At 48.1% G+C, this 57,671-nt stretch carries 52 protein-coding genes, 1 tRNA gene and 1 riboswitch (2 of these 54 cut by a window edge); of the genes, 43 read left to right on the plus strand and 10 right to left on the minus strand.

Annotation, left to right across the window (positions count from 1 at the left end):
• The 16 genes from I2H87_RS08510 to I2H87_RS08585 form a co-directional block, all read left to right on the plus strand.
• Positions 1-346: the 3' end of a ClC family H(+)/Cl(-) exchange transporter gene (locus I2H87_RS08510; RefSeq protein ID WP_044955172.1), read on the plus strand. It extends 1,232 nt beyond the left edge of the window; the window shows 346 of its 1,578 coding nt (coding positions 1,233-1,578); the start codon falls outside the window, past its left edge; its stop codon occupies positions 344-346.
• Between the two features lie 42 nt (positions 347-388).
• Entirely contained in the window at positions 389-1,084 is a 696-nt protein-coding gene (gene pyrH / locus I2H87_RS08515; protein WP_009268603.1) for a UMP kinase, read from the plus strand.
• A 14-nt stretch (positions 1,085-1,098) separates the two neighbouring features.
• Positions 1,099-1,650 carry a ribosome recycling factor gene (gene frr / locus I2H87_RS08520; RefSeq protein WP_009268602.1) on the plus strand — a complete coding sequence of 184 codons (552 nt, stop codon included), beginning with the start codon at positions 1,099-1,101 and terminating at the stop codon, positions 1,648-1,650.
• A gap of 84 nt (positions 1,651-1,734) precedes the next feature.
• Entirely contained in the window at positions 1,735-2,466 is a 732-nt protein-coding gene (locus I2H87_RS08525) for an isoprenyl transferase (protein ID WP_279306360.1), read from the plus strand.
• Positions 2,459-3,277, plus strand: a complete 819-nt coding sequence (locus I2H87_RS08530) for a phosphatidate cytidylyltransferase (RefSeq protein ID WP_009268600.1) — start codon at positions 2,459-2,461, stop codon at positions 3,275-3,277. Before I2H87_RS08525 ends, I2H87_RS08530 begins: the two co-directional genes overlap by 8 nt.
• 27 nt (positions 3,278-3,304) lie before the next feature.
• On the plus strand, positions 3,305-4,468 hold the full coding sequence (gene dxr, locus I2H87_RS08535) for a 1-deoxy-D-xylulose-5-phosphate reductoisomerase (protein ID WP_009268599.1): 1,164 nt from the start codon (positions 3,305-3,307) through the stop codon (positions 4,466-4,468).
• Positions 4,469-4,482: 14 nt separating this feature from the next.
• Positions 4,483-5,520 carry an RIP metalloprotease RseP gene (gene rseP / locus I2H87_RS08540; protein WP_009268598.1) on the plus strand — a complete coding sequence of 346 codons (1,038 nt, stop codon included), beginning with the start codon at positions 4,483-4,485 and terminating at the stop codon, positions 5,518-5,520.
• An 87-nt stretch (positions 5,521-5,607) separates the two neighbouring features.
• Entirely contained in the window at positions 5,608-6,876 is a 1,269-nt protein-coding gene (locus I2H87_RS08545) for a peptidoglycan-binding protein (protein ID WP_390566136.1), read from the plus strand.
• 207 nt (positions 6,877-7,083) lie between these two features.
• Positions 7,084-7,833, plus strand: coding sequence for an ABC transporter ATP-binding protein (locus I2H87_RS08550; RefSeq protein ID WP_009268596.1), 750 nt, complete (start codon positions 7,084-7,086; stop codon positions 7,831-7,833).
• Positions 7,820-8,740, plus strand: coding sequence for a SufB/SufD family protein (locus tag I2H87_RS08555; RefSeq protein ID WP_009268595.1), 921 nt, complete (start codon positions 7,820-7,822; stop codon positions 8,738-8,740). Before I2H87_RS08550 ends, I2H87_RS08555 begins: the two co-directional genes overlap by 14 nt.
• Before the next feature lie 148 nt (positions 8,741-8,888).
• A complete protein-coding gene (locus I2H87_RS08560; protein WP_195609717.1) occupies positions 8,889-9,929 on the plus strand; it encodes a threonine aldolase family protein in 1,041 nt (346 codons plus the stop codon).
• A gap of 4 nt (positions 9,930-9,933) precedes the next feature.
• Positions 9,934-10,599 carry an HAD family hydrolase gene (locus tag I2H87_RS08565; RefSeq protein WP_117551524.1) on the plus strand — a complete coding sequence of 222 codons (666 nt, stop codon included), beginning with the start codon at positions 9,934-9,936 and terminating at the stop codon, positions 10,597-10,599.
• The gene (locus I2H87_RS08570) at positions 10,596-11,465 is read left to right on the plus strand and encodes a DMT family transporter (RefSeq protein ID WP_009268592.1); all 870 of its coding nucleotides are present in this window, start codon (positions 10,596-10,598) and stop codon (positions 11,463-11,465) included. The genes I2H87_RS08565 and I2H87_RS08570 overlap by 4 nt, the downstream gene beginning before the upstream one ends.
• 62 nt (positions 11,466-11,527) lie before the next feature.
• The gene (tsaA, locus tag I2H87_RS08575; protein ID WP_117551525.1) at positions 11,528-12,217 is read left to right on the plus strand and encodes a tRNA (N6-threonylcarbamoyladenosine(37)-N6)-methyltransferase TrmO; all 690 of its coding nucleotides are present in this window, start codon (positions 11,528-11,530) and stop codon (positions 12,215-12,217) included.
• Between the two features lie 60 nt (positions 12,218-12,277).
• Positions 12,278-13,537: a [Fe-Fe] hydrogenase large subunit C-terminal domain-containing protein gene (locus I2H87_RS08580; RefSeq protein WP_195609718.1), complete on the plus strand. Its 1,260-nt coding sequence runs from the start codon at positions 12,278-12,280 to the stop codon at positions 13,535-13,537.
• Positions 13,538-13,619: 82 nt separating this feature from the next.
• Entirely contained in the window at positions 13,620-14,252 is a 633-nt protein-coding gene (locus I2H87_RS08585) for a cytidylate kinase-like family protein (RefSeq protein WP_009268588.1), read from the plus strand.
• 205 nt (positions 14,253-14,457) lie between these two features.
• Here the strand turns inward: I2H87_RS08585 and I2H87_RS08590 are convergent, their stop codons facing one another.
• Together I2H87_RS08590 and I2H87_RS08595 are read right to left on the minus strand one after the other, a co-directional pair.
• Complete coding sequence (locus tag I2H87_RS08590) at positions 14,458-15,375, minus strand: AEC family transporter (protein WP_022152621.1); 918 nt, start codon at positions 15,373-15,375, stop codon at positions 14,458-14,460.
• 12 nt (positions 15,376-15,387) lie between these two features.
• Positions 15,388-16,029, minus strand: coding sequence for a PduL/EutD family phosphate acyltransferase (locus I2H87_RS08595; protein WP_022152622.1), 642 nt, complete (start codon positions 16,027-16,029; stop codon positions 15,388-15,390).
• Positions 16,030-16,264: 235 nt separating this feature from the next.
• Between I2H87_RS08595 and spoVT the strand changes: the two genes are divergently transcribed.
• From spoVT to aspS, 11 genes are all read left to right on the plus strand, one after another.
• Positions 16,265-16,810 carry a stage V sporulation protein T gene (gene spoVT / locus I2H87_RS08600; protein WP_195609719.1) on the plus strand — a complete coding sequence of 182 codons (546 nt, stop codon included), beginning with the start codon at positions 16,265-16,267 and terminating at the stop codon, positions 16,808-16,810.
• A 107-nt stretch (positions 16,811-16,917) separates the two neighbouring features.
• Positions 16,918-17,304: a TIGR04086 family membrane protein gene (locus I2H87_RS08605; protein ID WP_009268584.1), complete on the plus strand. Its 387-nt coding sequence runs from the start codon at positions 16,918-16,920 to the stop codon at positions 17,302-17,304.
• A gap of 111 nt (positions 17,305-17,415) precedes the next feature.
• Positions 17,416-17,559 (plus strand): six-cysteine ranthipeptide SCIFF, encoded by a 144-nt coding sequence (gene scfA, locus I2H87_RS08610; RefSeq protein WP_005612689.1) that lies wholly within the window; start codon positions 17,416-17,418, stop codon positions 17,557-17,559.
• A gap of 175 nt (positions 17,560-17,734) precedes the next feature.
• Entirely contained in the window at positions 17,735-19,165 is a 1,431-nt protein-coding gene (gene scfB, locus I2H87_RS08615) for a thioether cross-link-forming SCIFF peptide maturase (RefSeq protein ID WP_195609720.1), read from the plus strand.
• A complete protein-coding gene (gene secD, locus I2H87_RS08620) occupies positions 19,152-21,413 on the plus strand; it encodes a protein translocase subunit SecD (RefSeq protein ID WP_195609721.1) in 2,262 nt (753 codons plus the stop codon). The genes scfB and secD overlap by 14 nt, the downstream gene beginning before the upstream one ends.
• 75 nt (positions 21,414-21,488) lie before the next feature.
• The gene (gene recJ / locus I2H87_RS08625; RefSeq protein WP_195609722.1) at positions 21,489-23,204 is read left to right on the plus strand and encodes a single-stranded-DNA-specific exonuclease RecJ; all 1,716 of its coding nucleotides are present in this window, start codon (positions 21,489-21,491) and stop codon (positions 23,202-23,204) included.
• A gap of 71 nt (positions 23,205-23,275) precedes the next feature.
• Entirely contained in the window at positions 23,276-25,579 is a 2,304-nt protein-coding gene (locus I2H87_RS08630) for a RelA/SpoT family protein (protein WP_195609723.1), read from the plus strand.
• A gap of 22 nt (positions 25,580-25,601) precedes the next feature.
• The gene (locus I2H87_RS08635; protein ID WP_195609724.1) at positions 25,602-26,222 is read left to right on the plus strand and encodes an MBL fold metallo-hydrolase; all 621 of its coding nucleotides are present in this window, start codon (positions 25,602-25,604) and stop codon (positions 26,220-26,222) included.
• Positions 26,223-26,235: 13 nt separating this feature from the next.
• A complete protein-coding gene (hemZ, locus tag I2H87_RS08640; RefSeq protein WP_195609725.1) occupies positions 26,236-27,699 on the plus strand; it encodes a coproporphyrinogen dehydrogenase HemZ in 1,464 nt (487 codons plus the stop codon).
• The gene (gene hisS, locus I2H87_RS08645) at positions 27,690-28,940 is read left to right on the plus strand and encodes a histidine--tRNA ligase (RefSeq protein ID WP_195609726.1); all 1,251 of its coding nucleotides are present in this window, start codon (positions 27,690-27,692) and stop codon (positions 28,938-28,940) included. The genes hemZ and hisS overlap by 10 nt, the downstream gene beginning before the upstream one ends.
• A 56-nt stretch (positions 28,941-28,996) precedes the next feature.
• Positions 28,997-30,802: an aspartate--tRNA ligase gene (aspS, locus tag I2H87_RS08650; RefSeq protein ID WP_195609727.1), complete on the plus strand. Its 1,806-nt coding sequence runs from the start codon at positions 28,997-28,999 to the stop codon at positions 30,800-30,802.
• Positions 30,803-31,029: 227 nt separating this feature from the next.
• On the opposite strand, the gene I2H87_RS08655 is transcribed toward aspS, so the two are convergent.
• A tRNA-Gly gene (locus tag I2H87_RS08655) sits at positions 31,030-31,102 on the minus strand.
• 303 nt (positions 31,103-31,405) lie between these two features.
• Here I2H87_RS08655 and I2H87_RS08660 point away from each other — a divergent pair.
• The 15 genes from I2H87_RS08660 (at position 31,406) to I2H87_RS08730 (ending at position 48,881) form a co-directional block, all read left to right on the plus strand.
• Positions 31,406-32,686, plus strand: a complete 1,281-nt coding sequence (locus I2H87_RS08660; RefSeq protein ID WP_009268575.1) for a homoserine dehydrogenase — start codon at positions 31,406-31,408, stop codon at positions 32,684-32,686.
• 24 nt (positions 32,687-32,710) lie between these two features.
• Complete coding sequence (locus I2H87_RS08665) at positions 32,711-33,145, plus strand: MarR family winged helix-turn-helix transcriptional regulator (RefSeq protein WP_009268574.1); 435 nt, start codon at positions 32,711-32,713, stop codon at positions 33,143-33,145.
• Between the two features lie 23 nt (positions 33,146-33,168).
• Positions 33,169-34,017, plus strand: coding sequence for a thymidylate synthase (thyA, locus tag I2H87_RS08670; protein WP_022152632.1), 849 nt, complete (start codon positions 33,169-33,171; stop codon positions 34,015-34,017).
• A gap of 31 nt (positions 34,018-34,048) precedes the next feature.
• On the plus strand, positions 34,049-34,537 hold the full coding sequence (locus I2H87_RS08675) for a dihydrofolate reductase (protein WP_009268572.1): 489 nt from the start codon (positions 34,049-34,051) through the stop codon (positions 34,535-34,537).
• Between the two features lie 21 nt (positions 34,538-34,558).
• Positions 34,559-35,017 (plus strand): superoxide dismutase family protein, encoded by a 459-nt coding sequence (locus tag I2H87_RS08680; protein WP_195609728.1) that lies wholly within the window; start codon positions 34,559-34,561, stop codon positions 35,015-35,017.
• A gap of 362 nt (positions 35,018-35,379) precedes the next feature.
• On the plus strand, positions 35,380-37,098 hold the full coding sequence (gene ilvB / locus I2H87_RS08685) for a biosynthetic-type acetolactate synthase large subunit (RefSeq protein WP_009268569.1): 1,719 nt from the start codon (positions 35,380-35,382) through the stop codon (positions 37,096-37,098).
• A gap of 19 nt (positions 37,099-37,117) precedes the next feature.
• Positions 37,118-37,627, plus strand: a complete 510-nt coding sequence (gene ilvN, locus I2H87_RS08690; RefSeq protein WP_009268568.1) for an acetolactate synthase small subunit — start codon at positions 37,118-37,120, stop codon at positions 37,625-37,627.
• Positions 37,628-37,809: 182 nt separating this feature from the next.
• Entirely contained in the window at positions 37,810-38,835 is a 1,026-nt protein-coding gene (locus tag I2H87_RS08695; RefSeq protein WP_044955134.1) for a branched-chain amino acid aminotransferase, read from the plus strand.
• 153 nt (positions 38,836-38,988) lie between these two features.
• Entirely contained in the window at positions 38,989-40,203 is a 1,215-nt protein-coding gene (locus I2H87_RS08700) for a hypothetical protein (RefSeq protein ID WP_195609729.1), read from the plus strand.
• Positions 40,204-40,231: 28 nt separating this feature from the next.
• A complete protein-coding gene (locus I2H87_RS08705) occupies positions 40,232-42,079 on the plus strand; it encodes a GBS Bsp-like repeat-containing protein (RefSeq protein ID WP_195609730.1) in 1,848 nt (615 codons plus the stop codon).
• Positions 42,080-42,103: 24 nt separating this feature from the next.
• Positions 42,104-42,877, plus strand: coding sequence for a class I SAM-dependent DNA methyltransferase (locus I2H87_RS08710; protein WP_195609731.1), 774 nt, complete (start codon positions 42,104-42,106; stop codon positions 42,875-42,877).
• Positions 42,874-43,749 carry an Hsp33 family molecular chaperone HslO gene (gene hslO, locus I2H87_RS08715; protein WP_195609732.1) on the plus strand — a complete coding sequence of 292 codons (876 nt, stop codon included), beginning with the start codon at positions 42,874-42,876 and terminating at the stop codon, positions 43,747-43,749. Before I2H87_RS08710 ends, hslO begins: the two co-directional genes overlap by 4 nt.
• 13 nt (positions 43,750-43,762) lie before the next feature.
• Positions 43,763-45,679 carry an NAD(+) synthase gene (locus tag I2H87_RS08720; RefSeq protein ID WP_195609733.1) on the plus strand — a complete coding sequence of 639 codons (1,917 nt, stop codon included), beginning with the start codon at positions 43,763-43,765 and terminating at the stop codon, positions 45,677-45,679.
• A 111-nt stretch (positions 45,680-45,790) separates the two neighbouring features.
• Positions 45,791-45,887: riboswitch (purine riboswitch) on the plus strand.
• A gap of 254 nt (positions 45,888-46,141) precedes the next feature.
• Positions 46,142-47,563 (plus strand): NCS2 family permease, encoded by a 1,422-nt coding sequence (locus I2H87_RS08725; protein WP_195609734.1) that lies wholly within the window; start codon positions 46,142-46,144, stop codon positions 47,561-47,563.
• Positions 47,564-47,594: 31 nt separating this feature from the next.
• Positions 47,595-48,881: an amidohydrolase family protein gene (locus tag I2H87_RS08730; RefSeq protein ID WP_195609735.1), complete on the plus strand. Its 1,287-nt coding sequence runs from the start codon at positions 47,595-47,597 to the stop codon at positions 48,879-48,881.
• Positions 48,882-48,982: 101 nt separating this feature from the next.
• Here I2H87_RS08730 and I2H87_RS08735 read toward each other — a convergent pair whose 3' ends face one another.
• The 7 genes from I2H87_RS08735 to I2H87_RS08765 form a co-directional block, all read right to left on the minus strand.
• Positions 48,983-50,323: a uracil-xanthine permease family protein gene (locus I2H87_RS08735; protein WP_009268559.1), complete on the minus strand. Its 1,341-nt coding sequence runs from the start codon at positions 50,321-50,323 to the stop codon at positions 48,983-48,985.
• A gap of 21 nt (positions 50,324-50,344) precedes the next feature.
• Entirely contained in the window at positions 50,345-51,292 is a 948-nt protein-coding gene (gene arcC, locus I2H87_RS08740; protein WP_009268558.1) for a carbamate kinase, read from the minus strand.
• Positions 51,293-51,294: 2 nt separating this feature from the next.
• On the minus strand, positions 51,295-51,678 hold the full coding sequence (locus I2H87_RS08745; protein WP_009268557.1) for a RidA family protein: 384 nt from the start codon (positions 51,676-51,678) through the stop codon (positions 51,295-51,297).
• A gap of 152 nt (positions 51,679-51,830) precedes the next feature.
• Entirely contained in the window at positions 51,831-53,027 is a 1,197-nt protein-coding gene (ygeW, locus tag I2H87_RS08750; RefSeq protein WP_195609736.1) for a knotted carbamoyltransferase YgeW, read from the minus strand.
• 38 nt (positions 53,028-53,065) lie between these two features.
• Positions 53,066-54,376 (minus strand): YgeY family selenium metabolism-linked hydrolase, encoded by a 1,311-nt coding sequence (locus I2H87_RS08755; RefSeq protein ID WP_117551547.1) that lies wholly within the window; start codon positions 54,374-54,376, stop codon positions 53,066-53,068.
• A 39-nt stretch (positions 54,377-54,415) separates the two neighbouring features.
• Positions 54,416-55,621: a diaminopropionate ammonia-lyase gene (dpaL, locus tag I2H87_RS08760; protein WP_195609737.1), complete on the minus strand. Its 1,206-nt coding sequence runs from the start codon at positions 55,619-55,621 to the stop codon at positions 54,416-54,418.
• A 31-nt stretch (positions 55,622-55,652) separates the two neighbouring features.
• Entirely contained in the window at positions 55,653-56,321 is a 669-nt protein-coding gene (locus I2H87_RS08765) for a helix-turn-helix transcriptional regulator (RefSeq protein ID WP_009268553.1), read from the minus strand.
• Positions 56,322-56,670: 349 nt separating this feature from the next.
• Between I2H87_RS08765 and ssnA the strand changes: the two genes are divergently transcribed.
• Positions 56,671-57,671, plus strand: partial view of a putative aminohydrolase SsnA gene (ssnA, locus tag I2H87_RS08770; protein WP_009268552.1) — the 5' portion only. Its footprint extends 331 nt past the window's final position; only the first 1,001 of its 1,332 coding nucleotides appear in the window; its start codon is at positions 56,671-56,673; its stop codon lies off the right edge, out of view.

The raw sequence follows: 57,671 nt of genomic DNA on the forward strand, positions 1-57,671 counted from the left end.
GGCGACGCTTCTTCGGTCGGCTCCGATCTATGAGAGTCTGCTGGAGCGGATCCTGACAGCGCAGAAATCAAAAGCTGTTGGAGGAAATGAGAAGAAAGCCGGAGGTCAGAAAGTATTGAATACATTTACGATCATGAACGGTTCGGTATTGGAGGAGCGGTGCGTACAGGAGATCACCTGGCCGGACAACTGCCTTTTGATCGCATTGGAGCGGAACGGAAAAGAGATGATCCCGCGGGGCAAAACAAAGCTGATGGCGGGGGATGTCCTCACGACGATCACGGATGAAAGAGATGCAGGATATGTACATGACAAAATGGAAAAGTTATGTTATACTTCCTTTTAGAATGTGCACCATTTAAGACAACACATGAAGGAGCTAAAAGATATGAAAAGAGTATTGCTGAAATTAAGTGGAGAAGCGCTTGCAGGAGATAAAAAGACAGGATTTGACGAGGCAACCTGTATCGGTGTTGCCAGGCAGGTCAAACAGCTTGCCGACAGCGGCATTCAGGTAGCGATCGTGACAGGCGGCGGCAACTTCTGGAGAGGTCGTACGAGCGAGACGATCGACCGGACAAAGGCAGACCAGATCGGAATGCTTGCAACCGTGATGAACTGCATTTATGTTTCCGATATTTTCCGTCATGTCGGCATGAAGACCGAGATCTTCACACCGTTTGCATGCGGCGCATTTACGACTTTGTTTTCCAAGGATGCGGCAGTGGCAGCGTTGGAAGAGGGCAAAGTGATCTTTTTCGCAGGCGGAACCGGACATCCGTATTTTTCAACAGATACAGGAGCGGTACTTCGTGCGATTGAGATCGAGGCGGACGCGATGCTGCTTGCGAAAGCGATCGACGGAATTTATGACAGCGATCCGAAAGTGAACCCGGAGGCGAAAAAGTATGATGAGATTTCCATTCAGGAAGTGATCGACCAGAAGCTTGCGGCAGTGGATCTGACCGCGTCGATCCTCTGCATGGAGAATCGGATGCCGATGCTTGTATTCGGTCTGAATGAAGAAAACAGCATTGTTGAGACAATGAGCGGTACATTTACCGGAACAAAAGTAACTGTATAGGAGGATATGAGAAGATGAATGAAAAATTAAAAGTATATGACGAGAAGATGACAAAATCAATGCACAGCCTTCACAGCGAGCTGGCAGCGATCCGTGCAGGACGTGCGAACCCGCATGTACTCGATAAGATCCTTGTAGATTACTACGGAACGCCGACTCCGATCCAGCAGGTAGCGAACGTATCGGTTCCGGAGGCGCGTATGATCCAGATCCAGCCATGGGAGAAGAGTATGCTGAAAGTGCTCGAGAAAGCGATCATGACCTCCGAACTCGGGATCAATCCGACGAACGACGGCTCTACGATCCGTCTGATCTTTCCTGAACTGACAGAGGAACGAAGAAAAGAACTGGCGAAAGACGTAAAGAAAAAAGGCGAGGCAGCGAAAGTTGCGATCCGCAATATCCGCAGAGACGGAAACGATGCATTTAAGAAGCTGAAAGGCGGAGACATTTCCGAGGACGAGATCAAAGATCTGGAAGACGAGCTTCAGAAGATGACAGATAAGTATGTCAAAGAAGTGGACAAGGCAGTAGACGAGAAGACAAAAGAGGTTATGACGGTTTAATAAGAGACAAAAAAGAGGGGCTTTTCTGCAGTCCCTCTTTGTTTGCTCATTGGATGAACTTTTAGATGGATTTTTTACAGGGAAATGGAGGAAGAGAAGATGAATGTACCTCAGCATATTGCGATCATATTGGACGGCAATGGGCGCTGGGCGAAAGCGAAAGGGATGCCGCGTAATTACGGACATGCCCAGGGAAGCAAGAATGTGGAACGGATCTGTGAGGAAGCATGGCGCATGGGAATCAAATATCTGACCGTGTATGCATTTTCCACGGAGAACTGGAACCGCCCGAAGTCGGAAGTCGATGCGTTGATGAAGCTGCTTCGGAATTATATGAAGACTTGTCTGAAGACCGCGGAGAAGAACGATATGAAGATCCGGGTGATCGGTGACATGACGCCGCTCGATGACGATATCAAAAAACGGATCCATGAACTGGAAGAGGCGAGCAGGAACAACGGCGGATTGAACTTTACGATCGCGCTCAACTACGGAAGCCGGGACGAGATGGTACGTGCGATGCGCCGGATGGCGGCGGACTGTGTGGACGGGAAGTTAAAGCCGGAAGAGATCGACGAGAAGCTGTATGCCTCTTATCTGGATACCTCGGAGATCCCGGATCCGGATCTTTTGATCCGCACAAGCGGAGAACTCAGATTGTCCAACTATCTGCTCTGGCAGCTGGCTTATTCGGAATTTTATTTTACGGACGTTCCGTGGCCGGATTTTACGAAAGAGGAATTAATCAAGGCGATCGAGCAGTATAATAGCAGAGACAGACGTTTCGGTGGAATCAAGGAGGAGCAGGATGTTTAAGACCAGATTAATAAGCGGGATCCTTTTGGTCATCATCGCATTTGCGGCGCTGACGGCGGGAGATCTTGTATTGTTGGGCGTGCTGGCTGTGATCAGCCTGATCGGTCTTCGGGAGCTTTACAAAGTGTTCAAGATGGAACATACGGCGCTGATGGTGCTTGGCAATATTTTCGTACTGCTCTATTATGCGCTGGTATACTGGAAGCAGGGCGGCAAACTTCTTGGAGAATCCCTGAATTGGTTTATGGCGCTTTATATGGCGTTTTTGATCTGTCTGATGGCGGCAATGGTGTTTCGGTATCCGAAATATCATCCGAGTCAGATCGTGGCTGCATTTTTCGGATTTTTTTATGTGGCAGTGATGCTCTCTTATATTTATCAGATCCGGGTGCTTCCGGGCGGGATTTTTACGGTTTGGCTCGTATTTATCTGTGCATGGGGATGTGATACCTGCGCCTACTGTGTCGGTATGTTGATCGGAAAGCATAAGATGGCTCCGGTTCTGAGTCCGAAGAAATCCGTGGAGGGCGGAATCGGCGGGATCGTCGGCGCGGCGCTGATCGGGATCCTTTACGCATTGGCGATCAATCATTGGGGAAGCGCAGGCGTGAGCGTTGCAGAGTTTGCGGTGATCGGCGCAGCGGGCGGAGCGATCTCCCAGATCGGTGATCTGGCGGCGTCTGCGATCAAACGAAACTACAATATCAAAGATTACGGAAAACTGATCCCGGGACACGGCGGGATTTTGGACCGGTTTGACAGCGTGATCTTTACGGCGCCGATTATTTTCTATCTGGCAGTATTATTATAGAATCATATGGAAAGCGATGTGGGCAGAATGAAAAAGATAGCAATTTTAGGATCTACCGGTTCCATTGGCACACAGACATTGGAAGTGGTACGGGAAAATGGAGATATTGAAGTTACGGCGGCGGCAGCGGGAAACAATATCGCGCTTTTAGAAGAGCAGATCCGGGAATTTCATATTCCGCTTGCGGCGGTCTGGTCGGAAGAAAAAGCGGCAGAGTTAAAAAGCCGGGTAAAAGACCTGGATGTCCGGATCGTATCCGGGATGGATGGTCTTTTGGAAGTGGCAGCCGCCCCGGAGAGTGAGATCCTCGTGACGGCGATCGTGGGAATGATCGGGATCCGTCCGACGATCGAGGCGATCAAGGCGCGGAAAGATATTGCGCTTGCAAACAAAGAAACACTTGTGACAGCCGGACATCTGATCATGCCTCTGGCAAAAGAATACGGCGTGTCGATCCTGCCGGTGGACAGCGAGCACAGCGCGATCTTTCAGTCATTGCAGGGCGGACAGAGAGGGGCGCTTCACAAGATTCTTCTGACAGCGTCCGGCGGACCGTTCCGGGGAAAGAAACGGGAAGAACTGACAAAGATCCAAGTAGAAGATGCATTGAAGCATCCGAACTGGGAGATGGGACGTAAGATTACGATCGATTCCTCGACAATGATCAATAAGGGACTGGAAGTGATCGAAGCAAAATGGCTGTTTGATGTGAGCGTGGATCAGGTACAGGTTGTCGTGCAGCCGCAGAGTATCATTCATTCCATGGTGGAATATGAAGACGGCGCAGTGATCGCACAGCTCGGAACGCCGGATATGAAACTGCCGATCCAGTATGCGCTGTATTATCCGGAGCGAAGATATCTGCCGGGAGACCGTCTGGATTTTGAGACACTGACGCAGATCACATTTGAAAAGCCGGATATGGATACATTTTACGGGTTGAAACTGGCATATGAAGCCGGACGGACCGGCGGATCGCTTCCGACCGTCTTAAATGCGGCAAACGAAAAAGCAGTGGCATTGTTTTTAGACCGGAAGATCGGCTATCTGCAGATTCCGGAGCTGATCGAAGAATGTATGCGTCGGCATCGGGTGATCGAGACTCCGACGGTGGAACAGATTCTGGAGACGGAAGCGGAAGTTTACGCGTATATAGACGGAAAGGAACAGATCCGGGGGGATCATAATTAAAAGGTGGTAGATGCATGGGTATTGTATTGGCAATTTTGCTGTTTAGCTTGATCATTATCATTCATGAGCTTGGACATTTTTCACTGGCGAAAGCAAACAAGATCCGCGTGGATGAATTTTCACTTGGCTTGGGACCGACGTTGTTCGGAAAAGTGATCGGCGGGACGAAGTTTTCGTTGAAACTGCTGCCGTTCGGCGGGGCATGTATGATGGGGGAAGACGATGCCGACGATATGTCGGAGGGAAGCTTCAACAGTAAATCGGTCTGGGCGAGAATGTCAGTGATCGTTGCGGGACCGCTGTTTAACCTGATCCTCGGATGGCTGCTCTGCATGATCATGGTCGGGTGGATCGGATATGCGGCTCCGGTCATAACCGAGGTAAGAGACGGATATGCGGCAAAGGAACAGGGAATCCAAAGCGGGGACGTGATCACGGAAGTGAACGGAGAAAAGGTTCATCTCTGGGATGAGGTCAGTCTTCATAATCTGACAAATCAGAAAGGTGAGGCGACGGAAATCACTTATCTGCGGGACGGAAAAGAAACAACGGTTACACTGACACCGCGGCAGCTGGATGGGGATCCTTATCCGATGCTCGGATTTAACGGACCGTCAGAGCGGACGCAGACCGGGATCATCGGCGCGGTGAAGTATGGTGCGTATACGTTAAAATATTGGGTGGATTACACATTTGAATGTCTCAAAATGCTTGTGACCGGTCAGGTCGGAATCCAGCAGATGTCCGGACCGGTGGGGATCGTCACTGTGGTGGATGATGCATATAAGAATTCACTGCCGGGCGGGATCGAAGTGGTGATTTTAAACCTGATGAATATCTGTATCCTCATAACGGCGAACTTAGGGATCATGAACCTGCTTCCGATACCGGCGCTGGACGGCGGAAGACTTGCATTTCTGATCGTGGAAGCGGTGAGAGGAAAACGGGTCCCGCCGGAAAAAGAGGGGATGGTACATTTTGCGGGATTTGCCCTGCTGATGGTATTGATGGTTGTTGTGATGTATAACGATATTGTGCGGATCTTTTCATGATCCGCACTTTTTTTCTGTTTTCACATACAATAAAGGAAAAGATTTCTCAGAGGATCATGATAGATGAGAAGAAATATACTGCGGGCAATGCAGACGGAAAGCGAGATGCCGACGGGAGAGAATGCGGTAGATAAAGGAAAGCTGAAAATTTCCGTTACATCAGAGATCACGGCTTATCCGGTGGAGGATGCACTGATCTCGATTTCTTATACCGGTGTGCCGGAGAATACGCTGGAGGAAGTGAGAACAGACCGATCCGGAATGACAGAATCAGTGGAACTTTCGACGCCGCCGTTGGAATATAGTCTGGATCCGGAAAATGTGATTCAGCCATATTCGGAGTACACGCTGAATATCAGCGCGCCCGGATTTGAACCGGTCAGCATCGCGGGAACAGAACTGCTGCCGGAAGTGACGGCTCTGCAGAATATCCGGCTGCGTCCGGTCGTTCCGGAGACACAGGAACAGGTCTTTGTGATTCCGGCACATACGCTCTACGGCGAATATCCGCCGAAGATCGCGGAGGATGAGATCAAGCCGATGAACGAATCCGGGGAGATCGTACTGAGCCGGGTCGTGATCCCGGAATATATCGTGGTACATGACGGCTCGCCGCGGGATTCGACAGCGCAGAATTATTATGTGAAATATAAAGATTACATCAAAAATGTGGCGTCCAGCGAGATTTACGCAACATGGTCGAAAGATGCGATCCGGGCAAATGTGCTGGCGATCATGTCATTTACGCTGAACCGGGTCTATACGGAGTGGTATCGGAACAAAGGGTATGATTTCACCATAACATCATCCACCGCATTTGACCATAAGTGGATTCCGGAGCGGAACATTTATGATACGATCTCGGAAGTGGTAGATGAACTTTACGGAAATTATCTCTCACGTCCGAATGTGAGGCAGCCGATCCTGACCCAGTACTGTGACGGCAGCCGTGTCCAGTGTCCGGGATGGATGACGCAATGGGGGGCGAAGAGCCTCGGCGATCAGGGATATTCGGCGATCGAGATCTTGCGATATTTTTACGGGGACAATATGTACATCAACACTGCGCCGGAAATCTCGGGGATTCCGTCTTCGTGGCCGGGATATACACTGGAAAATGGTTCCAGCGGTCAGAAAGTGCTTCAGATGCAGGAACAGCTCAATGTGATCGCTGGAGCTTACCCGGCGATCCCGAAAATCCAGGCGGACGGAATTTACGGACCGGCGACGGCGGAGGCAGTCCGGACATTTCAGGAGGTGTTCGGACTGCCGCAGACAGGGACGGTTGATTTCCGGACGTGGTATAAAATATCGGAGATCTATGTCGGGGTGTCGCGGATCGCGGAGCTGGTATAAGAATAGGAGAAGAAAAAGTGGATAGGAGAGAAAAATCTTCTCTGACGGTTGACAAAATCCGGCTCTGGTATTACAGTTTTATATAGTATGGTTGGCGGACAGGGGACAATACGATGTGTTGTCCCCTGTATACTGTTGCCGCGGCCATTGTACAATGACGGCATGAAAACCGGACGGTCTGATGCCGGGAAAAGGAAGGAACGAATGATGTTAGAGGTTGAACATTTATCATATGACATCCACGAAGAGGGACGGCAGTCGGAGATTCTTTCGGATATCAGCTTTTCGGTTGAAGATGGAGAGATGCTTGTCATCACCGGACCGAACGGCGGCGGAAAATCGACACTCGCCAAACTTCTGATGGGAATTTATACGCAGACAGGCGGAACGATCAAGCTGGACGGAAAAGATATTACCGGATTTTCGATCGACGAGCGCGCCAAAGCGGGGATGGGATTTGCATTCCAGCAACCGCCGCGTTTTAAAGGAATGACAGTCAGACGGCTTCTGCATCTGGCGGCCGGTCGGACGCTTTCGGAGGACGAGTGCTGTAATCTTTTAAGCAGCGTCGGACTTTGTGCGAGAGAATATATCGACCGTGAAGCGGATGCGACACTTTCCGGCGGAGAGATGAAACGGATCGAGATCGCAACCGTATTGGCTGCACATCATGCGATCTGTATTTTTGACGAGCCGGAGGCAGGGATCGATCTTTGGAGTTTTTCGATGCTTGTAAAGAGATTTGAGCAGATCCATAAGGAAAAGAAAGAGAGTCTGATTCTGATCTCCCATCAGGAGAGGATCATTCGGATGGCGGATCGGATCATGGTGATCTCAGACGGACAGATCGAATCGATCGGAAAAGCAGAAGAGATCATGCCGCAGCTTTTTGGTACGGAAGCGGAAAGCTGTGTATGCAGACAGCAGAAAGGGGGCGATCTTTGTGGAGCTGAATAATGTGACGAATGATGTGCTGAATGTGATCGACTCCTATGGATTTAAACAGGAGGGCGCTTATAATCTGCGGCTGAACGGCATGGCAGTCTGTCATGGAGACAGTCGGCATATCCAGATCGTAAAGAAAGAGGATCAGCCGGGGATCGACATCCATATCAGCGGAGAAGCGAAGAACGAACAGGTACACATTCCGGTCGTGATGACGGAAGCAGGAGTGGACGTCGTATACAATGATTTTTATATCGAGGACGGCGCAGACGTGACGATCGTGGCAGGATGCGGTATCCACGGAGAGGGATGCAGTGAGACGAGACACGACGGAATCCATACGTTTCACGTTGGAAAGAATGCAAATGTAAAATATGTGGAAAATCACTATGCAGACGGAAACGGAACAGGGAAAAAAGTATTGAATCCCGTGACAAAGATTTACGTCGGAGAGGGTTCTGTGTTTACGCTGGAGACAACGCAGATCAAAGGTGTCGATTCTACAAAGCGGGAGAATTATATCGAGCTGGCGGAGAATGCGAAATTAAATGTGACAGAGAAGCTTATGACTCATGAAGCACAGAGCGCCGTTTCTAATATGGATGTCGTGCTGAAAGGTGAGAATAGTTCTGCGCGTATTATTTCCCGTTCGGTCGCAAAAGGAACGTCTGTGCAGGTATTTCACCCGAGAGCGATCGGTGAGAATCCGTGTCATGCGCATGTACAGTGTGATTCGATCATCATGGATCAGGCAGAGATCAGTTCCATTCCGGAGATCAACGCGAAGCATGTAGATGCCCAGATCGTGCATGAAGCGGCAATCGGACGGATCAATGACGAACAGCTGATCAAGCTGCGGACGTTTGGGCTTTCCGAGGAGGAAGCAGAGTCTGTGATCATAGAGAATTTCCTGAAATAAATGTATGATATTCAAGAATCCCCTTGTTTGGACCGGAAAAGCGATCCGGCGGACAAGGGGAATTTTTGAAAGACAGTGGATACCAAAAGCGAACACTTTTAATACTGGTTTAAAAGTGTTCGCTTTGGACAGATAAGGAGTGAGAAAAATGTTGTCATTTGAAAGTGATTATACAAAAGGCGCACATGTGCGGATCTTAGAACGGCTTCTTGCCGCCAATGGAGAAACGATGCCCGGATATGGAAGTGATCTTTATTGTGAACAGGCAAAAGAAAAGATAAGAACAGCTTGTGCATGTCCGGAGGCAGAGATTTATTTTCTTGTCGGCGGTACCCAGACGAATGCTGCGGTGATCGGCACAATGCTTCCGGCATATGCCGGAGTGATCGCAGCACAGAGCGGTCATGTAAATACACACGAAGCGGGAGCGATCGAGTGCACCGGACACAAGGTGCTGACTTGCCCGTCTCATAACGGCAAATTGGATCCGGGGGAAGTACGGGCCTATGCAGAACAGTTCTATGCAGATCAGAACCGGGAGCATATGGTGTATCCGGGGATGGTCTATATTTCCCATCCGACAGAATACGGTACATTGTATACAAAATCGGAATTGGAAGAACTCTCGGAGATCTGCCGCGAGTACGATATGGTCTTATATGCGGACGGAGCACGGCTTGGCTATGGATTGGCAGCGAAGCAGACGGATGTGACGCTTCCGGTATTGGCGAAACTCTGCGACGTTTTTTATATCGGCGGAACAAAGGTGGGCGCGATGTTCGGAGAGGCGGTTGTATTTACAAAAAGAAATGCGCCGAGACACTTTCTGACGCTGGTCAAACAGAAGGGCGCGCTTCTGGCGAAAGGGTGGCTGTTAGGTCTGCAGTTTGATACGTTGTTTACCGATGAGCTTTATTGGAAGATCAGCCGCCGTGCGATCGAAACGGCAGAGTTGTTAAAAGAAGTCCTGCGGGAAAATGAACTGCCGTTCTATCTGGAATCACCGACTAACCAGCAGTTTGTTGTATTGGAAAATGAACAGATGGAGGCGCTGAAACCACATGTGGCATTTAGTTTTTGGGAGAAATTAGATGAGAAACATACGGTCGTGCGTTTTGCGACGAGCTGGGCGACGACAAAAGAGGAAATCATGGAGCTGGCGGATTTATTGAAAAAAATAAGAGGATAGAGGAATGATAAAGGGAATCATTTTTGATGTGGACGGCACGCTTTTGAATTCGATGCCGGTATGGGAGAACCTTGGGGAACTATATCTTCGGGCACAGGGGAAATCTGCGGAAAAAGGGCTGAGGGATATATTGTATACGATGGGAGTCCGTCAGGGGGCAGCGTATCTGAAGACACAATACGGGCTGGATCAGACGATAGAAGAAGTGATAGAGGGGTTAAATCGGGAGGTGCGGGGATTTTACGAAAAGAAAGTTCCGCTGAAAGAGGGCGTCCGGGAATATTTGGAAAGATTTCGGGAATTATCTCTTCCGATGATGCTTGCGACTTCCGGAGATAAAACGAATGTGAGGGCGGCACTTAGCCGTCTGGGGATTTTAAGCTGGTTTGAGGGAATCCTGACTTGTCTGGAAATGGGAACCGATAAAAATCATCCCGATGTGTTTTTAGCAGCCGCACTGCAGATGGATCTGGATCCGTCGGAAATTCTGGTGTTTGAAGACGCGCTGTATGCGATTCAGACTGCAAAGAGGGCGGGATTTCGAACCGTGGCGGTATACGACAAGGCAAATGACTGTGATCTGGCAAAAATATGGAAACTGGCGGAGATTTATTTGCCGGAATACACGGAATTTGATATATTTTGGAGGAGGATATCAAGACTATCATGAAAAAGAAACAGAAATATATCGGAATCATATACATTATCCTGTCAGCATTTTGCTTTGCGCTGATGTCGATGTTTGTAAGACTTTCCGGAGATCTGCCGGCAATCCAGAAAAGCTTTTTCAGAAATCTGGTGGCGCTTGTATTTGCAGGGATCATTCTTGCAAAAGAAAAGGTATGGTTTTCCGGAAAGAAAGAGAATGTCAAATATCTTCTGGCACGAGCGACAGCAGGAACACTTGGTGTGCTGTGCAATTTTTACGCGGTAGATCATATGATTCTGTCGGATGCGTCGATGCTCAACAAAATGTCTCCGTTTTTTGCGATCATCTTCAGTTATCTGATCCTGAAAGAAAAAGTACGGTTGCCACAGGCGCTGATCGTTGCAGGGGCGTTTCTCGGAAGTCTGTTGATCATCAAACCGACGGTTGGTATCTTTTCCTCTCCGGCGGCACTCGTCGGATTGTTGGGCGGTCTGGGAGCCGGGATCGCTTACACTTATGTGCGCGTACTCGGACAGAAAGGTGAGAAAGGACCGTTTGTCGTCTTTGTATTCTCCGCTTTTTCCTGTATCGTAACCTTGCCGTTTTTGATCTTCGATTATCATCCGATGACAGGGATGCAGCTTTTATATCTGTTGCTTGCGGGCTTGTCGGCAGCAGGCGGACAGTTCAGTATCACAGCGGCATATTTCCACGCACCGGCAAAAGAGATTTCCGTCTATGATTACTCACAGATCATTTTCTCCGCGATCCTTGCGATCGTTGTGTTCGGACAGATGCCGGATCTGTTCAGCTGGATCGGTTATGTGATCATCTGTTCCATGGCAGTGATCATGTTCTTATATAATAAACAGACGGGAAATAGTTGATTTTAAAATAAATAAATATTAAAAGAAATAAAAATAAATCTTTAGAAATGCGAGAAAACAAAATGGAATTTGAACATACGATACGACCGATCGCATATATACAAAATGATTTTAAAGAAAAATTTGGAATCCCACGGCAGAGCGGTCTGGCGGATACGACGGCAAAGATCGTATTTGAGCCAGAATACCGAAGCCGCGAAGCTGTGCGTGGAATGGAAATGTACTCTCATTTCTGGTTGTTATGGCAGTTCTCGGAATCAGTGAGGGGCAGCTGGTCTCCGACAGTACGTCCGCCTAGGCTTGGTGGAAATATACGGATGGGTGTGTTTGCGACACGCTCTCCGTTCCGTCCCAACTCCATCGGGCTTTCCTGCGTCAGGCTGGACCATATAGATCTGGACGGGGAGGATGCTCCGGCTTTGTATGTAAGCGGGGCGGATCTGATGGACGGAACTCCGATCTATGACGTTAAACCGTATCTTCCTTATGTGGACAGCCATCCGGAGGCGTTGGGAGGTTTTACAGAATCCACAAAAGAGTACCGGTTGGAAGTGATCGTTCCGGAACATTTGAGAGCGATGATTTCCGAAACTACTTATCGCGAGCTTTGTGAAGTGTTGGAACAGGACCCGCGTCCATCTTATCAAAAGGATCCTGCCCGGACTTATGGGATGCGGTACGGAAAATGGGAAGTGAAATTCAGAGTAGAAAAAAATAGTCTTTTTGTCTGTGAGATTCGGAGCACGGAATAAGAATCTCTCATTTTGTCAATACTTTTGAAAAAAATGTATCGGCGAAATGAGGGATTTTTTATGGAAAGAAAAAGTTTTGATGAACTGTATCGGGATATTTTGCAGCAGAAAATAGATCTGCGGGAACCGCTTCCGCCGGAATATGATCCGCTCCATCTGGATTGTCTTCTTCATCCGAAAAATTATGCACCGGTTTTTCAAACGACTCAATTTCAAAATTGTGAGGAAGAGATAAAAAGAAAATGCATTCAAAGTTGTTTGTTTGAAGCGATAAAGGAAGAAGAAAATGGAAAAGTTTCTATTGATACAGAAAAATGTACCGGGTGCGGTGGATGCATTCATTCCTGCAAACCGGAAAAATTGCAGGGAAGCCGCGATCTGCTGGCAGTGATGATGGCGCTGTGGAAGAAAAAGGGGGAAGCATATATATTGGCGGCGCCTGCGTTTATGGGGCAGTTCGGAAAAGAGGTCACTCCGGGAAAATTGCGGAGTGCATTTCGGATCCTCGGATTTGACGGGATGGTGGAAGTTGCACTTTTTGCGGACATACTGACGATGAAAGAAGCATTGGAGTTTGACAAGCATGTCAGAAAAGCAGGGGATTTTCAAATGACAAGCTGCTGCTGTCCGATCTGGATCTCTATGTTGAGGAAAGAGAAATGGATGGATCATGTACCGGGCGCGGTTTCTCCGATGATCGCTGCCGGTCGTGTCGTGAAGCGGCTGCATCCGGAAGCTCTGACTGTCTTTATAGGTCCGTGTCTGGCGAAAAAGGCGGAGGCAAGAGAAGCAGATGTTGCTGATGCGGTGGATTATGTGCTGACATTTCAGGAAGTGAACGACCTGTTTGAAGCGGCAAAGATCGATCCGAAAACACTTCCCGAAAGGGGACGCGACCATTCTTCAAGAGCAGGAAGAATCTATGCGAGGACGGGCGGGGTGAGTGAAGCAGTTACCAAAACGGTACGTCAGTTGAGAAGCGATGGGAAAAGCATTCAGGTGAAAGCGGAGCAGGCAGACGGTGTTTCCGACTGCAGAAAACTTCTCGAACGATTCCGAAAGGGAGATTCCGATGCGAACTTTCTTGAGGGCATGGGATGTAAAGGAGGATGTGTGGGCGGACCGAAAGCGATGCTTTCGGCAAAGCAGGGGACAGAGTATGTGAATGAGTATGGAAATGCGGCAAAGGTGAAGACGCCGCTTGAGAATCCATATGTGATGCAGTTGATGAAAGAATTGGGATTTGATACCGTTGAAGCGCTTTTGGAAGACGAAACGCTCTTTACGAGAAATTTCGGGAAAGAATTTTCCGATAATTAGAAGAAAACCCTTTTTGTTTTCTGTAAAATACGGTATAATCGGTATATAAAAACGGATCCATAGATTGAGAGGAGTGATTTGGATGACAGAAAACATTATTATCACGATCGGGCGACAGTTTGGAAGCGGCGGACATGAGATCGGAAACCGTCTTGCAGAGCGGCTTTCCATTCCGCTCTATGATCACAATCTGATTCGGATGGCGGCAAAAGAACTTAAGATTACTCCGGAAGAAGCAGAGAAAGTGGATGAATCTATTTTGGGCAGATATATGTCCTCCGCGATTCTCGGATCCGGAGACTATCTGATGTTTATGAATGAATCAGAATTTGAAGAGCCGCTGAGTGACAAAGTCTATGTAATGCAGACACAGATCATCCAAAAACTGGCAAACAGAAGCTCCTGCATTTTTGTGGGAAGATGTGCGGATTATGTGCTGGGAGATTATTCAAACTGCATCAATGCATTTGTATATGCATATAAAGAAGACCGGATCCGTCGGATCATGAAACTGTACGATCTGACGGAACGGCAGGCTTGGGATAAGATCAAGAAGATAGATAAGACGAGAAAAGCATATTATGAAGAACATACGGATCGGGATTGGGGAAGTATTGAAGCGCATCAGATGTTGTTTAATGCAAGTCTGATGGGGATCGATGGCGTGGTAGATGCCCTGGAGGGCATTTACAGGAAATGGAACGAAAGAGAATAGAAAAATGGCTGGGAATGATTTCCCGGTCATTTTTGTATAGGCAACGAGCCAAAGTCCGGGCTTGCCCGAGACCTTGGCGACTGCTTACAATCCCGGAATGTGCCTTTTGGCACTTCCGGTGATTGATAAGAAACGATATTGGAAGCGTGAGCTTTGTGATAAATTGTTTTGTGTTTTGTACTGCAGCGATTCTGTAACGGTAAATTCAGAAGAAAAATCCTGCCAGAAATGTCATGAATGGGATCGTGGCAATAGAACAAACCGTTGTAAACGCAAAAATTTCGGAAGCGTATTGATAGTTTTTGTTAAACTGGATCGCCATCATCGTCAAAGTTGCGCCGGTCGGGCATGCCGCTGCGATCAGCGTTGTATATGCGATATCGTGTTCGGTCCGGAACGCAGCCAAAAGCAGAAGAACCGCAAATGGAATGAGGATCAGCTTTAAAATCGTGGTCCAGTAAACATGCAGTTTGGTAAAAATCTTTTTCGGATCGGTCTGTGCGACAGATACTCCTGCGATGATCATAGCCAGAGGCGTATTCATATCGGCAATGTAGTTCATCGAATCCAGCAGGACAGAGGGAAGCTGGATCCGGGCAAAATAGAGTACAACTGCGATCACGACACCGATCATCATGGGCGAGAGTAGTCCCTGACGCAGACGTCTGAAAGAAAAACTCCCATTGAGCAGAATCAGGCTGTGTGTCCATGTGAGGATATTAAAAACAGTCATATAAGCGGTTAAATAAAAGACGCCGTCGCTTCCCAATACACTGTTGATCAAAGGGATTCCGATAAATCCGCAGTTGGAATAGACTGCGGCGATCCGTTCGATCGCATATTCCGGATTTTTGCCGGCAGGGATCAGAAAATGTGCCATGAGGATCCCGAGGATATGGGCTGCAGCCGCAGCTGCAAACGAGATCATAAGTCCGCGGATCAGAGCCGGGTCATAAGGTGTCTGGTAAACGGTAATGATCAGGCAGGGATTGACAACCATCAAAAGAAGATTAGACAGCGTCCGGTTTCCCTCCTGAGTGATCAATCCGATTTTATAACAAAAATAGGCAAGAAGCATGATGAAAAGCATTTTGAGCAGTTGGTTAAAGATTAAAGTAAACATAAACAGAAACTCCTATCGATGGATTCCCTCCTGGATCTCGTCTGCCCAGGTCTGGAGATTGTAAGTATGTCCGTCAAAGAGCTTTAGTATGACGCCGGTCGGATGGTCATCGTTTGCAAATGCGTTTGCTTCATCCGTATCTACATGCATGGCAAGTGAAAAAGACGGACTGACACGGACAACTACATCGGAAAAGATCAGTGAACGTTCATAACTGGTTGTGATGACAAATACAATGTCATTGTCTTTGACATGAGCACGCAGAGCGTCAATGGGTGTCATATGGATATGCCGTTTGGCAACGATCACACCTCTCTCCAGTGTAATCGTTCCGTATGGACCGATCAGCGTACAGCCGGGCGTTCCCTCCAGATCACCGGACTGACGGATCACGCTCGGAATACCGAGTCTTCTTGTGTCAGTTACGGAAATTTCAACCTGTGTCTCTTTTCGGTATGGACCCAGCACAACTACTTTTTCCAATTGCCCTTTTGGACCGACAACACGAAGTCGTTCTTTACAGGCATATTGTCCGGGCTGACTCAATTCTTTCACATAGGTCATGTGAGAGCCTGTGCCAAAAAGTATCTCAAAATCTTCTTTTGAAAGGTGAATGTGCCTTGCAGATGTTTCAATAGGGATTTTTAAACTCATCCGACCATACCTCGTTTCCATGAACATATCGCTTTTTACATCAAAATATAAAAATATTTTAACAGACCGCACTCGGTTTTTCAATGTTGGAAATGATTTGTTGTCTGCCACATTGATTTTTTTGTGAACCGACTGATCGCAAAAATAAAAATTCATCGGTAAAGGTATAAAAAACCTCTGCTTACAGATACTATTTCCAGAAATGGAAAAAAGTACAGGAAGCGGAGGTTTTTATATGAAAGCAACAGGAATCGTAAGAAGAATCGATGATCTTGGCCGTGTTGTGATCCCAAAGGAAATCAGACGGACACTGCGGATCCGGGAGGGCGATCCGCTTGAGATCTTCACAGACCGGGAGGGGGAGATCATCCTGAAAAAATATTCTCCGATCGGGGAATTGGGAATGTTTGCTGCACAGTATTGCGAGAGTCTGGCACAGACACTAAATTGTACGGTATGTATAACAGACTGCGATCAAGTGATTGCAGTGAATGGGAATGGAAAAAAGGACTTTAACAATAAAAATATAAGTAAAGAAATGGAAAACTTTCTAAAGAAACGAGAAATGAAGAGCGGTAAGGAAAAGGATTCTTTCTATATTCCTATTGTGCAGGAGGATGAAAACGTGTGTGAAGAGGTGATCTGCCCCATTTTGTGTGAGGGAGATGTGATCGGCAGCGTTATATTATTGAATCGGGAAGCAAAGAAGAAATTTGATGAGTCAGAACAAAAAGCAGCACGATGTGCGGCAGCATTTTTAGGAAAACAGATGGAGCAGTAAAGGGAAGTTCTGATTTCTGTGCATATCCATGTCAATGGAACCATAAACATAATATAGAAGCTGTGGAGATCAGACGATGATCCGAAGAAGAAAAGGGGGGCGTGGATATGGAACAGAATATAAAAAACAAGACAGGATTAGATAAGACGATATTTTGGATGTTGAAATCATTGCTTTGTTCGTACGTGGTTACAGGGATTTTACTGTTGATCCTGGCAGGAATCCTTTATAAGTTTAATTTAGATGAGGCGAAAGTGACGGCGGGGATTTTGATCATCTATGTACTGTCAGCTTTTGCAGGCGGGTTTGTGATCGGAAAGATCACCGGAACAAAGAAATTTTTCTGGGGACTGCTTGTAGGGATTTTTTATGCGGTGCTTCTTGTACTCGTGTCATTTGGACTATATCGGTCGATTCAGGGCAGCGTATCGGAACTGGTGACAACGTTTCTTGTATGTGCCGGCGGGGGAATGGTCGGCGGAATGATTTCGTGATAGATTTCAGTGACAGATTTCGTGAGAAAAAACTCTTTTAAATCATGGCACAGTATGATATAATACAACGAAGTAGAAATACAAGAGTATGAAAAGTAGGAGGAGATCAAGATGAAACACATTAAAACACTGAATACTCAGACATTAAATCATACAGTGAAAAAAGGCGGATGCGGCGAGTGCCAGACATCATGTCAGTCTGCATGCAAGACATCTTGTACCGTAGGAAATCAGACTTGCGAGAACAGAAAATAATCCTTTTGCACGTTGGAAGCGCGGCAGATCTGCCGGCAGGCGCAAAGGGAAATGAATAAGGAAATTAAAAGGGCAGCGACCTCGGCCGCTGCCTTATCCTTGTTTATCTGGAAATATGTAAAAGAAAGACGAACTCAGTAAAGAAACATATTAATTAGAAAGAGAGGTATCTGTTGTGATACATCAGTACCAGAATAATGGATATAACATCGTGCTGGATGTCAACAGTGGTTCGGTTCATGTAGTAGATCCGCTTGCCTATGACATCATCGCATGTTTGGAGAAGCAGAATCCATCCCAGGCGGCGGAATCATTAAAGAAACCGGAGACGTTGGAGATGGTGCTTTCGGAGCTCAAATCTTCCGGAAAAGAAGCGGATGCGGAAGAAGTAAAGGAGATTCTGGAAGCGGTAACGGAGCTGACAGAAGCAGGACAGCTTTTTACGGAAGATATTTATGAAGATTACATAGACGAAGTCAAACAGCGCAAGACGGTTGTGAAAGCACTCTGTCTGCATATTGCCCACGACTGTAATCTGGCGTGTCGCTATTGTTTTGCCGAGGAGGGGGAGTATCACGGAAGACGTGCGCTGATGTCTTATGAAGTCGGAAAGAAAGCGCTTGACTTTCTGATCGCCAATTCCGGAAGCAGACGCAATCTGGAAGTGGATTTCTTCGGTGGAGAACCGCTGATGAACTGGCAGGTTGTCAAAGATCTGGTTGCATATGGAAGAGAACAGGAAAAGCTTCATGATAAGCATTTCCGCTTTACACTGACCACAAACGGTGTACTTTTAAATGATGAAGTACAGGAATTTGTGAATCGTGAGATGGATAACGTTGTTCTGAGCCTGGACGGAAGAAAAGAGGTCAACGACCGGATGCGTCCGTTCCGGAACGGAAAAGGAAGTTATGACCTGATCGTTCCGAAATTCCGGAAACTTGCCGAGAGCCGGAATCAGGAGAAATATTATATCCGCGGAACGTTTACGCGGGAGAATCTGGATTTCTCAAAAGATGTAGAGCATTTTGCGGAATTGGGATTTGAGCAGATTTCCATCGAACCGGTCGTGGGAGAGGATACCGATCCGTATGCGATCCGGGAAAGCGATCTTCCTCAGATATTCTCCGAATACGACAAGCTGGCGAAAATGATGGTGGAACGTGAACGGGAGGGCAGAGGATTTAATTTCTTCCATTTCATGATCGATCTGGAGGGCGGTCCGTGTGTGGCGAAGCGGTTATCCGGCTGTGGTTCCGGTACGGAGTATCTGGCAGTGACTCCATGGGGAGATCTTTATCCATGTCATCAGTTTGTCGGAGATGAGACATTCCTTATGGGAAATGTGGATGATGGCATCGTAAGACCGGAGATCGCTGATGATTTCAGAAGCTGCAGCGTGTACTCCAAAGAAAAATGCAGAAGTTGTTTTGCAAGATTCTACTGCAGCGGCGGATGTATGGCGAATTCTTATAAATTCCACAACACCATCCACGATACGTATGATGTGAGTTGTGAAATGGAACGTAAACGTGTGGAGTGTGCGATCATGATCAAAGCCGCTCTGGCAGATAATGGAAAGGATGAGGAACGTGAAGAAGAGTAAAGGAGTCATCAGCCTGATCTTGATCGCCGTTCTGACCGGTCTGCTTGGGTTTACAACCATTCATGGCTGGGGCAAGGGCGAAACAGGCGCGGCAAAAAATATCAACCTTGGTTTGGATCTGGAGGGTGGAGTCAGCATCACCTATCAGGTAAAAGGCGATACCCCGTCGGAAGAAGATATGGCGGACACGATCTACAAACTGCAGAAACGTGTCGAGGGATACAGTACAGAAGCGACGGTTTATCAGGAGGGCGATGACCGGATCAGTATCGAGATCCCGGGCGTCAGCGATGCGAATGCGATCCTGGATGAACTCGGACGACCGGGAAGTCTGTATTTTATTGCCCAGACAGACAGTGAGGGCAACTTAAATTATAAAAATGAGAAGCAGACGGGAAATCCGGAAGATTATAAACTGACAAAATCGATCGAGGAGCTGCAGAAAGACGGCTCCATCGTGCTGACAGGTACGGATGTGAAAAATGCGGAGGCGGTTGCGAGATCGAATCAGGTCAGCGATGCGGCGGAATATGCCGTGGCTTTGGAGATGAACAAAGACGGCGCGGCTAAGTTTGCCGAGGCGACGAAAAAAGCGCTCGAATCCAAGGAGAGCATCGGTATCTATTACGACGATGCATTTGTAACGGTTCCGAATGTCAACAGTGAGATCAAAGACGGACGTGCGGAGATCAGCGGAGCGATGGACTACACAAAAGCAAATGCGCTGGCAACGACGATCCGAAGCGGAGCGCTGAATCTGGAACTGGAAGAACTCCGTTCCAATGTGGTCGGAGCACAGCTCGGACAGGATGCGATCAAGACCAGCCTGATGGCAGGTGCGATCGGACTGGCGATCGTATTTGTTTTCATGTGTGTTGTATATCTGCTTCCGGGACTTGCTTCCGGACTGGCGCTTTTGATCTATACAGGACTGGTGCTGGTTTCTCTGAATGCGTTTGACATTACGCTGACGCTTCCGGGAATTGCGGGTATCATCCTCGGCATCGGTATGGCGGTGGATGCAAACGTGATTATTTTCGCCCGTGTGGGAGAAGAGCTGGCGGCAGGCAAATCCGTGCGCAGTTCGCTGAATGCCGGATTCAAGAAAGCGATGTCGGCAATTCTGGACGGCAATATCACGACACTGATCGCGGCGGCAGTTCTCTGGCTTCGCGGAAGCGGCACAGTCAAAGGATTTGCGCAGACACTGGCGCTTGGTATCGTCGTATCCATGTTTACGGCGCTTGTGATCACACGGGTGATCATCTACTCATTCTATGCGGTTGGAATCCGGAGTGAAAAATTATACGGACGTCCGAAAAAGGAAAGAAAAGCGATCCATTTCCTCGGAAAGAAGAAACTGTTCTTTGGTGTTTCTGCGGCATTGATCCTGGCGGGATTCGTACTGATGGGAGTCAATTCCGCGCGCGGCGTCGGAGCGCTGAATTACAGTCTGGAGTTTAAAGGCGGTACGGCGACCAATGTGACATTTGCAGAAGAGTATACATTGGAAGAGATTGATGATAAGATCGTGCCGTTGATCGAGGACGTGACCGGCGACAAAAATGTACAGGTTCAAAAAGTAGAGGGAAGCAAGCAGGTTGTCTTTAAGACACAGACATTGGATCTGGAAAAACGAGAAGCGTTTAATAAAGTGATGACAGAGCAGTTCGGCGCTTCCGAAAAAGAGATCACAAGTGAAAATATCAGCTCAACGGTAAGTTCCGAGATGCGTCAGGACGCAGTGGTAGCGGTTGCGATTGCGACAGTCTTTATGCTTTTGTATATCTGGCTGCGATTTAAAGACATCCGCTTTGCGACAAGCGCGGTTGTGGCGCTACTCCATGACGTGCTGATCGTACTTGGATTTTATGTGCTTTCCCGCGTATCTGTCGGAAATACATTTATCGCGTGTATGCTGACGATCGTCGGATATTCGATCAACGCGACGATCGTGATCTTTGATCGGATCCGTGATGAACTGAAAACACAGAAGCGCGGAACCGATCTTCAGGATCTGGTAAACGGATGTATCACCAAGACATTGACAAGGAGTATTTATACCTCTTTGACAACATTTATCATGGTTGCCGTTCTTTATGTGATGGGTGTAAGTTCGATCAAAGAATTTGCACTTCCGTTGATGGTAGGTATCATCTGCGGAGCATACTCTTCCGTATGTATCACAGGTGCACTCTGGTATGTGATGAAAAAAGCGTCCGAGAAAAAGGCGGCAAAGAAAGCATAAGAAAGTTTTTGATTTATTTACGACAACGAAAAGGGCAGGGAATATCCCTGCTCTTTTTCTAAAGGAGGAACGGCGATGGAAAAATGGTTTGTGGCAATGAAAAAAGCCGATTTTCAGTCTATTTCCGAGAAGTACCACATTTCTCCGATCCTGGCACGTCTGATCCGGAATCGGGAGGTCATCGGGGAGGAGGCGATTGATTTTTATCTGAATGGAACGATCGCGGATCTGTATGACGGCATGTTGATGAAAGATATGGACAAGGCAGTGGAAATCCTTTCGGAGAAGATACGGGAGAGGGCGGCGATCCGCATTATCGGGGATTATGATATAGACGGGGTCAATGCAACGTATATTTTACAGGAGGGACTTGCCGGACTCGGCGCCGATGTGGATACGGATATTCCGGACCGGATCAAGGACGGATACGGTCTGAACCGCAATCTGATCGACCGGGCGTTGGAAGACGGTGTCGATACGATCATTACTTGTGACAATGGGATCGCGGCAGGAGAGGAAATTCTTTACGGGAAAGAGCGCGGACTGACTGTGATCGTGACGGATCATCATGAGATTCCGTTTTTGGATGCGGGCGGCGAGAAAGAATATCTGCTTCCGCAGGCGGATGCGGTCGTGGATCCGCACCGTCCGGACTGTGAATATCCGTTTAAAGGGCTTTGCGGGGCGGCAGTGGCATATAAACTGGTGGAAGCGTTATATGAAGTGATGCAGCGCGATGCGGAAGACGTGGACTATCTGATGGAAAATGTGGCGATCGCGACGGTAGGAGATGTAATGGATCTGTGCGGCGAGAACCGGATTTTCGTCAAGCAGGGATTGGAGATGCTGAAACGAACCCGCAACGAGGGTCTGAAAGCGTTGATGGAATGTACGAATGTGCCGGTGGACCGGCTGAATGCGTATCATATCGGATTTGTGATCGGACCTTGTATCAATGCAGGAGGGCGGCTGGATACCGCAAAACGTGCGCTGGAACTGCTCTGTGCGAAAAATCGGAGAGAAGCGGTGATGCTGGCGGAAGACCTGAAAGCATTGAATGACAGCCGGAAAGAGATGACGGAAAAAGGAGTGGAGCAGGCAGTGGAGCAGATCGAATCGACTTCCATGCAGGAAGATCCGGTGCTTGTCGTTTATCTGCCGGATTGTCATGAAAGTATTGCAGGCATCATTGCAGGGCGGCTCCGGGAGCGGTATTACCGCCCGGTATTTGTGCTGACGCGCGCGGAAGACGGAGTGAAAGGCTCCGGGCGATCAATTGAAAGTTACAATATGTTTGAAGAAATGTGTAAGTGCCGCGCGTTGTTTACAAAGTTCGGAGGACATAAGCTGGCGGCAGGTTTGTCTCTTCCGGAAGAAAATGTACCGCGTTTCCGGCAGGTGATCAACAAACTGGCAGATTTGAGCGAGGAAGACCTGATGGAGAAAGTATCGATCGACATGCAGCTTCCGCTTCCGTATATTACGGAAAATCTGGTGGAAGAGCTGGAACTGCTGGAACCTTTTGGAAAAGGCAATACGAAGCCGCTTTTTGCAGAGAAAAATCTCCGGGTGATCCGACCGCGTATCATCGGCAAGAACCGGAATGTATTGAAGTTTCAGGTGGAAGACCGGGGCGGAAACCGCATGGAAGCCGTTTATTTCGGAAATGTGAACACCTGTCTGGAAGAGATGGAAAAAGGCGGTGAGATGTCGTTTACATATTATCCGTCGGTCAATGAATATATGGGGCGTCGGACACTGCAGATCACCGTGGTAAACTACCGGAGATAAAAATGTTTGAAAATTGCGAAAATAATGCTATACTAGAAAAAGCAAATACAGGAAGAAAAGGGGACACTGATATGGCAGGAACACCGGAATATGAATTATTAAATCGGAATTTTGCGATGGTTGACGGGCATGCCGTGAAAGCACCGGAGGATTATCAGGATCCTGAACAGTTATATCAGGCATTGATCGAACGTGTCAGGAAATATCATCCGTCGGCAGATATTTCCCTGATCGAAAAAGCATATAAGACGGCAAATGAGGCACATAACGGACAGGTGCGCAAATCGGGCGAGCCGTATATCATCCATCCGCTCTGGGTGGGGATCATCCTTGCGGATCTGGAGATGGACAAAGAGACGATCGTGGCGGGAATGCTGCATGATGCCGTGGAAGATACCGATATGACCTTGGATGATGTGAGCCGTGAGTTTGGGGAAGAGGTGGCTCTCCTTGTAGACGGTGTGACGAAACTGGGGCAGTTATCTTATTCTCAGGATAAACTGGAGATCCAGGCGGAAAATCTACGCAAGATGTTCCTTGCGATGGCAAAAGACATCCGTGTGATCATCATCAAACTGGCGGACCGTCTGCACAATATGCGGACGCTTGAATTTATGCGTCCGGAAAAGCAGAAAGAAAAAGCAAAAGAGACGATGGACATTTATGCGCCGATCGCCCAGCGGCTCGGTATTTCCAAGATCAAGATCGAGCTGGACGATCTCTCTTTGAAATATTCCCAGCCGGAAGTGTATCAGCAGCTTGTTCACGATCTGAACGAGCGCAAGACGAAGCGGGAAGAATTTGTCCAGCAGATCGTCTCGGAAGTATCGACACATATGAAGAACGCGCATATTCAGGCGAAAGTATATGGAAGAGTGAAGCATTTTTTCAGCATCTACAAGAAAATGGTCAATCAGAATAAAACTCTGGATCAGGTGTACGATCTGTTTGCCGTGCGGATCATTGTGGATTCCGTGAAAGACTGTTATGCGGCGCTTGGTGTGATCCATGAGATGTATACGCCGATCCCGGGACGTTTTAAAGATTATATCGCGATGCCGAAGCCGAATATGTATCAGTCCCTGCACACAACGTTGATGGGACCGTCCGGACAGCCGTTTGAGATCCAGATCCGTACAGAGGAGATGCATAAGACTGCGGAGTACGGTATCGCAGCCCATTGGAAATATAAAGAGGGCGGGGATGCGGCGAAAGTGGTGCAGGCGCAGGAAGAAAAATTAAACTGGCTGCGTCAGATCCTGGAATGGCAGCGGGATATGTCCGACAATCGGGAATTCTTAAGTCTCTTAAAAGGAGATCTGGATCTGTTTGCGGAGGACGTCTACTGTTTTACACCGAACGGAGATGTCAAGAACCTGCCGAATGGTTCGACGCCGGTTGATTTTGCCTATGCGATCCACAGCGCCGTCGGAAATAAGATGGTCGGCGCAAGAGTGAACGGCAAATTGGTCAATATCGATTACAAGATCCAAAACGGTGACCGTATCGAGATATTGACGTCCCAGAATTCGAGAGGACCGAGCCGTGACTGGCTGAATATCGTAAAGAGTACGCAGGCGAAATCCAAGATCAATTCCTGGTTTAAGAAAGAGTTCAAAGAGGAAAATATCATCCGCGGGCGTGAGATGGTGGCGGCATGCTGCCGTGCCAAATCGGTGAACCTTGCCAATGTCATGAAGCCGAAATATCAGCAGATCGTGCAGCAGAAATATGGATTCCGCGACTGGGATTCCGTGCTGGCAGCGATCGGACATGGCGGACTCAAAGAGGGGCAGGTTGTCAACCGGCTTCAGGAAGAGTACGAGAAAGAACACAAGAAAGAAGTGACTGATGAGACGATCCTTGAAAAGCTTTCAGGGAACGGCAATCAGAAAGTCCATATCGGGAAATCCAAGAGTGGGATCATCGTCAAAGGAATCGACGATATGGCGGTGCGTTTTTCAAAATGCTGCTCACCGGTGCCGGGAGATGAGATCGTCGGATTTGTTACGAGAGGGCGCGGTATGTCGATCCATCGGACGGACTGTGTCAATATGCTGCATCTTTCCGCGGCAGAGCGGGAACGTCTCATCGATGCGGAATGGGAGAGCACGGAGGAAAGCGACGGCGGCGGACAGTATCTGGCGGAATTAAAGATTTATTCCGGCGACCGTCAGGGACTTTTGATGGATGTTTCCAAAGTATTTACGGAAGCGAAGATTGATGTGAAATCCATGAACGTGCGGACGAGCAAAAAAGGAACGGCAACATTGGAGATGGGATTTATCGTGCGCGGTCGGGAAGAATTAAACCGGCTGATCGAGAAACTGCGTCAGATCGAGGGCGTGATAGATATCGAAAGAACTGCGGGATAAAAAAGAGGCAGGGAGGAAGAAGATGCGGATTGAACGATTTATAGTGGGGATGGTAGGCACAAATTGTTATGTGGTATCCAATGAGGAGACTTTGGAATGTTTTCTCATTGATCCGGGCGCTTATTCGGACAAGATGATAACATATATCCGGGAGAATGCGCTGAAACCGCGGGCGATCCTGCTGACGCACGGGCATTTTGATCATATCATGGGACTGGACGAAGTTTTAGCGCAATTTTTTGTTCCGGTGTATGTACAGGAAGAGGAAGAGATCCTTTTGAAAGATGCGTCTTACAATGCATCGGTTTCTTACGGACCGGCATATACATTTTCCGGTGCGTCTCATATAAAAGACGGACAGGTTTTGGAGCTTGCAGGGATGAAAATCCGTGTGATCCATACGCCGGGGCATACGATCGGCGGATGCTGTTATTATATAGAATCGGAAAATGTGTTGTTCAGCGGAGATACATTGTTCCATGATTCTGTTGGAAGAACGGATTTTCCGACGGGAAGCCAGAGTCAGCTTGTACGCTCGATCCGGGAGAAACTTCTCGGACTGCCGGAAGAGACGGTCGTCTATCCGGGACATATGAGCGAGACGACGATCGGTCATGAGAAAACATACAATCCGTTTCTTTGATAAGGAGTAAAGTATGATTGAGATCATAAGTAAAGAAACGTTATTCACCTACAATTTATACCATATTACGAAAGCTTTTTTTCCGGAGGCGGAAATCAGGCAGTGCGTAGACGGGGAGCAAGAACCTCTGGTGAAACTGACAGTGGACGGAGGCTCTTGCTTTTCCGTTGCAGAAGTCCCCGGGATCGGGGCGGAGGTACAGTCCGATGTGTGCCGCCAGATGCGCAAACGCTTTGTGACGCATAAAGTGTATGAGTATCTGTCGGAAAGAACAGGCAGGAGGCTTGCTTGGGGAATGCTGACGGGGGTTCGCCCTACAAAGCTTGTCATGCAAAAAATAGAAAGTGGAAAAAGTGAAAAGGAAATTATTGAGTTTCTAAAAGAAGAATATAGTGTATCTGATAGTAAGGCAAAACTTGCGATCGAAATCGCAGAGCGCGAGAAACGGCAGCTGGAATGCCTGCACACGCCGGAGGGATTCAGTCTTTATGTGGGAATCCCATTTTGCCCGAGTATTTGTTCCTATTGTTCCTTTAGTTCTTCGCCGGCAGATCAGTGGAGGGGTCAGATGGATGCCTATCTGGATGCGCTGTGCAGGGAGATCCGGGCGACAGCCAAGATGGCAAAAGGAAAGATATTGGATACGGTTTATATCGGCGGGGGAACGCCGACGACATTGTCTGCCGGGCAATTGGATCGTCTGCTTTTATGCATCGAACAAAATTTTTCGATGGAGACGGTACAGGAATATACGGTGGAAGCGGGACGACCGGACAGCATCACAAAAGAGAAACTGGAAGTGATCCGGAAATATCCGGTGACACGGATTTCGATCAATCCGCAGACGATGCAGCAGAAGACGCTTGATCTTGTCGGAAGAAAGCATACGGTCGGGGATGTGAAAACGATCTTTCATTTGGCGAGAACGCTTGGATTCGACAACATCAATATGGATCTGATCGCCGGACTTCCCGGCGAGAGTGCGGAAGATATGCGGGATACGCTTGCGCAGATCGAACAGCTCGGACCGGACAGTCTGACGATCCATTCTCTGGCGATCAAACGGGCGGCAAAGATGGGGCAGGATGCAAAAGTAAATCGGACGTCGAAATCAGAAAAGACGTTTTCAAGTGAAATCGGACAGATGGTAGAGGACGGCGCAGCCGCGGCAAGGAGGATGGGGTTACTTCCTTATTATCTGTACCGGCAGAAAAACATCGCCGGAAATTTTGAAAATGTTGGTTATGCAAAGGTTGACAAAGCGGGAATTTACAATATACTTATTATGGAAGAAAAGCAGACGATACTGGCATGCGGAGCAGGCGCAGGCACAAAGATCGTTCTGCCGGAAAAGATGACGCTTGAGAACGGAAAGACAACGAATCTGATCCGGATTGAAAACGTAAAGAATATCACAGAATACATCAGTCGTATTGATGAGATGATAGAGAGAAAAGGAGAATGGTTATGGCATTAAAGAAGAAACCGGTAACCGGGATGAAAGACATGATGCCGGAGGAGATGGAGATCCGGGATTATGTGATCGCACTGATCAAAGAGACATATAAGGCATTTGGATTTTCTTCTATTGAAACTCCATGTGTGGAACATATTGAGAATCTGTGCAGCAAACAGGGCGGAGACAATGAGAAGCTGATCTTTAAGATTTTAAAAAGAGGCGAGAAACTGAAGCTCGATCAGGCGAAAGAGGAGATCGATCTGGTGGACGGCGGACTACGCTATGACCTGACCGTGCCGCTTTCCCGGTATTATTCCAATCATGCAAATGAACTTCCGGTGCCGTTCAAAGCGCTGCAGATGGGAAATGTATGGCGTGCAGACCGTCCGCAGAGGGGGCGTTTCCGTCAGTTTATGCAGTGTGATATCGATATTCTCGGAGAACCATCCAATCTTGCGGAGATCGAACTGATCCTTGCGACGACGACGCTGCTCGGCAAACTGGATTTTAATCATTTTACGATCCGGATCAATGACCGTCGTTTCTTAAAAGCGATGGCGGCATACAGCGGATTTGCGGAAAGTGAATATGACAATGTCTTTATCATTCTGGACAAGATGGATAAGATTGGTCTGGACGGTGTAAAGAGAGAACTGGAAGAGTGCGGTTACGCAGCCGAATCCGTAGAAAAATATCTGCAGATTTTTGAAGAGATCACCAATGACGTGGCAGGCGTCCGCTGGTGCAAAGAGAAACTGGAGGGATTTCTTCCGGCGGATGCAGCCGAGTCTCTGGAGACGATCATCACCAGCGTAGAACGTGCAAAGGAAGCGGACTTTAAGGTCAGTTTCGACCCGACGCTTGTACGTGGCATGTCTTATTATACAGGAACGATCTTCGAGATTTCCATGGATGAGTTCGGCGGTTCTGTCGGCGGCGGCGGTCGTTACGATGAAATGATCGGCAAGTTCACCGGACAGAATACACCGGCAGTCGGTTTCTCGATCGGATTCGAGCGGATCGTCATGCTTCTGTTAGAGCGTGGCTATCAGGTGCCGACCGGAAAACAGAAAAAAGCATACCTGTTGGATAAGAATCTGCCCCAGGAGAAGATGCTTTCGGTTCTGGAACAGGCGAAAGCAGACCGCGCAGACGGAATGCAGGTTATGATCGTAAATATGAAGAAAAATAAGAAATTTCAGAAAGAACAGCTGGCACAGCAGGGATATACGGAGATCGAAGAAATTTTCAGCAGATAAATAACGGAAACTGTCTGTTTGACAGAGAAGAAAAGGAAGAAAAGAGGAAGTAGAGTATGTCAGAATCAATGAAAGGACTGCATCGTACACACCGGTGCGCCGAACTTTCAAAAGCCAATATCGGAGAACAGGTAACCATCATGGGATGGGTACAGAAGAACCGCAATAAAGGCGGACTTGTATTTGTGGACGTCCGGGACCGTTCCGGGCTGATCCAGGTTGTATTTGAAGAGGGAAAATCAGACGCTGCGCTGATCGAGAAAGCGGCAGGGCTGCGCGCGGAATATGTGGTGGCGATCACAGGTACGGTTGCAGCACGTTCCGGTGCGGTCAATGAGAATCTTGCGACCGGAGAAATCGAGGTGATCCCGGATTCCCTGCGGATCCTTTCCGAATCGGAGACACCGCCGTTCCCGATCGAGGAAAATTCCAAGACAAAAGAAGAACTTCGTCTGAAATACCGTTATCTGGATCTGCGCAGACCGGATCTGCAGAAAAATCTGATCATGCGCAGTAAAATTGCAACATTGACGAGACAGTTTCTGGCAGATGAGGGATTTTTGGAGATCGAGACTCCGATCCTCGGAAAGACAACGCCGGAGGGGGCGAGAGATTATCTTGTTCCGAGCCGGATCCATCCGGGAAGTTTTTACGGACTTCCGCAGTCTCCACAGCTTTACAAACAGCTTTTGATGTGTTCCGGTTACGACCGTTATTTCCAGATCGCAAAATGTTTCCGCGACGAGGATCTGCGTGCCGACAGACAGCCGGAATTTACACAGATCGATATGGAGCTTTCTTTTGTAGATGAGAATGATGTGATGGAGATCAACGAGCGTCTTCTTGCGAAGTTATTCAAAGAAGTTCTCGATATTGACGTACAGCTCCCGATCCCGCGGATGACATGGCAGGAAGCGATGGATCGTTATGGTTCCGATAAGCCGGATACCCGGTTTGGAATGGAACTGGTCGATGTGACAGAGGTTGTCAAAGACAGTGAATTTGTTGTGTTTAAAGGCGCGATCGAAGCTGGCGGAACTGTCCGTGGTATCAATGCGAAAGGACAGGGCGGCATGCCGAGAAAGAAAATCGACAAACTGGTCAGCTTCGCAAAAGATTTCGGGGCGAAAGGGCTGGCATATATCGCAGTTCAGGAAGACGGAACGGTGAAATCTTCTTTCGCGAAATTTATGACGGAGGAAGAGATGCAGAATCTGATCCAGGCAATGGACGGAGAGAACGGAGATTTACTTCTGTTCGCTGCGGATCGGAATAAAGTGGTTTGGGATGTGCTCGGAAACCTGCGTCTGGAACTGGCGCGTCAGATGGAACTTCTCGATAAGAATGAATATAAATTCCTCTGGATCACAGAGTTCCCGCTTCTTGAGTGGAGCGAGGAGCAGAACCGCTTTACGGCAATGCACCATCCGTTCACGATGCCGATGGAAGAGGATCTGCAGTATCTGGACAGCGATCCGGGCAGAGTGCGCGCAAAAGCTTACGACATCACTCTGAACGGTAACGAGATCGGCGGAGGAAGTATCCGAATCCACCAGAATGACATTCAGGAGAAGATGTTTGAGGTGCTTGGATTTACAAAAGAACAGGCATATGAACAGTTTGCGTTCCTTTTGAATGCATTTAAATATGGTGTTCCGCCGCACGCCGGTCTTGCATACGGACTGGATCGTCTTGTGATGCTGATGGCGAAAGTGGACAGCATCCGTGACGTGATGGCATTCCCGAAAGTAAAAGACGCCTCCTGTCTGATGACGGAAGCGCCGAGTATGGCAGATGACAAACAGCTTGCGGAACTCGGACTGGAACTCAGACCGGAAGAGAAAGACAATACCGAAGAATAAAAACGAAAGAATAATATAAGAAATTGATAAAAGAGAACGAGAACTCCTGCGGCAGAAGAAATTGCTGACAGGAGTTTTCGTTTTCGTAACGTTAATATACAAGGGGGACTTGGAAGCGCCGGGTAAGAAATGTTTATATGGAAGATTTTATGTGTATGGAAAGTATTCGCTTTAGGTATATACAGATACAAAAAAACCGTAATCCCTACCGGAATTACGGTCTTAAGAGCGATAGACGGGGTTCGAACCCGCGACCCCGACCTTGGCAAGGTCGTACTCTACCAACTGAGCCACTATCGCGTTTTGTTTGCGTTCCTCACTTGGAACAATACATACTATACTATAAGGTCTTATAGAAGTCAACACTTTTTTAAAAATAATGTGTCGGAATTTTTACTAATTTTTCAAACAATTCAGAAAGTTTGTTTTTAAGATACTACGAGCTGTGAAATTAATAACGCTAGTCTTCTTTCAAAATCTATGCTATGATAAGTAGCAAAAGTATCAATAGATAGTATGGAATATATTTGGGGCACAGGATACCAGATGGATTGTAGGATAGGATGCATACGAAGCTATGAATAAAAACAGGAGGAATAGGATATGGGAAAGAAGATCAAAGCAGCACTTTTGGGAGCAGGAACAGTCGGAACCGGCGTATACAAATTGTTTGAAAGACGTTCCGACGTCATGGAGCAGACTGTGGGCGCCGAGCTGGAACTGAAAAAGATCCTGGTACACAGCCTTGGGAAAAAGAGAGCGGGAATTGACGAAAGCCTCTTGACGGATGACTGGAATGAGATTTTGAATGACGATGAGATCCGGATCGTGATCGAAGTGATGGGCGGGATCGAACCGGCGAAAACTTATATCCTGGATGCGCTGCATGCCGGAAAGCATGTCGTGACGGCCAATAAAGATCTGATCGCGGTTTATGGAAGAGAGCTTCTGGATGCGGCAGAAGAGCAGCATTGCGATCTGTTGTTTGAGGCGGCGGTAGCGGGAGCAATCCCGATCATCCGTCCGTTAAAGCAGTGTCTTGCGGCAAATGAGATCAGTGAGGTGCTTGGGATCGTAAACGGTACGACAAACTATATCCTGACAAGAATGTTTGAGGATCATATGGATTTTGAGACGGCGCTGGCAAAAGCGACGGAGCTTGGCTATGCGGAGGCGGACCCGACGGCAGATGTGGAGGGACTGGATGCCGGAAGAAAAATGGCGATCATGTCCTCGATCGCATTTCATTCACGAGTGGTTTTTGACGATGTGTATACAGAGGGAATCACTAAGATCACATCCAAAGACATTGAATATGCAAGGGAATTTGACAGTGTGATCAAATTGCTCGGTGTTGCGAGAAACACAGACAAAGGGATCGAAGTCGGCGTATATCCGGTGATGCTCCATAAAGATCATCCGCTTGCATCGGTCCGGGATTCGTTCAATGCAGTGTTTGTGCACGGAGATGCGGTGGACGACGCGATGTTTTATGGCAGAGGGGCAGGAGAACTGCCGACAGCGAGCGCGGTCATGGGAGATGTGATCGATGTGGCGAGAAATCTGGAATATCACTGCAACGGTCGGATCAGCTGCACCTGCTATAAAGAAGAACCTGTCAAAGCATTTGATGAAGTGAAGAATAAGTTTTTCCTGCGGATGCAGGTGAAAAACACATACGGTGTACTGGCTTGTATCACAAAAGTATTCGGAGATCATAAGGTCAGCATTGCGCGGGTCGTTCAGAAAGCGGCAGAGGGCGAGAGAGCGGAACTTGTGATCGGAACGGAGAAAGTAAAAGAATATCATTTGAAAGATGCATTACGGGAATTGAAAGAAATGGAGAATATCTACGAGATCAGCAGCGTCATCCGGGAGTATTGAGTTCTGAAAAGGCAGGGATAAAAGATGGAGAAACGAGGGTATCCGATCGGATTTACTGTAAAGCAGATCAATAATATTTATGAGAAAGATCTCAATGAAAATCTGAAGCAGCTTGGGATCACCGCATCACAGTGCGCGGTACTGGATTTTTTGCTTCATACTAATAAAGAAGAGGTCAACCAGCGGGACGTGGAGCGCGGGCTTAGTCTGAAAAACCCGACGGTGACGGGACTTTTGAAGCGGCTGGAAGAGAAAGGTTTTATTTTTTGTGTGCCGAATACGGCGGATAAGCGGAAGAAGAATATTTTTCTGACAGAAAAAGCGTATGATATTCAGCGTAAAATGGAAGCGAACCGCCGGAAACTGGACCGACAGCTTACGAGAGGACTGACAAAAAAGGAAGTTGCCGCATTGGAGCGGGGACTGGAAAAGGTTCTGTATAATATTGCAGAACCATAAAGTTGGAGAGGAGACAAAAAGAAATGAGTTATGCAGATAAAGTGTTTATCGACATGTGCAGAGATATTATTGAGAACGGGACAAGTACGGAGGGAGAGAAAGTCCGTCCGGTATGGGAGGACGGAACTCCGGCATATACCGTGAAAAAATTCGGCGTGGTGAACCGTTATGATCTGTCAAAGGAATTTCCGGCGCTGACTTTGAGACGGACCGGAATCAAAAGCTGTACCGACGAGCTGCTTTGGATCTGGCAGAAAAAATCCAATAATATCCACGATCTGAACAGTCATATCTGGGACAGTTGGGCGGATGAAGACGGCTCTATCGGAAAAGCATATGGGTATCAGATGCAGGTAAAACATCAGTACCGGGAGGGCATGATGGATCAGGTGGATCGTGTGATCTACGACTTGAAACACAATCCGTACAGCCGTCGGATCATGACAAATATCTATGTGCATCAGGATCTGCATGAGATGAACCTGTATCCGTGCGCATACAGCATGACATTTAATGTGACAAAAGAGCCGGACAGCGAAAAACTGACGCTCAACGGGATTTTGAACCAGCGTTCACAGGATGTGCTTGCGGCGAACAACTGGAACGTCTGCCAGTATGCGGTACTTCTTCATATGCTGGCGCAGGTATGTGATATGAAAGTCGGAGAATTTGTTCATGTGATCGCAGACGCGCACATTTATGACCGGCATATCCCGCTGATCAAAGAATTGATCGAACGGGAACCGCTTCCGGCGCCGACGTTCTGGCTCAATCCGGAAGTGAAAGACTTTTATCAGTTTACAACGGACGATGTACGTCTGGAAAATTACGAGACACATCCGCAGATCAAAAATATACCGATTGCAGTTTAAAGAACAAAAACAAGGAAAAGAGGAAAAAAGAATGAATGTGATTGCAGCAGTAGACAGCAACTGGGCGATTGGGAACAAGAACCGGCTTTTGACGAGTATTCCGGCGGATATGAAATTTTTCAGGGAAAAGACAAGCGGTCATGTCGTAGTGATGGGAAGAAAGACATTGGAGAGCTTTCCCAACGGTCTTCCGCTGAAAAACCGCACGAATATCGTGTTGACGGGCAATCGTGACTACAAGGTCAAAGATGCCGTGATCGTGCATACAAAGGATGAGCTTTTGGAAGAACTGAAAAAATACGATTCCGAGGAAATCTATATCATCGGAGGAGAAAGCGTATACCGGATGATGCTTCCATACTGTGATACCGCTTATATTACAAAGATCGACCATGCTTATGAGGCCGACACGCATTTTCCGAACCTGGATGAACTGGAAGATTGGAAGATGACGCAGGTAAGCGACGAACAGACGTGTTTTGATCTGGAATATGTTTTTTCGGTATACCGCAGGGGATAAGACGCATATACTGGTCTCGGGGTGAAAATATTGTTCGATCGAAAAACAAAACCGGAAGCCTATGCCAAAATAAAAGGAGACGGGAATCATCCGAAGATCACGGGAATGGTTTCTTTCTTTGAAGTATACGGAGGAACCGTCGTATCTGTTGAAGTAAAAGGACTGCGGGATGATAACTTCCATGGATTTCATATCCATGCGGGAAGTACATGTACGGGAACAAAAGACGTGCCGTTTCAAAATGCAGACGGACATTATAATCCGAACAAGACCGGACATCCGGATCATGCTGGTGATCTGCCGCCTGTTTTGGCGAATAACGGAAATGTATGGATGATGTTCTACACGACGAGATTTTACCCGGAAGACATCATCGGAAAGACTGTGGTCATCCATGAAAAGCGCGATGATTTTAAAACGCAGCCGTCCGGAGATGCAGGCGCGATGATCGCCTGCGGAGAGATCGTGGAGATGATCTGACGGCATGTGCTGCGTTGTGCGCAGACGTTGGAAATCCTGCATACAGACATTAAAATACATCAAGAAAGCGACATTGACAAAGCAAAAAGCACACCGTATAATAAATGTAACTTTTCGCTGGAATGAGGAGAAGAGGGAGAAGACATTGATGGAACATGCGGTATTTGCACCGGCAGAGAGCCGGGAAGTTTTTGATTTCAGAGATAATTTTTGACTTCAGAGATGCTTTTTGATTTCACGGATGCCGCGGATAACGATTCGCCCTGAGCTTGGAAGCTTGGGGCGTTTTTCATTACAAAAGTAGGGATTTTGTTTTGCCGGGCAGGATCGGCTGTATGAAAAACAGATAAGGAGGCAGAGGGATGAGACAGATTTCAGGAAATAAGTTGTTGGTAAAAGCATTAAAAGAAGAGGGCGTGGATACGATTTTTGGTTATCCGGGGGCCTGTACGATCGACATCAGTGACGAATTGTACAAGCAGGATGAGATCCGGGTGATCTTACCGCGTCATGAGCAGGCGCTTGTTCATGAAGCGGACGCTTATGCAAGGACGACCGGGAAAGTCGGCGTATGCCTTGTGACCAGCGGTCCGGGAGCAACTAATCTGGTGACGGGGCTTGCAACTGCGAATTATGACAGTGTCCCGCTTGTTTGTTTTACCGGACAGGTAGCGAGACATTTGATCGGGAACGATGCGTTTCAGGAAGTGGATATTGTCGGGATCACGAGAAGCATTACCAAATACGGCGTGACTGTCCGGGATCGTGCGGATCTGGGACGGATCATCAAAGAAGCGTTCTACATTGCAAGAACCGGAAAGCCGGGACCTGTCCTGATCGATCTTCCGAAAGATGTGATGGCGGAGCTGGGAAGCGCCGAATATCCGAAAGAAGTCAACATCCGCGGATATAAGCCGAATACAAACGTACATATCGGGCAGTTAAAGCGCGCATTGAAGATGCTTCATAAAGCGAAACGTCCGTTGTTTCTGGCGGGAGGCGGCGTCAACATCGCGCGCGCCAATGCAGTGTTTACCGAGGTGGTTGAAAAGACCAATGTGCCGGTTGTCACAACGGTGATGGGAAGAGGGGCGATCTCGACGGATCATCCGCTTTATATAGGAAATTTGGGAATGCACGGCGCTTATGCGGCGAATATGGCAGTCAGTGAATGTGATCTTTTATTCTCCATCGGAACCCGGTTTAATGATCGGATCACCGGAAAACTGCATGCATTTGCACCGAAAGCGACGATCGTGCATATCGATATTGACACCGCTTCGATCTCCAGAAATATCCATGTGGACATTCCGATCGTGGCGGATGCGAAAGCGGTGATCGAGAAGATGAATGAATATGTGGAACCATGCGGCAGTGAGAAATGGCTTGGGAAGATCGAGGGATGGAAAAAAGAACATCCGCTGGATATGAAGAAACATGGGGCGATGGGACCGAAAGACATTATCGATGCGATCAACCGTCAGTTCGAGGAGGCGATCATTGTCACGGATGTGGGACAGCACCAGATGTTTGCAGCCCAGTATACGGAGATCACCGAGAAAAAGAAGATCATCATGTCCGGAGGATTGGGAACGATGGGATACGGATTCCCCGGCGCGATCGGCGCCAAACTCGGCAATCCGGATACCCCGGTGATCGCGATCTCCGGCGACGGCGGTATGCAGATGAACATTCAGGAGTTTGCGACCGCAGTGCTGGAAGAACTTCCGCTTGTGTTATGTGTGCTGAACAATACCTATCTTGGGATGGTGCGGCAGTGGCAGAAGCTGTTTTACGGAAAACGTTACGGTATGACGAACCTCAGATCCGGCGCACTGTTTCGACGGACCAATGGGGAGGAGATGCCGGAGTACACGCCGGATTTTGTGAAGCTGGCAGAGAGTTACGGGGCGAAAGGAATCCGTGTGACGAAGCCGGAAGAGATCGAACCGGCATTTGAAGAAGCGAAGAAGAATACAAAAGTCCCGACATTGATCGAATTTATCATTGATCCGGAAGAAATGGTTTATCCGATGATCAAACCGGGCGGAACACTGGAAGAAATGATTCTGGATTGTTGATAGAAAAGGAGGCAGGACGATGGAGAATCATATGAAGAAAAGATGGATCTCACTTTATGTAGAAAATCAGGTGGGCGTACTTTCCAAGATTTCCGGATTGTTTTCGGGAAAATCTTACAATTTGGACAGTCTGACTGTCGGAACGACCGAAGATCCGACGGTATCCCGTATGACGATCGCGACGGTCAGCGATGACGAGACGTTTGAGCAGATCAAAAAGCAGCTGAACCGTCTTGTGGAAGTAATCAAAGTCATTGATTTTACCGATGTGTTTGTACGGATGAAAGAGATTTTATATATCAAAGTGCGTAAATGTACGCCGGAAGATAAGGCGGAGTTATTCCAGATTGCGGAGACATTCAAAGCGCGGGTGATCGATTATGGAAAAGACAGCCTGCTTCTGGAATTTGTGCAGACGGCAACCAAAAATGACGCTGTGATCAAACTGATGAAAGAAGAATTTAAAGATATCGAAGTCGTCCGCGGCGGAAGCGTGGGGATCGAATCGATCAGCATGATGGAACGATAAGCGCAGGGCGGATTTGCCGGTTTATTGTCCGGCGTGTTATTTCGAGACAAAAAACAGAGTGCACTCTTGAATTTTGTGACCGGAAGTATTATAATTGGCACAAACAGATTTGCATACAGGAAGAGGGCGGGGCGGCAGCAGGCATTCCGAGGTTCCGCTTGATGGAAATGGAGGAGATACAGATGCAGAAAAAGGAAATTGACTGGGCAAATCTCGGATTCGGTTACATCGTGACGGATCAGAGATTTGTGGCGAATTATAAAGACGGAGCATGGGATGCGGGACATCTGACGGCAGACCCGAATGTGACGATGAATGAATGTGCGGGCGTGTTGCAGTATGCGCAGACCGTGTTTGAGGGAATGAAAGCATATACAACGGTGAACGGTCAGATTGTAACGTTCCGTCCGGACTTAAATGCGAAGCGGATGGTAGATTCCGCGAAGCGTCTGGAGATGCCGGCATTTCCGGAGGAACGTTTCTTAGAGGCGGTGACGGAAACAGTACGTGCGAATGCGGCGTATGTACCGCCGTACGGCTCCGGGGCTTCTTTATATATCCGCCCGTATATGTTTGGGATCAATCCGGTGATCGGCGTCAAACCGGCGGACGAATATCAGTTCCGTGTATTTACGACTCCGGTAGGACCGTATTTCAAGGGGGGCGTGAAGCCTTTGACGATCCGGGTATCGGATTTTGACCGTGCAGCTCCGCATGGAACCGGTCATATCAAGGCAGGGCTGAATTATGCGATGAGTCTTCATGCAATCGTGAGCGCGCATGCGGCGGGATACGATGAGAATTTGTATCTGGATTCCGCGACGAGAACGAAAGTGGAAGAGACCGGCGGCGCCAACTTTATTTTTGTGACAAAGGATCACAAAGTAGTTACGCCGCATTCCGATACGATCCTCCCGTCGATCACAAGACGTTCCCTGATGTATGTTGCCGAACATTATCTCGGACTGGAAGTGGAAGAGCGGGATGTATATCTGGATGAAGTGAAAGATTTTGCCGAATGTGGATTGTGCGGAACGGCAGCGGTGATCTCACCGGTCGGAAAGATCGTGGATCACGGTGAAGAAATCTGTTTCCCGAGCGGAATGGAGAAGATGGGTGAGATCACCAAGAAGCTTTACGATACGCTGACCGGGATCCAGATGGGACAGATCGAAGCTCCGAAAGGCTGGATCCATGTGATCGAATAAAAAGATCGTGTTTCAAATATCGTTTCAGAGGGAGTACTGCAAAAGCAGATGCGAGATCATCGACTTTTGCGGTGCTTCTTTTTCTTCCTTTACAAGGAATTTACAAAATGTTATGATAAACGACAGGGGAATTTTAGCAGGGAGTAGTGATGGATGAAACGGGGAGCGTTTTTACTATATATATTGTCATGCCTGACCGGCATTTTTTTCTGCTGGAATCTTGCTGCAAAGGAAGTACAGGCGGGGATCGCGTCCGATCAGGCGTTTGAGGGCGTCACTTGGGAAAAGATCCTGGAAGATGATCTGGAGGGCGCGCAGGGGATCGTGCAGTCGATGTGCGTGACCGATGAATATATCATCTGCATGGAGAATTATGCGGAGGCGACCGGGGAACCGGATATCGTGAAAGCTTATTATCGGAACGACACCGATGAGGACGGTAATCCGGTGGAGCGATATGCGCTCGCAAAGCGGGTGCAGGAGACCGATTACGAACATGCCAACGGGATGGCGTACAATCCCAATACCAATGAGATCGCAGTGGCACTTTATACGTCGTATGATCCGGCAAACCGGGGATGTATTTATCTGATGGATGCGGATACATTGCAGTATAAAAGTAAGCTGCAGATTGCGGCGGATTATAATATTCTGGGCATCGATTACGATGAGGAAAATGACCGCTACGTCATTCAGACGGATGCGGCAGGAGGATACAGTTTTAAGATACTGGACAGTTCATTTCAGGTGATTGAAGATCTGGGACAGTATGCGGGAACCGCAAAGGGAGAGAATTTTCAGGATCTTTGCGTCAGCGGCGATTATATCATCAACTTTCCGCTGACATTGAATATGGGGATCGGAGATTATATCAATATGTACTCGATCTCCCGGAAGACGCTCGTATCGGAATCCCAGCTTGATTTTCAGTTTGAAAATGTTGTGATAGACGAACCGGAGGCGATCGCGGAACTGGAACCCGGAGTTTTTCTGGCGGCAGTGAACGTACAGTATACGGATGGGCGCAGGACAGTCTGTCTGTATAAAACGATGGTTCCGTATGAATTTGATGTGGGAGCGGAAGACAAGTCGGATCGGAATGTGGATAACACGGCTGAAAACGGTTCGGAAAGTGGAAAAGTAAACGACCGGAAACAGGCGGAGGACAAAAAGAAGAGCGGAAGTGCACTGAAAAATGCACTTCGAGTCGTTTTTTGTGTTCTGTTTGTTCTGCTGGCGGTCTTTGTTCTGTATTCCAGACATGTTGCACTGGAGCGGGAGCGGCAGCGGAAGCGGGATCGTGCGCGCAGGGAACGTGAACGGATATTCATGGAAGAAATGGCGGATGAGTCTGAGGACAGACTGTAAGCGATCGGATACATAAAGGAGTAGTAGCGTGGAAAAAATAGGATTACAGCGGATAAAAAAAATCATCCGGGGAATCGGATACGGACTGGAAGCGGTATTTGTGACACTGCTTTGCGGTGTGTCCGTCTTACTGTGCGGCAGTATTTCCTGGATGTTTGACACATGGAAATATTTGAATATGGATGAATTGATGTACCAGTTGAACGCACCGATCACCGGTACGAACGAGGGAATGATCCTGGACTATATCAATGCCTGTATTCCGGCGGTGATCATCGTGATCCTTTTGGTCATCGCAGTTCTTTTCGGAATGAGGAAGAAGAAAGGGTATCATCTTGTGTTGGGACTGATCGCGGCGGTATCGGTCCTGACGGCGGGAGGATCTCTGAAATACGCCTGGGATCGTCTGGATATCGGAAATTATTCGAAGAATCAGAGTACCTATTCTTCTTTTATCGATGACAACTATGTGAGTCCGAACGATGTGGAACTGAAATTTCCGGAGCAAAAGCGGAATCTGATCTATATTTATCTGGAGTCGCTGGAGACAACGTTTACGTCAAAAGAAAACGGCGGAGGGTTTGAAGAAAATACGATCCCGGAACTGACGGCGCTGGCGCAGGAGAACGAAGATTTTTCCGGCGAAGATCCTGCGTTGAACGGCGGTTATTCGATGCCGTCCACAACGTGGACCGTGGCGGCGATGTTTGCTCATTCTTCCGGTCTTCCTCTTGTGCTTCCGGGCGGGGCAAATTCGGAAGTTGCGCAGGACGTGTTTCTCCCGGAAGTGCAGACGATCGGAGATGTGCTGGAGGACGCGGGCTACCGGCAGACACTTTTGATCGGATCCGACGCCACATTCGGAAGCCGCAGACAGCTCTATATGGAGCACGGCAATTTTGATATCAAAGATTATAATTATGCGGTGGAAGCGGGATGGATCCCGGCAGATTATCGTGTATGGTGGGGATATGAGGATGAGAAACTGTTTTCCTTTGCAAAGGAAGAGCTTTTGAACCTCTCACAGAGCGGAGAGCCGTTTAACCTGACGATGCTGACGGTGGATACGCATTTTGAGGACGGATGGGTCTGCGAATTGTGCCAGAATCAATTTGAAGACGATCAGTATGCCAATGTGATGGCATGTTCCAGCCATCAGATCAGCGAATTTATCCAATGGATCCGGCAGCAGGATTTCTATGAGAATACGACGATCGTGATCACAGGGGATCACCCGACGATGGACAGTGATTTCTGCGAGGACGTGCCGGAAGATTATGTGCGGAAAATGTATACGGTGTATATCAATCCGGCGGCGGAGACGGCAGATCCGTCTTTGAGAAGAGAGTACACGACGTTTGACGATTTTCCGACGACACTTGCGGGGCTTGGTGTGGAGATCGAGGGAAACCGCCTGGGACTGGGAACCAATCTGTTCTCGGATGAGATGACGCTGACAGAGTTATACGGAACAGACCGGATGGCACAGGAGCTCCAGAAGAAATCGAAGCTGATGGAAGAATTTGCAGCAGGGATCGAACCGGAGGAGGAAGAAGTAGTGGAAGAAAATCTGCCGACGGCTCTCGTGACGGTCTACGAATATGATTCTATGAGCGGGCAGCTTCCGGTGCAGATCTCGGAGATCAACGATGCTGGAAAAGGTATCGGTACGGTCAACGTGGCAGTCTGGACCGAGGAAGACCAGAGCGATCTGCAGTGGATGCAGGCAGAGCAGCAGGAGGACGGTACGTTCTGGATGAATATCGACGTTCCGGAATTTAACTATAAGACCGGAGAGTACCATATTGATGTTTATCTGGTCGATGCGGACGGCAACCAGAATATTATCGGAAGTACGATCGGCGTTGTATACTAAAAGCAGGAACAGCAGGAGGTGCGTATGGAAGCTTATACGGGATTTGCGGAAGTATATGATATCTTTATGGACAATGTTCCTTACGAAGAGTGGGGAGCGTATTTGAGCGGGCTGTTAGAAGAGTACGGGATCTGCGACGGGATCGTTGCGGATCTCGGGTGCGGAACCGGAACGATGACAGAATATCTGGCGGAAAAAGGATATGACATGATCGGGATCGACGCGTCGGAGGAGATGCTCGAGATCGCGCAGGATAAGAAAGAAAAGTCCGGACATGAAATTCTATATCTTCTGCAGGATATGAGAGAATTTGAACTTTACGGCACGGTGCGGGCGATCGTCAGTATCTGTGATTCGATCAATTATATTACAGAGCCGGATGATTTAAAGCAGGTATTTCACTGGGCAGACAATTATCTGGATCCGGACGGGGTATTTATCTTTGATTTTAATACAGAGTATAAATACCGGGAAGTACTAGGGGATCAGACCATCGCGGAGAACCGGGAGACGTGCAGCTTCATATGGGACAATTATTACTATGAGGAAGAGCGGATCAACGAATATGAACTGAGCCTGTTTATCCGGGAAGAAGAACAAAACCGGGACGGATATGAGATGTACCGCAGATATCGGGAGACTCACTATCAGCGGGCATATACATTGGTGGAAATGCGGGAACTTCTGGAAGCCGCAGGAATGCGTTTTCTGGCGGCATACGATGCATTTACGAAAGAGGGACCGACCGATACGAGCGAGCGGATTTATGTGATTGCAGGAAAAGGAGAAAGAGCATGAAAGATTATATTGTAAGAGCAGCGGCAGCAAATGCACAGATCCGTGCATTTGCCGCATCGACAACAGAACTGGTGGAGGAGGCGCGTTCCCGTCATAATACGAGTCCGGTGGCGACGGCGGCGCTGGGGCGGCTTCTGACCGGCGGCGTGATGATGGGAAGCATGATGAAAAATGCCACCGATGTACTGACTTTGCAGATCCAGTGTCAGGGACCGATCGGGGGACTGACCGTGACGGCCGACGCGCAGGGCAACGTCAAAGGATATGTCAATGAGCCGGAGGTGATCCTTCCGCCGAAAAACGGCAAACTGGACGTGGGCGGAGCGCTCGGTCTTGGAATCCTCAACGTGATCAAGGACATGGGACTGAAAGAACCTTACAGCGGACAGACGATCCTGCAGACCGGGGAAATCGCGGAAGATCTGACGTATTATTTTGCAACATCCGAGCAGGTTCCGTCCTCGGTAGGATTAGGCGTCCTGATGAACAAAGACAATACCGTACGCTGCGCGGGCGGATTTATCGTACAGGTGATGCCGTTTATCGAGGAACCGGTATTGGCGAAGCTGGAAGAAAATATCGCAAAGATCCAGTCCGTGACATCGATGCTGGACGGCGGACATACACCGGAAGAGATGCTCTCTCAGGTGTTGGAGGGATTGGATATGGAAGTGACCGACACGCTTCCGGCACAGTTTTCCTGTAACTGTTCTAAAGAAAGGATCGAGAAAGTGATCATCAGTGTCGGAAAGAAAGAGATCCGGTCGATGATCGACGACGGAGAAACGATCGAAGTGAAATGTCATTTCTGTAATACGGCATATCATTTCACAGTAGAAGAATTATCCGAATTGCTGAAAAAGAGCAGATAGGCGGTGAAAAAAGATGAGACAGGGATTTGTGAAAGTGGCGGCAGTGACGCCGGATATCCGCGTGGCGGATGTGGAATATAATACAAAGCAGATCTGTGCGGCACTGGATGAGGCTGCACAGGAGCGGGCGAAGATCGTTGTATTCCCGGAACTTTGCGTGACGGGTTATACATGCGGAGATCTGTTCTCACAGGATGTACTTTTACATGCGGCGGAATGTGCGGTCAAAAAGATCGCGGCATATACAAAAGAAAAAGATATGCTCGTATTTATCGGTACGCCTCTTCAGGCAGACGGAAAGCTGTATAATACTGCGGCGGCGGTCAATCGTGGGAAGATTCTCGGATTTACGACAAAGACGTTCCTCCCGAACTATGCGGAATTTTACGAAATGCGGCAGTTTGCGCCGGGACCGGAAGTGTGCAGAGAGATTCTGTTCGATGGGGAAAGCGTGCCGTTCGGACCGCAGATTCTCTTCCAGGCACGTTCCATAGACAATCTGATCGTAGCGGCAGAAATCTGCGAGGATGTATGGTCTCCGATCCCGCCGAGCATCGAATCTGCGCTGGAAGGAGCGACGGTCATCGTCAACTGTTCGGCTAGTGACGAGACGATCGGGAAAGACGTGTACCGCCGTGAATTGATCCAGGGACAGTCGGCACGTCTGATCGCAGGATATATTTATGCCAATGCCGGAGAGGGAGAATCGACGACGGATCTTGTGTTTGGCGGACATAGTATCATTGCGGAAAACGGAAGTATCTTAAAAGAGGCAAAGCGATTCTGTAATCAGGCAATTTATTCGGAAATCGATGTACAAAGAGTCGTCAGAGAACGCCGTCAGAACACGACATTTCGGATGCGGGGAGAGAGAAATCTTGTCCGCGTGCCGTTTGATCTCAATATCGAGAAGACGGAGCTGACAAGAAGATGTTCCAAATACCCGTTTGTGCCGCCGAACGAACTGCTCCGGGCAAACCGCTGTGAGGAGATCCTGACGATTCAGGCAATGGGACTGAAAAAACGTCTGGCTCATACTCATGCGTCGAGCGCCGTTGTCGGTATATCGGGAGGATTGGATTCTACGTTGGCATTGATCGTGACGGCGCGGGCATTTGATCTTCTTGGACTGGATAAGAAGAATATCCATGCGGTGACAATGCCGTGTTTCGGGACGACAGACCGGACTTATCAGAATGCATGCAAGATGTCCGTCCAGCTCGGGGCAACGCTTCGGGAAGTGCCGATCGCAGAGGCGGTCAATGTCCATTTCCGGGATATCGGACATGATCCGGAAGAGCACAGTGTCACTTATGAAAATGCGCAGGCGAGAGAACGGACGCAGGTGTTGATGGATATTGCCAACGGAATGGGCGGTATGGTGATCGGAACCGGAGATCTCTCGGAACTGGCGCTCGGCTGGGCGACTTACAATGGCGATCATATGTCTATGTACGGAGTCAACGCCTCGATCCCGAAGACGCTGGTACGTTATCTTGTGAAGCATGCGGCAGATACGACCGAGGATGAAGCGCTGAAAGAGGTTTTGTACGATGTGCTGGATACGCCGGTCAGTCCGGAACTTCTGCCGCCGAAAGACGGAGATATCGCGCAGAAGACCGAAGACCTTGTGGGACCGTACGAACTTCATGATTTCTTCCTGTATTATCTGCTCCGCTTTGGCTATGAACCGTCCAAGATCTACCGGCTGGCAAAGCAGACATTTGCAGGCGAATATGACGGAGATACGATCTTGAAGTGGCTCAAGACATTTTGCCGGAGATTTTTTACCCAGCAGTTTAAACGTTCCTGTCTGCCGGATGGACCGAAAGTCGGAACCGTAGCGCTTTCTCCGCGCGGAGACTGGCGGATGCCGAGTGATGCGTGCATGACGGTCTGGATGCAGGATCTGGAACAGATAGAGGAATAACATATTCTAAAAATTTTTTAGAACTATTCAAAAATCACAAAAATTTTGTGAAAAAACTGGCAAAACTGGCAATAGACACAAAAAAATCCGGATGCTATAATGATGGTAATTTAATAAAGCACTGCTGACTTATGTATATGCTGAGGATTGGCTCAGTGTTTCTACCAACTACCGTAAAGAGTTGACTACATAACCTTGTGTGGTCGCTCTTTTTTTGTTGCCAGGCATCCGGTAAAATTATTCTGATGATTTCAGGATGCAGAGATCTCCGAGAAAATGTTCCGCGGATGTTTTCGTGTCAGGAGCTGTTCTTACAAAAATCCTCATTCGGATTTTCTGTTGAACCGGCACAGGAGCGACGTGTAAAAAGTCGTGGCCGGACTTGTGGAATGCAGTTTTTCAAAATGGAAAACATGCGGCACGGGGAAGCAGAAATTTTTTGAAAGGGAGGATTATTCTAAAATGGAAGAAAAAAAGGATGGTTTTTTTGAACGTTTTTTTGGGATTTCAAAAAATGGCTCTACAATGAAGATTGAGGTTTTGGCAGGTGTAACGACATTTATTACGATTGCGTATATTTTGATCCTGAACCCTCAGATTCTGGCAGACCCTTATGTGATCATGGGGGATGCAGCAATGGCAGGCAAGATTTCAAACGGTGTGTTCATCGGTACTTGTATCGGCGCGTTTATCGGAACGATACTCTGTGCGCTGTATGCGAAAGTTCCGTTTACACAGGCTCCCGGTATGGGACTGAATGCTTTTTTTGCATACACGGTCGTGCTGGGGATGGGATACAGCTACAATGAAGCGCTTGTCATTGTGTTTATCTCCGGTATCTTCTTCATCGTGATCACGGCAGTCGGTCTGCGAGAAGCGATCATCCGCTCCATACCGGATGCGGTGAAGCTGGCGATCACACCGGGAATCGGTCTGTTTATCACGATCATCGGTTTGAAGAATGCGGGACTTGTCGTAAGCAATCCGTCCACGCTGATCAGCATGGTAGACTTTGCACAGTGGAGAAGTGAAGACGGAAACATGGCGCTCGTATGCGGCGCACTGGTCGCACTGGTCGGTCTTGTTGTGATCGGCGTGCTCCATGCAAAGCACGTAAAAGGCTCGATCCTTTTGGGAATCGTAGCGGCAACGATCGTTGGAATTCCGCTGGGCGTTACAAAATTATCGGCGTTTGATATGAACATCGGCGCAAAATTTGCGGATTTCTTTGAAGTATCCTTTATGAAAATGGACTTTGGCGGAATGTTTTCGGGAAAGAATCCGATCGATACATTCTTTACCGTTTTGATGCTGGTGATCAGTTTCTCACTGGTTAACATGTTTGACTCCATCGGAACTTTGATGGGTGCGGCAAAACAGTCAGGTATGATTGATAAAGACGGAGAGATCATCCACATGAAAGAAGCGTTGATGTCCGATGCGATCTCAACCGCAGCAGGAGCTATGGTCGGAACTTCAACAGTAACAACGGTCGTAGAGTCCAGCGCAGGTATCGCGGCAGGCGGAAGAACAGGTATGACCAGTTTGGTAACCGCATTGTTGTTCTTAGGTTCGATCATCTTTGCTCCGATCGTGGGGATCGTTCCGGGGGCGGCAACCGCACCGGCATTGATCTTTGTTGGTATTTTGATGCTTGGAAATATCAAAGATGTGGATTTCAGCGATATGACAAATGCGCTTCCTGCATTCTGTACGATCGTATTTATGCCGTTTACATACTCGATCGCAAACGGTGTGGCAGTCGGATTGATCATGTATTGCCTGATCAAACTTTTCACAGGAAAGATCAAAGATGTGAGAGTGTTGACAGCGATCATTTCCATCGTGTTTGTACTGCGTTATGCATTTATGACACTTGGGTAAGAAGAAAGAAAACAGAAAGGTGGTGCGCCTTATGAGCGCAAAAAATACCGTGTTTGGTTTAAAAGGCAACATTGTTTATAGTAAAACCCCGATGCAGCTGGAAATCTGTGAGAATGGCTATCTTGTCTGTGAAGAGGGGAAAGTAAAAGGTGTGTATCCGGCTCTGCCGGATACTTACGCCGGGATTCCAGTCAAAGATTACGGAGACCGGCTTTTGATCCCGGGCCTGTCCGATCTGCATGTCCATGCACCGCAGTATGCATTCCGCGGTCTCGGAATGGATATGGAATTGCTGGAATGGCTAGAGACGAACACATTTCCGGAGGAAGCGAAATATCGGGATCTGGATTATGCGAAGAAAGCATATGGGATTTTTGCAGAGAATTTAAGAAAGAGCGCAACGACGAGAGCATGTATCTTCGCAACCGTACATCGGGAGGCGACGTTGTATCTGATGGATCAGCTTGAGAAAGCGGGACTTCGCACGATGGTGGGTAAGGTCAATATGGACCGGAACTGCCCGGATTATTTAAGCGAGGCATCGGCCAGGAGTTCTGCCGAGGAGACAAAGCTATGGCTTGAGGATGTCAAAAGCCGGGCATATCACAATACAATGCCGATCTTGACGCCGCGGTTTATCCCGAGCTGTACCGACGAACTGATGAAATTACTGAAAGAGATCCAGACAGAGACCGAGCTTCCGGTACAGTCACATCTGTCGGAGAATTATGGGGAGATATCCTGGGTACAGGAGTTGTGTCCGGAATCGGAATTTTACGGAGATGCTTACGATCGGTTTGGATTGTTTGGAAACGATGTGAAGACGGTCATGGCACATTGTGTCCACTCAGATGCGCGTGAGATCGCAAGGATGAAAGCAAACGGCGTATTTGTCGCCCATTGTCCGGAATCCAATATGAATCTGGCGTCGGGAGTTGCTCCGATCCGTACGTATCTTGATGAGGGGCTTCATGTAGGACTTGGAAGCGATGTGGCAGGAGGCTCCACGGAAAATCTGTTCCTTGCAATGGCACATGCGATCCAGGCATCGAAACTGCGCTGGCGTCTGAAAGATGATTCGCTGAAGCCGCTGACATTGCCGGAAACTTTTTACATGGCGACCAAGGGCGGCGGAGCATTCTTCGGTAAGGTCGGAAGTTTTGAGGAGGGATATGACCTTGATCTGATCGTATTGGATGATGCGAGACTGAAACATCCGCAGCAACTGTCGATCGAACAGAGACTGGAACGGATGGTTTATCTCGCAGATGAACGCGAGATCCATGCCAAATATGTAGCGGGAGAGCAGTTGTTCTGAGTTTTTAGAAAGTATGTTTTTAAAAATGAGAGCCGGTCGCGATTTCGTCGTGACCGGCTCTGTATGTATCACATATCTGACTTTTAGGAGTATAAAATAAGCTATTGTTTCTCTGTTTTTTCTTCTTTTTCTTTCGGAAGAATGATGTTCAGAAGAACAGCGACAAGTGTCGCGATGACGACCGGAGATTTTCCGAAGATCGTCATTACCCAGTCCGGGAAAGTTGCCAGTGCTGCACTTGCCTGAGAGATACCCATACCAAGCGCTGCGGCAAGTCCGACGATGGAGGTGTTTCGGTAATTCATCTTTTCGGAAGTGATCAATTTCATTCCGTTCATGGCAATGGAAGCAAATACGGAAACCGTAGCGCCTCCGAGCACACAGTATGGAATTGTCGTTAGGACAGAAGAAAATTTCGGGATCAGTCCGGCAATGAGCAGGATTGCCGCAGCCATTCCGAGAACGCAGCGGTTTACAACTTTTGTAGTTGTTACGATACCGACGTTCTGACTGAATGTTGCCGTTGGAAGCCCGCCGAAAAGTGCACAGATGATATTTCCGATTCCGTATCCGACGATACCGCCGTTCAATTCTTTATCTGTCGGAAGACGATCCAGCCCTCCGCTTGTTGTCGCACTGAAATCACCGATCGCCTGTATGGAGTTGATCGCGAACAAAAGACCGATCGCCACGCAGGAAGAAACTTCAAAATTGATTCCAAAGTGCATAAGTGACGGAAGCTGGAATACCGATGCTTCCGCGATTGGGGAGAAATCAACCATGCCAAAGCACAGAGCAACGACATAACCGCAGATCATACCGATCAGGATCGACGCCAGTTTCCAGATTCCCTTTCCAAAGTGGTTCAATAAAGTTACGATCGCCAGTGTGATAAATGCGACGAACCAGTTCTGCCAGGAACCGTAATCTTCGCTTGAAGTACCGCCTGCCATGTAATTGATCGCAGTCGGATATAAGGAAAGACCGATCGTAAATACAACGGTTCCCGTGATCAGAGGCGGGAAAAATCTGCGGATCTGTTTGACAAACAGTCCGACGATGATCGCCACGCCACCGCCGACGATCTGGGCTCCTAAGATTGTGCCGACGCCAAAATCGCCTGCGATCGCCTGCATTGTCGGTACATAGGCAAAACTGATTCCCATGATGACAGGGAGTCCGGAACCGATACTAAAGAACCGGTTCCGGATAAAAGGAAACAATTGTAACAGTGTAGACAGTGCGGACATGACAAGTGCTGCCTGGATCAGGATGATCGAATCCTGTTCGGAGAGTCCGGCTACGCCGGAGACAATGATCGGCGGTGTAACACAGCCTACGATCATTGCCACGACGTGCTGGAAAGCCAACGGTGTAGCCTGTTTTAAATCAGGCACACCGTTTAATTCAAATAAGGAAGCGCGGGTCGTTGATTTGTTCATGATAGTGATCCTCCTATCTTACTATTTTAAGCTGATTCGAGTTCCGGTAGTTCCGTTGATTCCGTCCTTTGCTTTTTCGAGCAATGTGATCAAAGCCTGACGACCCGGTTTGGATTCTGCAAAGTCCACGGCGGCCTGTACTTTCGGGAGCATGGATCCCGGAGCGAAATGTCCCTCTTCCATATACTGCTTTGCTTCGTCTACAGTGATGTTGTCCAGCCATTTTTCTTCCGGCTTTCCGAAGTTGATCGCTACTTTTTCGACAGCAGTCAGAATGATCAGAAAGTCTGCATCTAATTCTTTTGCCAGCAGGCAGCTTGCGAAATCTTTATCGATGACTGCGCTGGCTCCTTTTAAGTGGTTGCCCTGACGTACGACCGGGATACCGCCGCCGCCGCAGGCGATGACAAGATCACCGGCGTCAACCATATTGCGGATCGTTCCGATCTCTACAATCTCCTGCGGTTTCGGAGAGGCAACAACACGGCGGTATCCGCGTCCTGCATCTTCTTTCATGATATAATCATATTTTGCAGCCATTTCATCAGCCTGTTCTTTAGTAAGGAAACGTCCGATCGGTTTGGATGGAGTTTCAAAAGCAGGATCTTCCGCATCTACGCGCACCTGTGTGATCATGGTTGCCACAGGAATATCAGTGATATTGCGGTTTAACAATTCTTCACGGAGTGCATTCTGCAGATCGTATCCGATGTATGCCTGGCTCATTGCCACACAGACGGAGAGCGGCGTGTTTGGCTGCTGTTCGTCTTCGTGCGTCAGAGCGATCATTGCATTGTTGATCATGCCGACCTGAGGACCGTTTCCATGTGCGACGATCACTTCACATCCCTCTTCGATCAGATCCACGATGGCACGGGCGGTGATCTTTACCGCCTGCATCTGTTCAGGAAGTGTGTTGCCGAGCGCGTTTCCGCCCAGTGCGATGACAATTCTTTTTTTCTTTGCCATAATTATTCCTCCCCAACGTAAGCGATGGTTTCTACCTCACAGAGAACTCCTTTTGGAAGTGCTTTGACAGCGACACAGGAACGTGCCGGTTTTCCAGTGAAATATTTTGCATAAATCTCGTTGAATGCCGCGAAATCACCCATGTCTGCAAGGAAGCAGGTTGTTTTTACGACGTCGGTAAAGGAAGCGTTCTGGCTTTCAAGCAGTGCGGCTACATTTTTCATGACCTGTTCGGTCTGTTCTTCGATCGTAGTTCCCACAACTTCGCCTGTTTCAGCGGAAAGTGGGATCTGTCCGGAGAAAAATGCGATTCCGTTCACGATAATCCCCTGAGAATATGGTCCGATAGCTGCCGGTGCGTTTTTTGTGTCTACATATTTTAACATAAGAATTTCCTCCTGATTATCATAATATAAAAATGCAGGACACCCGCAAAGGTGCAGATGCCCTGTAAGATTGTTTCGCCTTGATATACAACGGGCATACGCCTCAAATGATGTCCGTGCCGATCTATATACACGGATATTATGTTGAAAGATTATTCAAAAACTCTCGGTGTTGATTTTTCTTCCAGTTTTTTCAGGACATCCACAGGATCTGCAAATTTTGCGAGGAAGATCATAGCTGCAATGATATATGGTTTGAAGCTAGCTTCTTTGTAAAGCGGATCTCTGTAACGGTCGAATACGCTTGCGTCTACTTCGCCCTCTTCACAGCTTACGCCTGTGATGTCAGCCGGCAGACAGTGCATATAAAGCGCTTTTCCGTCTTTTGTCGTTGCCATAAGTTCTTCGGTACAAGCCCAGTCTTTGTGTTCTGCATTCTGAGCGAGCAGTTCTTTCTCCAGAGCTGCAATGCCGTCGAAGTCGCCGTTTCCGTACAGTTCCGTACGTTTTTCCATTGCAGCGAACGGAGCCCAGCTCTTCGGATATACGATATCGGCATCTTTGAATGCTTCTGCCATATCGTTTGTCTTTGTGAAAGATCCGCCGGATTTTTCCGCGTTTTCTTTTGCAACTTTTTCAACATCCTCGAATACTTCGTATCCCTCCGGATGAGCCAGAACGACGTCCATGCCGAAACGTGTCATCAGTCCGATGATTCCCTGCGGTACGGAAAGCGGTTTTCCGTAAGACGGAGAGTAAGCCCATGTCATAGCCAGTTTTTTGCCTTTCAGGTTCTCAACGCCGCCGAATTCGTGGATGATGTGGAGCATGTCAGCCATAGCCTGTGTCGGATGGTCGATGTCACACTGCAGGTTTACAAGTGTTGGTTTCTGTTCCAGGATTCCGTCTTTGTTTCCTGCTGTCACAGCGTCAACAACTTCGTGCATGTATTTATTACCTTTTCCGATATACATATCGTCGCGGATACCGATCACGTCAGCCATGAAAGAGATCATGTTTGCTGTCTCACGAACAGTTTCGCCGTGTGCAACCTGAGATTTTCCCTCATCCAGATCCTGAACTTCCAGACCAAGCAGGTTGCAGGCAGAAGCGAAAGAGAAACGTGTACGTGTGGAGTTGTCACGGAACAGAGAGATTCCGAGACCGCTCTCAAATACTTTTGTGGAAATGTTGTTTTCTCTCAAGTAGCGGAGCGCGTCAGCTACGGTAAATACGGCTTCGATCTCATCGTCGGATTTTTCCCATGTAAGGAAGAAGTCTCCGTTGTACATGTCTTTAAAGTTCAAAGCGTTCAGTTTGTCGATATATCCCTGTAATTTTGCATCCATTTTTTAAATCCTCCTGTTTGTGTATGTATTTGTTTTTATTATTTGCAGTAGCATTTTGGAAGTGCGGCATATACAGCGGCACAAGTTACCAGATCCTGTTTCCATGTCTTTTCGTTTGGTGCGTGAGCCTGTGCTTCTGCTCCGGGACCGAATCCGATACATGGGATTCCGTTACGTCCCATGATGGACACGCCGTTTGTGGAGAACGTCCATTTGTCAGTCAGCGGACGAGACTGTCTCATTTCCAGAGTCTCGGCAGCACCGATTCTCTGCTCGCCGTAAAGTCCGGTGTAAGCTTCCTCGAGCGCTTTTGTTACTTTGTGGTCTTTCGGGATCGCCCATGTCGGGAAGTAGCATTCGATCTCATATACACATCCTGTGTAAGACGGACGGTCATAGTTGTACATGGAAACGACAACGTCGTCGCCGTATTTCTTTACGTTCGGCAGGTTGCGGATCTCTTCCAGACAGCTTTCCCATGTCTCGCCGAATGTCATACGACGGTCAAGAGATACTGCACAGGAGTCTGCAACTGCACAACGGCTAGGAGATGTGTAGAAAATCTGAGATACTGTTACAGTACCGCGACCGAGGAAACGAGCCTCTTCCCAGTCTTTGTTATATTTCGGATTTAACATTTTTACAAGACCTTTGATTTCTGTCTCGTCTGCGTCATCGTTCTCGTTCAGGGAACGTACATCCTGAAGAATGTCAGCCATCTTGTAGATTGCGTTGTCTCCACGTTCCGGAGCGGAACCGTGGCAGGAAACCCCTTTCACGTCGATGCGGATTTCCATACGTCCTCTCTGTCCGCGGTAGATTCCGCCGTCAGTCGGTTCTGTGGATACGACAAATTCCGGACGGACTTTATCTTCGTTGATGATGTACTGCCAGCAGAGACCGTCACAGTCTTCTTCCTGTACGGTTCCGACTACCATGATCTTGCATCCCTCAGGGATTAGATCCAAGTCTTTCATGATCTTAGCGCCGTATACGGCAGATACGATACCGCCGCACTGGTCGGATACACCACGTCCGCCGATCTCGGTCTCTGTCTCATATCCCTCATATGGATCAAATGTCCAGTTCTCGATATTTCCGATACCTACGGTGTCGATATGTGCATCGTATGCGATGATCTTTTCTCCGGTTCCCATGTAACCGATGACATTTCCCTGTGGGTCGATGACTACTTCATCAAATCCGACTTTTTTCATCTCGGCAGCGATCGTGTCGATGTGGGCTTTCTCATCACAGCTTTCGCCCGGGTTTTTTACGATCGCACGAAGAAATGCGGTCATGTCTTTTTCATATCCCTGTGCAGCCTCTTTGATTTTGTTCAGATCCATTTTTTAATCTCCTTTTCTTTTTTATGTAAAGTTTACAGGTTACATTTCATTTCCGTCCCAGACGATGGATTTGTAACGATCCGGATCCGTATCTCCCTCGGTGGAGAAGAGCAGAACTTTGGAATTCTCATCCAGTCCGAGATGTTCTCTTAATCCCTTGTATTCGTCCATGCACATGATGCAGGCAAGCGTTCCGAACGGTGCGGCTCCGGATTCTCCGGAAGTAACAGCCGGATCTCCTTTGATCGGAGCAGCCAGCATTCTCATTCCTTTGGCAGCTACCCAGTCAGGAGCGGCAACAAAGGTGTCAACGTGATTCTTTAAGATGTCCCACGAAATGGTATTCGGCTCGCCGCATGCAAGACCGGCCATGATCGTGACCATATCGCCGTCTACGATCTGGATGCTGCCGTCTCCGAGCGCTGCGCCTTTGTAAAGACAAGCGGCGGCTTCGGCTTCCACAACGATCACTTTCGGTGGATTGTCCGGATAACGGTTTGCGAAGAATCCCTGAACAGCTCCGGCAAGAGAACCAACGCCTGCCTGGATAAAGACATGGGTCGGTCTGTCGCATCCGTACTCGTGAAGCTGATCGTTCGCCTCCATCGCCATCGTTCCGTATCCCTGCATGATCCATGCCGGGATCTCTTCGTAGCCCTCCCAGGCAGTATCCTGAACCATAACGCCGTTCTCTGTCTTCATCGCCATGTCGTTTGCCATGCGGACACATTCGTCGTAGTTGACTTCCTCGATCGTAGCCACTGCGTTTTCAGCAAGAATATTGTTCAGTCTCGTCTGCGTCGATCCTTTCGGCATCAGTACAACGGATTTCTGTCCCAGCTTGTTGGCTGCCCACGCAACGCCGCGTCCGTGGTTTCCGTCCGTAGCGGTAAAGAAAGTTGCCTGACCGAATTCTTCTCTGAGCCGATCGGATGTCAGGACATTGTACGGAAGCTCAGAAACATCTTTTCCTGTCTGCTGTGCGATGTAGCGTGCCATTGCAAAAGATCCGCCGAGCACCTTAAAGGCATTCAAACCGAAGCGGTAAGATTCATCTTTGATATAAACCTCGCCAAGCCCGAGAAAATCAGCCATCTTGTCGAGCTTCGTAAGCGGCGTCACGCTGTACTGCGGGAAGCTCTCGTGAAATGCGCGGGCTTTTGCAATTTCATCAAGCGCCATAACTTTCAGATTCGCATCTTCTGTTTTCGGCATGTGATTGACTGCCCATTTGATTGTTTCCATGTTGAAAAACCTCCTTGTGAATGAAATGTGTCTACCGGTTCCCTGCGTCCATGTAGTTATAAAGCGTAAATTTTGAAATTCCCAAAAGTGAAGCAACTTTATCTCCGGATTTGGTGATCAGGAATGCACCGGCGTTGTTTAAAAACTTGACGACAGCGATCTTATCGTCTTTATTCATGGCGGCAACCGGTTTGCCGACCAGAGAAAGCGCCTGAGCGATCAGAGAGTCCAACAGGTCATTGACATTGTGGATGATCTGCTGTGGTTGTGCATCATCAACGGAATCAGAATCGCTGTCGGAAAGACGGGATTCTTTCTCGGTTGTGATAAGATCGTGTACAGCACTTTCCACTGCAAGCAGTGCTGTGATGTCATAATTTAATGAAAAGATATACTCCACAGTGCCGTTGTCCCCTCTGACGAACATCGTGCTTGATTTTAAAATACGTCCGTCATCGGTTTTCGTAAGATAGGCGAGACGATCCTTGATCTTGGATGGATCTTTGCTCAGCGTATCAAATACGACTCGGGATGGTCCGTCTCCGAGCTCACGCCCTGTCACATGTCCGTGCTCGATATGTACAACGGAATGCTCCAATTGTTCTGCTTTCAGATCGTGGATGACGATTTCGCAGGAATCGCCGAATTGAACTGCAAGACCGTGTGCCAGTTGGATTAGTAGATCTAGTCGTTTTCCCATAAGTCTTCATTCCTTTCAATGGATCGTTGCTTTGCTTCTGAATCCATCATAGCACCAAAAAAAAAGAAATTCAATAGGTTTTCTAAAAATTTTTTAGATAATCTGATTTTTTTTTAGAATTAGTGATTGCATTTCATATTCTTTAATGTTATGCTAGAGATAACAAAGGCAGATTCGATGATTTGTGCGTGGATCGAAGAATGCCAGGGGCAAAAGAAAATACAAAATATAGCGCGACGTGCAAGACGAAATTCTTGTAGAATTTGTATGCCTCCGCCGGGAGAGTTTGCTGACGGGTGATAAGGCTCTTTTGTAAATTTTTTAATAAGAAGAAAAGGAGACGAAGAGTATGCTGATTTTAGGAAATGGCAGATTAGTCACACGCGACGAGAAGAATCCGTATCTGGAGAATGGCGCGGTAGCGATCGATGGGAATACGATCGTAAAAGTAGGCAGTTGTGAGGAAGTAAAGGCTGCATATCCGGACGCGGAATTTATTGATGCGAAAGGAAACGTGATCATGCCTGCATTTATCAATGCGCACGAGCACATTTATAGTTCTTTCGCGAGAGGAATGGCGATCAACGGATATGATCCGAAAGGATTCCTAGACATTCTGGATGGAATGTGGTGGACGATCGACCGGAATCTGACACTGCATGATACCTATTTAAGTGCGATGGCAACTTATATCGATTGTATCCGGAACGGAGTTACGACGATTTTCGACCATCATGCAAGTTTCGGTTCGATCACAGGATCTTTGTTTGAGATCGAGAAGGCGGCGAAAGAGACGGGAGTACGTTCCTGTCTGTGTTACGAAATCTCTGACAGAGACGGCAAGGATAAGGCGAGGGCGTCTGTGATGGAGAACGCAGAGTTTATTCGTTATGCACTGAAAGACGACAGTGGTATGATCGCGGGAATGATGGGAATGCACGCACAGTTTACCATCTCAAACGAAACGATGGAGTTGGCGGCAGCCAACAAACCGGATGGAGTCGGCTATCATATCCATGTTGCAGAGGGAATCGAAGATCTGCATCACTGTCTGAAACATTACGGAAAGCGGATCGTGGACCGGCTGATGGACTGCGGGATCCTTGGAGAGAAGACATTGCTCGGACATTGCATCTATATCAATGAGCATGAGATGGATCTGATCAAAGAGACGAATACGATGGTCGTACATAATCCGGAATCCAATATGGGAAATGCATGCGGATGTCCTCCGACCATGCATATCGTACACAAGGGAATCTTAACCGGTCTCGGAACCGACGGATATACCCATGATATGACCGAATCTTACAAGGTGGCAAATGTGCTCCACAAACACCATCTCTGCGA

Origin of the sequence: Mediterraneibacter glycyrrhizinilyticus, assembly GCF_015560805.1 — a bacterium.
Taxonomy (GTDB): Bacteria; Bacillota; Clostridia; order Lachnospirales; family Lachnospiraceae; genus Schaedlerella; species Schaedlerella glycyrrhizinilytica_A.

What these genes read in the sequence shown, in the direction of transcription:
- I2H87_RS08675 (WP_009268572.1), top strand. Translation starts at nt 34,049, where the DNA reads ATGAATGTGATTGCAGCAGTAGACAGCAACTGGGCGATTGGGAACAAG.
- I2H87_RS08665 (WP_009268574.1), top strand. Translation starts at nt 32,711, where the DNA reads ATGGAGAAACGAGGGTATCCGATCGGATTTACTGTAAAGCAGATCAAT.
- I2H87_RS08710 (WP_195609731.1), top strand. Translation starts at nt 42,104, where the DNA reads ATGGAAGCTTATACGGGATTTGCGGAAGTATATGATATCTTTATGGAC.
- I2H87_RS08735 (WP_009268559.1), bottom strand. Translation starts at nt 50,323, where the DNA reads ATGAACAAATCAACGACCCGCGCTTCCTTATTTGAATTAAACGGTGTG.
- aspS (WP_195609727.1), top strand. Translation starts at nt 28,997, where the DNA reads ATGTCAGAATCAATGAAAGGACTGCATCGTACACACCGGTGCGCCGAA.
- I2H87_RS08725 (WP_195609734.1), top strand. Translation starts at nt 46,142, where the DNA reads ATGGAAGAAAAAAAGGATGGTTTTTTTGAACGTTTTTTTGGGATTTCA.
- I2H87_RS08525 (WP_279306360.1), top strand. Translation starts at nt 1,735, where the DNA reads ATGGAGGAAGAGAAGATGAATGTACCTCAGCATATTGCGATCATATTG.
- dxr (WP_009268599.1), top strand. Translation starts at nt 3,305, where the DNA reads ATGAAAAAGATAGCAATTTTAGGATCTACCGGTTCCATTGGCACACAG.
- dpaL (WP_195609737.1), bottom strand. Translation starts at nt 55,621, where the DNA reads ATGGAAACAATCAAATGGGCAGTCAATCACATGCCGAAAACAGAAGAT.
- I2H87_RS08755 (WP_117551547.1), bottom strand. Translation starts at nt 54,376, where the DNA reads ATGGATCTGAACAAAATCAAAGAGGCTGCACAGGGATATGAAAAAGAC.
- scfA (WP_005612689.1), top strand. Translation starts at nt 17,416, where the DNA reads ATGAAACACATTAAAACACTGAATACTCAGACATTAAATCATACAGTG.
- pyrH (WP_009268603.1), top strand. Translation starts at nt 389, where the DNA reads ATGAAAAGAGTATTGCTGAAATTAAGTGGAGAAGCGCTTGCAGGAGAT.
- recJ (WP_195609722.1), top strand. Translation starts at nt 21,489, where the DNA reads ATGGAAAAATGGTTTGTGGCAATGAAAAAAGCCGATTTTCAGTCTATT.
- I2H87_RS08565 (WP_117551524.1), top strand. Translation starts at nt 9,934, where the DNA reads ATGATAAAGGGAATCATTTTTGATGTGGACGGCACGCTTTTGAATTCG.
- thyA (WP_022152632.1), top strand. Translation starts at nt 33,169, where the DNA reads ATGAGTTATGCAGATAAAGTGTTTATCGACATGTGCAGAGATATTATT.
- I2H87_RS08530 (WP_009268600.1), top strand. Translation starts at nt 2,459, where the DNA reads ATGTTTAAGACCAGATTAATAAGCGGGATCCTTTTGGTCATCATCGCA.
- hemZ (WP_195609725.1), top strand. Translation starts at nt 26,236, where the DNA reads ATGATTGAGATCATAAGTAAAGAAACGTTATTCACCTACAATTTATAC.
- tsaA (WP_117551525.1), top strand. Translation starts at nt 11,528, where the DNA reads ATGGAATTTGAACATACGATACGACCGATCGCATATATACAAAATGAT.
- I2H87_RS08630 (WP_195609723.1), top strand. Translation starts at nt 23,276, where the DNA reads ATGGCAGGAACACCGGAATATGAATTATTAAATCGGAATTTTGCGATG.
- I2H87_RS08695 (WP_044955134.1), top strand. Translation starts at nt 37,810, where the DNA reads ATGCAGAAAAAGGAAATTGACTGGGCAAATCTCGGATTCGGTTACATC.
- I2H87_RS08700 (WP_195609729.1), top strand. Translation starts at nt 38,989, where the DNA reads ATGAAACGGGGAGCGTTTTTACTATATATATTGTCATGCCTGACCGGC.
- rseP (WP_009268598.1), top strand. Translation starts at nt 4,483, where the DNA reads ATGGGTATTGTATTGGCAATTTTGCTGTTTAGCTTGATCATTATCATT.
- I2H87_RS08560 (WP_195609717.1), top strand. Translation starts at nt 8,889, where the DNA reads ATGTTGTCATTTGAAAGTGATTATACAAAAGGCGCACATGTGCGGATC.
- I2H87_RS08545 (WP_390566136.1), top strand. Translation starts at nt 5,608, where the DNA reads ATGCAGACGGAAAGCGAGATGCCGACGGGAGAGAATGCGGTAGATAAA.
- ilvB (WP_009268569.1), top strand. Translation starts at nt 35,380, where the DNA reads ATGAGACAGATTTCAGGAAATAAGTTGTTGGTAAAAGCATTAAAAGAA.
- I2H87_RS08635 (WP_195609724.1), top strand. Translation starts at nt 25,602, where the DNA reads ATGCGGATTGAACGATTTATAGTGGGGATGGTAGGCACAAATTGTTAT.
- I2H87_RS08730 (WP_195609735.1), top strand. Translation starts at nt 47,595, where the DNA reads ATGAGCGCAAAAAATACCGTGTTTGGTTTAAAAGGCAACATTGTTTAT.
- ilvN (WP_009268568.1), top strand. Translation starts at nt 37,118, where the DNA reads ATGGAGAATCATATGAAGAAAAGATGGATCTCACTTTATGTAGAAAAT.
- spoVT (WP_195609719.1), top strand. Translation starts at nt 16,265, where the DNA reads ATGAAAGCAACAGGAATCGTAAGAAGAATCGATGATCTTGGCCGTGTT.
- arcC (WP_009268558.1), bottom strand. Translation starts at nt 51,292, where the DNA reads ATGGCAAAGAAAAAAAGAATTGTCATCGCACTGGGCGGAAACGCGCTC.
- I2H87_RS08605 (WP_009268584.1), top strand. Translation starts at nt 16,918, where the DNA reads ATGGAACAGAATATAAAAAACAAGACAGGATTAGATAAGACGATATTT.
- I2H87_RS08570 (WP_009268592.1), top strand. Translation starts at nt 10,596, where the DNA reads ATGAAAAAGAAACAGAAATATATCGGAATCATATACATTATCCTGTCA.
- I2H87_RS08595 (WP_022152622.1), bottom strand. Translation starts at nt 16,029, where the DNA reads ATGAGTTTAAAAATCCCTATTGAAACATCTGCAAGGCACATTCACCTT.
- frr (WP_009268602.1), top strand. Translation starts at nt 1,099, where the DNA reads ATGAATGAAAAATTAAAAGTATATGACGAGAAGATGACAAAATCAATG.
- I2H87_RS08765 (WP_009268553.1), bottom strand. Translation starts at nt 56,321, where the DNA reads ATGGGAAAACGACTAGATCTACTAATCCAACTGGCACACGGTCTTGCA.
- I2H87_RS08660 (WP_009268575.1), top strand. Translation starts at nt 31,406, where the DNA reads ATGGGAAAGAAGATCAAAGCAGCACTTTTGGGAGCAGGAACAGTCGGA.
- I2H87_RS08720 (WP_195609733.1), top strand. Translation starts at nt 43,763, where the DNA reads ATGAGACAGGGATTTGTGAAAGTGGCGGCAGTGACGCCGGATATCCGC.
- I2H87_RS08745 (WP_009268557.1), bottom strand. Translation starts at nt 51,678, where the DNA reads ATGTTAAAATATGTAGACACAAAAAACGCACCGGCAGCTATCGGACCA.
- I2H87_RS08585 (WP_009268588.1), top strand. Translation starts at nt 13,620, where the DNA reads ATGACAGAAAACATTATTATCACGATCGGGCGACAGTTTGGAAGCGGC.
- ygeW (WP_195609736.1), bottom strand. Translation starts at nt 53,027, where the DNA reads ATGGATGCAAAATTACAGGGATATATCGACAAACTGAACGCTTTGAAC.
- I2H87_RS08580 (WP_195609718.1), top strand. Translation starts at nt 12,278, where the DNA reads ATGGAAAGAAAAAGTTTTGATGAACTGTATCGGGATATTTTGCAGCAG.
- I2H87_RS08550 (WP_009268596.1), top strand. Translation starts at nt 7,084, where the DNA reads ATGTTAGAGGTTGAACATTTATCATATGACATCCACGAAGAGGGACGG.
- I2H87_RS08590 (WP_022152621.1), bottom strand. Translation starts at nt 15,375, where the DNA reads ATGTTTACTTTAATCTTTAACCAACTGCTCAAAATGCTTTTCATCATG.
- hisS (WP_195609726.1), top strand. Translation starts at nt 27,690, where the DNA reads ATGGCATTAAAGAAGAAACCGGTAACCGGGATGAAAGACATGATGCCG.
- hslO (WP_195609732.1), top strand. Translation starts at nt 42,874, where the DNA reads ATGAAAGATTATATTGTAAGAGCAGCGGCAGCAAATGCACAGATCCGT.